We start from the raw sequence: 42,350 nt of genomic DNA on the forward strand, positions 1-42,350 counted from the left end.
GGCTCGACCTACATCGTCAGCCAGCTCAAGGCGTTCAAGTCCGGTGCGCGCAAGAACGCGATCATGATGGGCCAGGCCGCCGCGCTGTCGGATGCCGACATGGCGGACATCGCCGCTTATCTGACCGCTCAGAAGGTTCGTCCGGGTCTGGCTAGCAAGGATGCGGTCGCCGTTGCCGAGCCGCTGTACCGCGGTGGCGACGCCAGCCGCGGCCTGCCGGCCTGCTCCGGTTGCCACGGTCCGCGCGGCGCCGGTAACCCGGCCGCCGGTTACCCGCGAATCGGCGCCCAGCACGCGACGTATACGGCCACGCAGCTGACGGCCTACAAGTCCGGCGAACGCGGCGCTACCGGTACGGGTCAGATGATGCAGGCGGTTGCCGCCAAGCTCACCGACGCCGAAATCCAGGCGCTGGCCTCGTACGTCAACGGCCTGCAGTAAGGCCGTCGACCCTTCCGGACTCCGACCATGCGCGCTTTCCTGCGGCCCCTGCTGTTGGCGCTGACGTTCGCCAGCTCCGTTTGCTCGGCCGCTGGGCCGACCGAGTTCAAGGAAGGCGAGCAGTACAAGGTCGTCCGCGACAAGCAGACGCCACCAGATGCCAAGCGCGTGCTGGTCGAAGAAATCTTCTGGTACGGCTGCCAGCACTGCTACCACTTCGACCCGGTGATCGAGGCCTGGCTCAAGACCAAGCCCGGTGACGTCGATTTCGTCCGGATTCCGTCGAGCCTCGGTCGCCCCGAAGGCATCGTTCACCAGAAGGCGTTTTACGCCGCCGAGGCGCTGGGCATCAGCGACAAGGTCCACAAGCCGCTGTTCGACGCGCTCCACGCCCGCCACTTGCCGCTGTTCACGCAGGATGCGGTCCGGGTGTTCTTCAACCAGCAGACCGGCGTGATGCCCGACGTGTTCGACGCCACGTTCAGCGGGTTTGCCGTGGACAACCGCGTGCGCCGCGCCGACGGCTTGATGAAGGGTTACGGCATCGCCAGCGTTCCGGCGCTGGTCGTTGGCGGCAAGTACACGACCAACGCCGGCATGCTCGGCGACGGCGGCTTCGACGCGATGATCAAATGCCTCGACGTGCTGGTGGCCAAGGTCCGGCAGGAACAGCAAAAGAAGAAGTAGGCCCGCTGATGCGCATGACCGCGCGAAGCCCGCGCCCCCCGCGCATTCGCTTCGCAGCCCGGCTCCTCGCCGGGCTTTTTGTTGGCGTCGTCGGGCTCGTTGCAGCGGCACCGCTGCCGTTGTCCAGCGTCGATCAGGCCTGCCAGCAACTGAGCCAGCGACTGCAGAGCGTTCAGTTCGACGACTGCCGGCGCCTGCGCTTGCAGGCCGGCGACAGCGCGACGCGGATGGGCCGGCCCCTGCTCTACCGCGATTTCCTGCCGGCGCCGCCATCGACGCGGCCGAGTCGGGTATTGCTGATCGGCGGCATCCATGGCGACGAACTGACCAGTGTCAGCATCGTGTTCCAGTGGATGCGCAAGCTCGACCGGGAGCAGCCGCAGCCGTTCCACTGGCGCGTGATTCCCAATGCCAATCCGGATGGCTTGTTCGCTAGCCCCGCCAGCCGGGTCAATCGGGCCGGCGTCGACCTGAACCGCAACTTCCCCAGCGTCGACTGGCAGCGCACCGCGCTGGCGTACTGGAAAACCAAGACCCAGTCCGACCCACGGCGCTATCCCGGAAAGGCGCCGCTGAGCGAGCCGGAGACGCGCTGGCTGGTCGAACAGATCCGCCAGTTCCAGCCCGATGCGATCGTGTCGGTGCACGCGCCGTACGGCGTGCTCGACTACGACGGCCCGCCCGATCCGCCGAAATACTTCGGCTACCTGCGCCTCAGCCCGCTCGGCACCTATCCTGGGTCGCTGGGCAACTACGCGGGCACGGACCTGGGTCTGCCGGTGATCACGCTGGAGCTGCCGCACGCCGGCCTGATGCCGACGCCCGTGCAATCGCAGCAAGTGTGGTCGGACATGATCGGATGGCTGCAGCGCAATCTGCCGACACGCGATCCGGGTGCGGCGCGAACGTCTCGCTAGCTAACGCGCGGGCGGCGGCAGCGCGGGCTGCGGGTCCGGCGTGATCGCCGCCGTCGTCGCGGCCAATGCCGTCGTCCCATAGCGCCGTTGCAGCCAGCGCTGCTGGAAGCAGTAGCGCGCAACGGTCGCCAAGTCCCACAGGTACCACGCGTTGACCGACCCGCCGATCACCGCGCCCAATACCGGCAGCGACCCGGCGGCTTTTCGCCACCCCAGGTGCCGGCCCGCCTGCATCGCCAGATTGTTCAGGCTCATCATCGCCGCTTCCTTGGCCAGCTCGCGTTCGGCCGCGCGCTCGATGCCGTCGCGCCAGGCGGCGTCCGCCAGCTTGCCCGGTACCGGCCGCGATAGCGCCGCCAGCGCCGTGCGTTTTTCGTCGACGGTATTGGCCGAGGCCAGCGCAAAGATCGCGAGGCCCAACTGGCGCCCCTCCTCGCCGTCGAGCACCTCGCCGTAGCACAGGCCGACGCGCTGGATCGTTCTGAACGCCAGCACCAGCAGCGTCGGCACGTCGGCCACCAGCCCGGCCGCGCCGGCAACGCCGAGCACGGCGCCCGCGCTGCCGGCGGTCATCGACGCCCGCTGTCCGACACGCCGCGCCAGTCGGTCGCATAGCGCCAGATCGGCGTCTCGCAGCAATTCGATGCGCTCGACGCCGGCGCGCTTGAGCAAGCTGGCGTGCCCGTTGAGCCGGCCGGCGGTCGCTTGCAGCGCGCCGAGCGCGGCACGCAGCGCACCGGTGGGAATCAGGTTCTGCACGGCTTGGCTGGCGGGCCCGGCGGCCCGACCGAACCAGCGCGCCACCGGCGGCGGTGGCTCGTTCTGCCATTGGGTCAGGGCGTCGAGTTGGGCCGATTCATAAGCGTTCATCGCGCCACGATACGGCGATCGGTGCCGGTCGAGCGAGTGGCAGCACGTTGACAGCACGGCGACAGGCTGGCGAAAGTCGGCCATGTGCCTGATCGCATTCGCTTGGCAGACCGACCCCGCGCGGCCCCTGTTGCTGATCGCCAACCGTGATGAGTTCATGGATCGGCCGGCCGCGCCGCTGGCGTACTGGGACGACGCACCCGACATCGCCGCCGGCCGCGACCTTCGCGAGCGCGGAACCTGGCTCGGCCTGAGCCGCAGCGGGCGCGTCGCCGCCGTCACCAATGTCCGCGATCCGCGCGATCTGGCGCGCTTCCCCCGCTCACGCGGGTCGCTGACGGCTGGGTTTCTCGGAGGCCAGGGCAGTGCGGCCGATTACGCTGCGGCGCTGATGCCGGCAGCCGCCGACTACGGCGGCTTCAACCTGCTGCTGTGGGACGGCGCCGACCTGATCTACGCCAGCAATCGACCTCGACCCCAGTGGCGCCGTGTCGATCCCGGCTTTCATGGCCTCAGCAATGCGCAGCTCGACACACCCTGGCCCAAGACCGTGTGGGCGCGGCAGCAGATCGAGGAATGGGTCGCATCGGGCCAGACCGACGGCGATCGCTTGATCGAGGCGATGCGCTCGCGGCAGGTGGCGCCCGACCCGCAGCTGCCCGATACCGGCGTCGGCATTGAAGCCGAGCGCGTGCTGGCACCGGCCTTCATCCACCGCCCTGGCTACGGCACGCGCTGTACGACGTGGCTGCAGATCGGCGCCGATGGGCAGGCTTTGATCCACGAACGTCGCTACGACGCGCAGATGCAGCCGACAGGCGACACCGTGCTCGACGTGCCGCTGCGGTGCTCACGCTGACGCGGCCGCGCGTCTAGGCGAGCCTCAAGCCGCCGTCGACCGGCAGGATGGCGCCGTTGACGTAAGCCGCTGCCTCCGACACCAGGAAGCAGACCGCGCGCGATACCTCGTCGCCGCCGCCGAGCCGCGCCATCGGGATCCGGGCCTGCTCGGCCGCTTTCTGCGCATCGTCGAGATTGTCACCGGCACCCCAGATCATCCGGCCCGGCGCCACGCCGTTGACCCGGATGCGCGGCGCCAATTCGACGGCCAGACTTTCGGTGACCGACCAAAGCGCCGCCTTGGCCGCGCAATAGGCGACGTAGCCTGGCATCGGCTTGCGCGCGTGGATGTCGAGCAGATTGACGATGCTGCTGCCGGGGCCCATGTGACGGGCGCAGGCTTGGGCCAGGAACAGCGGGCCGCGCAGGTTGCTGGTCAGCAAGTCGTCGAACTGCGGCGCGGTCAGGGTGTCGAGCGCGGTCGGATAGAAGCTCGATGCGTTGTTGATCAGCGCGTCGATGCGGCCGAAACGCGCCATCGCCTCGCTTACGATCCGCTCGGGCAGCCCAGCGTCGGCAAGGTCGCCCTGCAGCGTGAATGCCGACCCGCTGCGCGTCGCATTGAGCTCGGCTTCGAGCGCGGCGGCTTCCGGACCGCTGCGGTAGTGCAGCAGCAAGCGCCAGCCGAGCGCATGCAGGTCGCGGGCGATCGCCGACCCAATGCGCCGGCTGGCGCCGGTCAGAATCGCCACCGGTGCTGCGTGAGCCGCGTCGCGCGGCTGACTGCCGCTGACAAGCGCTGTCATGGGTCTCCCCTTTATCATCGTGTTATCGGAATAGAGCGGCGACCGCACCAGCGACCGCCTGAACATCGGCGATTGTCGCCCAATACCCCCTCCGGCCGCGCAGTGTGATTCCGCTGCCCGCCCTCCACGACGAAGCTCATGCTCGAAGCGCTGTTGCTCGGCCTCATCGAAGGCCTGACCGAATTTCTGCCGATCTCCAGCACCGGGCACTTGCTGATCGCCGAACACTGGCTCGGCCGCCGCTCGGACCTGTTCAACATCGTCATCCAGGCCGGTGCGATTCTCGCGGTGACCCTGGTCTATCGTCACCGCCTGGTGGAGCTGGCGACCGGTTGGCGGGACCCGGTCGCCCGCGACTACAGCCTCAAGCTGGCCGCTTCGTTCGCGGTTACGGCGGTGCTGGGCCTGGTGGTCAAGAAGCTGGGTTACAAGCTGCCGGAAACGGTCACACCGGTGGCCTTGGCTTTGATTTTGGGTGGCGTTGCCATCCTGCTGATTGAATTGTGGGCCAAGCGTCAGGAAGTCGCGGTCGACGTCACCTGGAAGCTGGCCATCGCCGTCGGTGTCGCCCAAGTGCTGGCGGGCGTGTTTCCGGGTACGTCGCGCTCGGCGGCCGCGATCTTTGCGGCGATGCTACTGGGCCTGACCGACCGGCCCAAGGCCGCCGAGTTTGCGTTTTTGATCGGAATCCCGACGATGTTCGCCGCCAGTGCGGTCGAGACCTTGAGCCTGGCCCGTGCCGGCGGTCTGGCCGACGAGCCCTGGGGCGAGTTGCTCGCCGCGACGCTGATGTCGGCGCTGACCGGGTTCGTTTCGGTCAAATGGTTATTGCGGTATGTGGCGACCCATAATTTCAATGTTTTCGCCGGTTACCGCATCGCGCTGGGCGTTGTATTGCTCGCCTTTTTATGACGCCAGCATCACGAGGTCGGATTCTTGCATCTTCCGACCCGTTTAATTCGTATTTCGCAGCAGAATTTTTGAATGGGAGCAGGGCAACGTGGGCAAACATCAGGGACGCAAACAGATGGGTTTCGGGACGTGGCATCGGGCTGCAGTCGTCGCGGTCGCAGGACTGCCCATCGCGGCATCGGCTGCCGACGGCACCTACCTGGGCTTGGTTGGCGGCGCCAACTTCCTGAAGGATCAGAACTTTACGATCATCTACCCGAACAACGACGGCCCGCTGCTCGGCGGCACTGCGATCGGCAAGGTGAATTTCGATACCGGTTGGGCGGGCGGGCTGGTCGTCGGCCACGCGTTTTCCAACGGCCTGCGTCCGGAACTGGAGCTGATGTACCGCAGTGACGACCTCAAGCGCATCCGGCTGGCCACGTTCGGCCTCAACGCCGTGCTGCAGCCTGACGGCGTCGATGCCACCGGCGTGCGCGGTAGCCAGGACGCGCAGACGGCGATGGCCAACCTGTGGTTCGACCTGTTCAAGAGCTCGCGCATCCGTCCGTACATCGGTGGCGGCATCGGCGCGCTGCGGGTCGAGTTCAACGATGCCGGCTATGACGGTCAGGCTTTCCGCAACGACAGCGACGTCAAGTTTGCCTACCAGGGCGGCGCCGGCATCGGCATCGACCTGAGCCCCAACTGGACGCTGTCGCTGGACTACCGTTACGTCGAAGCCCAGCGCAGCAAGCTGAACTTGGTCGACGACCAGCCGGAAACCCGCGTCAAGTTCCGCTATCGCGCCGACACCGCGCTGCTGACGCTGCGCTACGGCTTTGGCTCGACGCCCGCCCCGGCCGAACCGGCGCCGGAGCCCGCGCCGCCGGTCGATGTCGTCGAAGCGCCGGTCGCCGAGCCGGCACCCGCGCCGGCGCCGGCCTGCGACGCACCCGCTGCCGGTCAGTCGTTCTCGCTCGACGGTTGCAAGGTCGGCGACAAGGTCGTGCTGCGCGGCGTGACCTTCGAGTTCGACAAGGCGCGGCTGACGCCGGATGCCCGCGTGCTGCTCGACATGGTCTCCGACGCCTTGCTGGCGCGTACCGACATTCAGGTCGAGCTCGCCGGTCATACCGATTCCAAGGGCTCGGACGCCTACAACCAGAAGCTGTCCGAGCGCCGCGCTCTGGCGGTCAAGGAGTATTTGGCCGGCCGCGGCGTCGAGGCCAGCCGGATGACCGCCGTTGGCTATGGTGAAACGCAGCCGGTGGCCGACAACGGCACCGACGAAGGCCGCGAGTACAACCGCCGCACCGAGCTGAAAGTCACCGCCAGCAGCGGCAACGTCGAGAGCGTGCAGGCGCGCCCCTGACGCAGCGCGATCGCCGCACTGGTCCGTGATGCCTCAGCGCGTCACGGGCCCGTGACGGCTTCTCAACTTTGTTGACGCTCAGCGCGGCAGGCCATCGCCGCGCTGCTGCTTCCAGGCTTTGAGTTGCTGCACCCGCCGCACAGCGATCTGTTCACTGACCGCCGGCCCGCTGTAACCCTCGCGCATCACGTCGGCCGCCTGCACCCGCAGCGCTTCGGCACGCGCCTGACGCAGATAGTCCACCGGCGGATAGTCCGCCTGCTCCTTGCCGAGCCGACCGCGGGCATCGCACAGGCAGGCTTGCAGCGCCTGCTCGAAAAACTCGCCGCCTTTCTTGAACGCCTGCAGCCGCTCCAGCAGCGCGAACAGGGTGTCGGCACGCAGTTCGAGCGCGCGGTGCACATTCAAGTGGTCGCGCGTGACCGCCAGCGCCAGGTCGCGGCAGGGATTGGGCACGCGCAGCCGTTCGCAGAACTGCGCCACCAGCGGCACGCCGCGCTCCTCGTGCATCACATGGCGCGGCCACTGTGTCGGTGGCGTCGCCGCCTTGCCCAAGTCGTGCAGCAGCGCGGCGACCCGCACCGTCAGCGGCTGATCCGACACGGACGCGACGTCGACGCACATCAGCACATGGCGCAGCGAATCGACTTCGGGATGGTAGTCGGCTCGCTGCGGCACACCGCGCAAGGCCGCCAGCTCGGGCATCACGCGGGCCAGCGCGCCGCAGGCCTCCAGGTCTTCGAAGTAGACGCTGGGGCGCTCGGATTCCATCAGCGCCCGTTCGGTTTCCTTCCAGACGCGCTCGGCCACCAAGTGGTCGGCTTCGCCGTCGGCGACCATCGCGCGCATCAAGTCCATCGTTTCGTCGGCGATGCTGAAGCCGCGCGGTGCGTAGCGGGCGTGGAAGCGCGCCAGCCGCAGGATGCGGACCGGGTCTTCGGCGAACGAGTCCGACACATGGCGCAGCACGCGGTCGGCGAGATCCGCGCGACCGCCATACGGGTCGATGATCGCGCCATCGTCGTCCTGCGCCATCGCGTTGACGGTCAGATCGCGGCGGCGCAGGTCCTCTTCGAGCGTCACTTCAGGCGAGGCATCCATGACGAAGCCGCGATAGCCGCGCCCGCTTTTGCGCTCCGTGCGCGCCAGCGCCGTCTCCTCGCGCGTCTGCGGGTCGAGAAACACCGGAAAGTCGCGACCGACCGGCCGATAGCCGGCCGCCAGCATCTGCTCGGGCGTGGCGCCGACGACGACCCAGTCGCGCTCGGTGACCGGGCGCCCAAGCAGCGCGTCGCGCACCGCGCCACCGACCAGGTAGCGCTTCATCGCGCGTCAGCGCCGCTGGCGACCGCGGCCGGAGTGATCGGCTTGAGCAGCGCGCCGGCGCGCTGAGGCTGGCCGTCGCCGCGCCAGCCGAACACGACGCTGTGCCAAATCACCCGCTGGATGTAACTGCGCGTTTCGTTGTACGGCACGTTCTCGATCCAGACGTCGGCGTCGAGCGCCGCGGCGCTCGGTTGCCAGCGCGCGACCGGCTTGGGCCCTGCGTTGTAGGCGCCGAGCACGAGCACGAAGCGTTGGTCGTAGCGCTGCAGCAGTTCGCGCAGATGCAAGGCGCCAAGCCGCGTATTGATCGACGGATCGAACAAATCGTCGGCGCCCGGCAGTGGCTGCTGCTGGCGACGCGCGGTGTCGCGCGCGGTGCCCAGCAGCATCTGCAGCAGGCCCAGCGCGTCGGCACGCGAACGCGCGCGCGGGTCGTACAGGCTTTCCTGGCGCATCACCGCGTAGATCCAGTTCGACGGCACGCCGCTGAGCCGTGCGGCGGCGTCCACGTCTCGTTCGAACGGCCGCGGGTACAGCAGCTCGAAATCGTCGAATACCTGCGCCTTGCTGGCAGCGGTCACCGTTTGCGCCTGCGCCCCCCAAGTCTGCGCCAGCCGCGCTGCCTGGATCAGCTCGTCACGGCTCAGCGACTTGAGCTCCTCGCCCCATTCCAGGCTCGACCATGCGTTGCGCCCGGCGCGCCACAGCTCGCGCGCGCGCTGCATGCCGGGACGTGACGCCAGTTGTTGCTGCAGCGTCGCGTCGCGCGCCGCGGCGATCGGCGTCGGCGCATACGGCTGGCCGAGCTGGTGTGCGGCCAGCACCGAGTAGAAGCCGTTCTCTGCGGCCAGCGCCTGGTACAACGAGCGCGACAAGGCGTTGCCGGCGTCCTGGCGCGCTTCGGCGCGCGCACGCCAGTAGCGCCAGCGCGGCTGCTCGGCCAGTGCCGGCGGCATCGCCGCCAGCCAGCGCTGCGCCAGCGTCCAGTCACCGGCCCACAGCGCAGCGCGAACCCGCCACTCGTGCGCGCGCTCGTCGACGACTGCTTCGTCGACTTGCTTGAACGCGGCCACCGTGATCGGCAGCCGGCTCCAAGCGGCGCCAAGCGCGACTTCGCGGCGCAGTTCGCCGGGCGTTGCCGGCGAAGCCAACGGGCACGGCGTGCCGCAAGCGGCGACCAGACGATCCAGACGGGTGGCGGTGCCCGCCGGGTCGCGGCGGCCCAGCTTGCTGATCACGGCGGCCAGCGCCTCGGGCGCCTGCGCCGCCAGCGCTGCAGGACCGGCAGCAGTCAGCGCGTCCAGTTCGCGTTCCGGGTTGCGCAGCAAGGCGGCCCAGGCGCGCAGCGTCGGCGCGGCGTCGGCGGGCACGCTGCGCAGCAGGAACTCGGCCAGGTCGGCGTTGCCGGCTTCAAGAGCCAGCCGCGCCCGTTGCTGATTCAGCGTCGGCGTCAGCCAGCCACGGGTGCGTGCTTGGTCGAACGCCGCGACGCAGGCATCGGGTAGCTGCGCGCCGGTCATCCACACATCGAGCACGGCCTTGCGTAGCGGCTCGTCCGGCGTGCCGGCGGCCTGGGTTGCGAACAAGGCATTGAGCCGTTCGCAGCGCAGCCCCGCATCGGCGCGCGGTTCGCTGTAGTGCTGCAGGAACAGCGCGCTGCTGCGCCGTCGCGCCAGATCGCGCAGCCAGTCGCGTCGCAGATCGCGCGCCGACGGCGCATCGCCGTCGCGCAGCAGCAGGGCGGCGATCGCCGCGTCATCGGCCGGCAGACCGAAGCGCAGTGGCGCCCGAAGACGCTGGGCCTCCAGGTAGGGGTACAACACGTACTGTCGCAGCGCCTCGGACGCGACGCCGGTGGCGCTGCCGGCTTGCGGCGACGGCATCGCGTCGAGCGCGTCGATCTGCTGCATGAACTCGGCACGCACGGCCGCGTCGCGATCGTCCTGCGCGAGCGCCGGCATCGACGCCAGCAACCAGCCGAGCGACAGCCCGAGCACGCGGGCGATCGGGGACAATTTGGGGTGCACCCGCTTGGTGTTCATCGGCCGCATTCTAGGCCCTGTCGACGACGCGCTGGCCGGCTGGACAAAGTATCCCGGTCGACGCACGTTCGACCAAGCCGCTGCTACCATCGGGCTCACAGGTTCGAAACTGCCGGACCATAAAGGGATCCATGCTCAGCTTGCGGCGCCACGCCTTGGTCGGATCAGGACTGGTGGTACTGGTTTCAGCCTGCGCCTCCGGCGGTGGCCGCGTTGACGCTCTGCCGTCCTATGCCGACATCCCGGCGCCCACCGAAGCGGTCGTCGGCGGCGGACCGCGCTTCTCGATCTACGACACCGGCGCGCCGCCGCGTCCGGCTTTCGAGTCGGAGCTGATTCCGCCGCCGAACGTGATCGGCACGCCCGCCTACAAGCCGTCGACGCGCGCCGAAGACGAACAGCGCGCCACGGCCGAACGGCTGTCGCAGTGGCAGCGCAGCGGCGCCGGTCTAAGCTCGATGACGACCACCGGCGCGATCACCAGCGGCGTGCAGCCGGCGCTGATCCCGACCACGGTCGTGTCCGGCGACGCCGGCTATGCCGGCACCGATTACTACGCGGGTGTCCGCAACATCAGCGCGTCGGCCAGCATCCCGCCGATGCCGCAGTCGGCGCGACCCGGCGAGTGCTTCGCCCTGGTGCGCACGCCGGAGCAGTACCGCACGCAGCAGCGCCAGTACCTGGCCCGGCCCGGCTATGACGCGATGCAGATCACGCCAGCGCGTTACCAGACGGTGACGCAGGACTACATCGCGCAGGAAAGCTACGAGCGTCTGGAAGTCATCCCGGCGACATTCAAGACCGTGACCGAGCAGGTCGAGGTATCGCCGCCGACGGTGCGCTATCTGGCGACCGAGCCGGTCTATGAAACCGTCACCGAGCGCGTGCTCGAAAAGCCGGCCACCCAGGTCTGGAAGCGCGGTCGCGGGCCGATCCAGCGCGTCGACAATGCCACCGGCGAGATTCTGTGCCTGGTCGAAGAGCCGGCCGTGTACCGGACCGTGACGCGCAAGGTGCTCAAGCAGCAGCCCGAGATGCGTCAGGTGCAGGTGCCGGGCGAATACCGGACCGTGACGCGCCGCGTAATCGACCAGCCGGCCCAGGTGCGGCGCGTGATGGTGCCCGAGCAGCGCGGCGCGATGCCGGTACAGAAGCTGGTCGCGCCCGCCGGCTATCAAACAGTGCGCGTGCCCGATCAGATGGCCACGTACACGACGCGCGAACTGGCCGTGCCGGCGACGCTGGAATGGCGGCCGGTGCTGTGTGAAACCAACATCAACGAGCGCACCGTGCGCCGCGTGCAGGACGCGCTGCGCCGCGAAGGCTACGACCCCGGCCCGAGCGATGGCCGTGCTGGTCCGCGAACGCTCGATGCACTCAATGCCTACCAGCGTGCACGCGGCTTGCCCGAAGATCGCTACTTGAACCTGCAGACGCTGCAGACGCTGGGCGTCGGCATCAGCTGAGCGCGCCGTTGCGTGGCGCCGCTAGTCGGCGTCGTCGAAACGCTCGCGCAGTTCTTCGACGCGCGCGCGGTTGACGCCGAAATCCGACAACCCGATCCGCGCCGCCGAGCGCACATGGATCACCGATTCCTCGGGCGCCAGCACGAACTCCACGTCGTGGACCATGCCCAGCAGCGCCGTCTCGAACTCGGCATGGAGGTAGTGGGGCGTCTGCGTCACCAGCGTGCAGCGCGGCGTGGCCAGCAACACGGCGAGCAGTCGCGTCATCGCATCGCCGCCGCTGCCGGCGTACTTCAACGGATGGATGTGCTTGGGCCCCAGCTCGCCGGGCACGTCGGCCTGTTGCTGACTGCAGACGCAGTTGGCGCGATCGTCCGGGCAGGGTGCGAGGCGACCGTCGTGCAGCCCGAGCGTGGCCGGGCGTTTCAAGTGAATCTTCAGCAGGCTCATGTGCGCCTCGGCTCGGGTCGGCGACTCAATGTTCCTGCCGCGTTTCGTCCGGCAGCATCGTCACGCCGCGCAGCGGGCAGGCGAGGATGGCATCGCGCAAGGCGGCGATCGCCGCCAGGCGGGGATAGGTTTTGCGCCAGACCAGCGCGATACGCCGCGTCGGCGCGCGCGGGGCGAACGGCTTGGCCACGATTAAGCCGGCCTCATCGCCGCGGTTCTCGACCGAGGAACGCGGCAGCACGGTGATGCCCAGGCCGCCGGCGACCATGTGCCGGATCGTCTCCAGCGAGCTGCCGGTCTGCGGCCGCGGGCCGTCGCCGTCGGGTTCGACGCACTTGGGGCAGGCCTGCACCACTTGTTCGCGGAAGCAGTGGCCGGGGCCGAGCAGAAGCAGCTGTTCTTCGGCCAAGCGCCGCGCCGGAATCTCGGTTTCGTCCTTCCAGCGGTGGTCCTGCGGCATCAGCACGACGAAGTCCTCGTCGTACAGCGGCCAGGCCGACAAGCCTTGCAGATCAACCGGCAAGGCCACCGCGATCACGTCCAGCTCGTTGTCGCGCAGCTGTTCGAGCAATTTGGCGGTGAAGTTTTCCTCGATCATCAGCGGCATTTGCGGCGCGCTCTGCCGGATCACCGGGATCAGCTGCGGCAGCAGGTACGGGCCGACCGTGTAGATCGCGCCGAAGCGCAGCGGCCCGGCCAGCTCGTCGCGGCCTTCGCGCGCCAAATCGTCGATCAGCTTGGCTTCGGCCAGCACGCGGCGCGCCTGGGTGATCACGCGCTCGCCGACCGGCGTCGGCCGCGCTTCGCCGCGATTGCGCTCGAACAGCAGCACGCCCAGCTCGTCTTCGAGCTTCTTGACCGCCACCGACAGCGTCGGCTGCGACACGAACGAACGCTCGGCCGCGCGGCCGAAGTGCCGCTCCTTGTCCAGATTGACCAGATACCGCAGCTCGGTCAGCGTCATCAGCGCCTCAGCTTGAGAGCCAGTCGCGGGGTTTGAGGTAGTGCGCCAGTGCCGCCTCGGCGCTGCCGGGTTCGGGCTGGGCGTCGTACTGCCAGCGCGCCAGCGGCGGCATCGACATCAGGATCGATTCGGTACGGCCGCCGGACTGCAGGCCGAACAGCGTGCCGCGGTCGAACACCAGATTGAATTCGACATAGCGCCCGCGCCGCATCAGCTGCCACTGGCGTTCGCGCTCACCATACGGCGTGTCGCGGCGCTGCGCGACGATCGCCCGATACGCCGGCAGAAACGCATCGCCGACGCTGCGCATCAAGCCGAAGCTGGCGTCGAAGCCGCCTTCGCTCCAGTCGTCGTAGAACAAGCCGCCGACGCCGCGCGTTTCGCCGCGATGCTTCAGATAGAAATACTCGTCGCACTGCTGCTTGAGCCGTCGATAGACGTCGGCGCCGAACGGCGCGCAAGCCTGCTGCGCTGCGCGGTGCCAGGCGATCACGTCGGGTTCGAACACGTAGTACGGCGTCAGATCGAAGCCGCCGCCGAACCACCACACCGGCGCCTCGCCGGGCTTTTCCGCCAGGAACATCCGCACGTTCAAGTGCACGGTCGGCACGAACGGGTTGCGCGGGTGCAGCACCAGCGACACGCCCATCGCGCGAAACGAGCGGCCGGCCAGCTCGGGTCGTTGCGCGCTGGCCGACGGTGGCAGCCGGTCGCCCGACACCAGCGAAAAGCCGACGCCAGCGCGCTCGAACAGCGCGCCGTCTTCGAGGATGCGCGTGACGCCGTCGCCGCGCAGCGGCGCATCGTCTGGCTTGCGCCAGGCGTCGCGGGCAAAGGCCTGCCCGTCATCCTCGCTCAGGCCGGCGCAGATGCGGTCCTGCAGATCACGCAGATAGGCCTCGACGGCGGCGGCGTTCATCGCGGACGCAGCTCCCTCAGGCGCGGACCGTGCGACCGCTGACCAGGTCGCGGATCGTCGTCGGCCGCGGCGAGCGGCCGACCGGGCCGGGAACCACGACCAGTTCCGGGCCGAAGCTCAGGCGCACGTGGGTCGCGGTCTTGGCCGGCGGTTGTCCAGCCCGGTTGCAGCTGGTCGACACCAGCGGACCGAGCTGGTCGCACAGCTCGACGGCCGGCGGATGGCGCGTGATCCGCACGGCGATCTTGCTGCTGCCGCCGGTGATCCAGCGCGGCGCCTCGGGCGTTGCCGGCCACAGCCAGGTATGCGGGCCCGGCCAGGTGCGGAACGCGCGGTCCTCGATCTTCTCGTTCATCGGCTGCAGCCAGTGCTCGATGTCGGCGAAGTCCGAGGCGATCACGATCAGGCCCTTCTCGACCGGACGCTGCTTCAGCGCCAGCAACTGCATCACCGCCGACTCGTCGTTCGGATCGCAGCCCAAGCCCCAGACGGCTTCAGTCGGGTAGGCGATCAAGTTGCCGCTGCGCAGCGCGCGCGCGGCCTTGCGCAGATGGATCGTGCTCAGTTGCGGCCCGCGTGGGGCCCGGCGGTCGTCACTCACGGCTTACTTCTTCTTTTTGGCGGCCGGCTTTTTCTTGGCCGTGGCCTTCTTGACGGCGGGTTTCTTTGCAGCGGTTTTCTTGACCGCTGCTTTCTTCACGGCGGTTTTCTTGGTGGCCGCGGCTTTTTTCAAGACCGGCGCGTTAGCAGCCGGCTTGGCGGGGGCCTTGCTGGCGGCCTTGCCCTTGGCGCCCTTCTTGCCGCCAGCGGCCTTGTCCTTCTCGGCCGCTTCGTTCAAGAAGAACTCGCAGTCGAGCGCCGACAGTGACTCCGGCTCGCGGGTCTTGGGAATGTTCGCGCGGCGCGTGCCGTCGGTGATGTACGGGCCGAAGCGGCCCTTGACGATGCGGATGCCGGCGCCTTCGAAGACCTTGATCGTCGCGGCTTCCAGCGCCGCTGCCTTCTGCTCGATCAACTCGATCGCGCGCGGCAGACCGATCGTGTACGGATCGTCGTCGCGCTTGAGCGACACGAAGCTCTTGCCGTGACGGACATACGGCCCGAAGCGGCCGATGTTGACGTCGACTTCCTCGCCGTTGGGCAGCGTGCCGAGCCGGCGCGGCAGCTGGAACAGCGCCAGCGCGTCGGCCAGCGTGATCGTGTCGATGCGCTGGTTGGCGCGCAGGCTGGCGAAGCGCGGCTTGTCGGTGTCGTCCTTGGTGCCGATCTGCACGAAAGGACCATAGCGACCCAGTCGCGCCGACACCGGCTTGCCCGAGGCCGGATCAATGCCGATCTGCCGCGTCTCGGACACTTCCTGACGCGTCAGCTCCATCTTCTCGTCGACGCGCGGCTTGAACGCACCCCAGAAATCGGCCAGCAGCGGCACCCATTCGCGCTCACCGCGCGACACGGCGTCGAGGTCGTCTTCGAGCTTGGCGGTGAACTCGTAGTCGACGTATTGCGTGAAGTGATCGGTCAGGAACTTGTTGACGATCATGCCGACGTCGGTCGGCGTGAACTGCTTGCTGTCGAGCCGCACGTACTCGCGCGCCTGCAGCGTGCTGATGATCGAGGCGTAGGTCGACGGACGGCCGATGTCGAACTCTTCGAGCGTCTTGACCAGGCTGGCTTCGGTGTAACGCGGCGGCGGCTGCGTGAAATGCTGTTCGGCGTCGAGGTCGAGCAGGTTGACCACTTCGCCGACTTCGAGCACCGGCAGGCGCTTGTCGTCTTCGTCATCGTCGTCGCTCTTGTCGAGCGGGTCGGTGACCTTGATGTTGTACGCGGCCAGAAAGCCGGGTTCGAGCAGTACCGAACCGTTGGCGCGGAACGTGTGCAGCTGCCCGGCCTTCAAATCGGCGGCGACTGTGTCGAAAACGGCCGGCGTCATCTGGCAGGCCATCGTCCGCTTCCAGATCAGCTCGTAGAGCTTGGCTTGGTCGGGCGTCAGGTAGCGCGCCACTGCGCGCGGCGTGCGTGCAGCCGATGTCGGGCGCACCGCTTCGTGCGCTTCCTGGGCGTTCTTGCTCTTGCTCTTGAAGTAGCGCGGCTCGGGCGGCAGCGCCTTGTCGCCGAATTCCTTGGCGATCACCTTGCGCAACTCGCTGATCGCTTCCTGCGCCAGGCTGACCGAGTCGGTACGCATGTAGCTGATCAAGCCGACGGTTTCGCCGCCGAGGTCGACGCCTTCGTACAACTGCTGCGCAGCGCGCATCGTGCGGCTCGACGTGAAGCCGAGCTTGCGGTTGGCTTCCTGCTGCAAGGTCGAGGTCGTGAACGGCGGCGACGGGTTGCGCCGGCGCTGCTTCTTGTCGACCGCCACCACTTTCAGCGAACCCTGCGCCGCGGCCAGGATCCGCACCTTGGCGGCATCGGCGCCGCCGGCATCGGTCAGCGTGAACTGTTCGACTTTCTGGCCGTCGAGTTCGGTCAGCTTGGCGCCGAAGCTCTGCACGTCTTTCTGCGCGCGCGCGTCGAGCGTCCAGTATTCCTGCGGCTTGAACGCCTTGATTTCCTCTTCGCGCTCGCAGATCAGCCGCAGCGCTGGCGACTGCACGCGCCCGGCCGACAAGCCTGGCTGCACCTTGCGCCACAGCAGCGGCGACAGGTTGAAGCCGACCAGATAATCGAGCGCCCGCCGCGCCTGCTGGGCGTTGACCAGGTCGTAGGCAATGTCGCGCGGATGCGCCACGGCCTCGGCCACGGCGCGTTCGGTGATTTCGTGAAACACGACGCGCTTGACCGGCTTGCCCTTGAGCACGTTCTTTTCGCGCAGCAACTCGACCAGATGCCAGCTGATCGCCTCGCCTTCGCGGTCAGGGTCGGTCGCCAGCAGCAGCGTGTCGGCGTCCTTCAGCGCCGCGATGATGGCCCGCACGTGCTTCTCGTTGCGGTCGATCACCTGGTACTTCATGTCGAAGCTACCGGTCGTATCCACGGCGCCGTCCTTGGGCACCAGATCGCGGACGTGCCCATAGGACGCCAGGACTTCGTAGTCCTTGCCCAGATACTTTTTGATCGTCTTCGCCTTGGCCGGCGATTCGACGATGACCAGGTTTTTGCTCATTGCACCGCTGCTTCGTGCCGCTGCGTAACGCAGGCGCCGAGCCCGCGGGGACCGTGCTTATAAGGGCAAGCCGACGCCAATGTCTAGCGAGCGGGGTTCGGGTCCGGCGCCAAGTCAAGCCCGGATGCGAGCTGCGGGCATAAAAAAGGGCCGGTGATGGGCCGGCCCTTCGTTACCGCGGTTTACCCTCTTACAGTGTCAGCCCTTGGGGCACAGGATCGACAGCAGCGGGATGTTGGCGAAGGCGCAGGTCTTGGTCGGCGTGCCGGTCGTGCCGCCGCCGCTGGTGCCGCCCGAGGCTTGGCCGGTCAGCGCACTGAGTACGCGGTCGACGATGTTGACCACCGGGGCGAGCACCGTGCCAGCCAGCTTGCCGCCCGTGTCGGTCTGATCCGCACCGCCGGCCAGACCGTCCATGATCGGGCCGACGATGGCCGGGAGCAGCGCGTTGCTGACCGGGGCCAGCACCGCCGACAGCGCCGAGCCGAGCTTGCTGTTGAACAGCGGGTCCAGCACCTTGCCAACCGAGTTGCCGAGCAGTGCCGACAGCTTGGCGCTGGACTCGGTGATCTGCGTGGCCACCGGCGACACCTGGCCGCTGGCCGCTTCGAGGTTGGACAGCGGGATGACCTTGGTCAGCAGGTTGACCAGCGCGTTGTTGACCAGGTTCTGCACCGCAGCACCGGCGCCGGGAGCGTCGAAGCGAGCGGCGGCCGACAGCAGCGAGCTGGTATCGGCGATCGCGCTACCGACCGTGGTCAGCGCACCACCGACGATCGGGGCCTCGTAGGCTGAATCTGGGATCTGCGACAGCGCCAGCTGCATCGCGGTGTTGAGCTGATCAACCAGCGAGGCCAGCTCGGTCATCGGGACCGGGGTTTCCGTGCCGTCGGTGCCGACCACTTCGATGATCCGCGTCATGATCGGTTGCAGACGTTCGGCCAGCGGCGCCAGCGGCGTGTTGTAGAGCAGGTTCAGCACGTTCTGCAGACGCTTGATCGACAGCGTGTCCTGAGCGCAGTCGACCGTCTGGCCGGCCAGGCCTTCGAGCAACTGCACCAGGTCGACGACCATGCCGCGCAGCGAGCCGGCGACCAGCGCCGGGTCGGCCGCACCCGGATTGGCACCGGCGCCCTGCAGCGAGGCCAGAATCGTTTCGGCGATGTCGACGGTGCCGCCGACGACGATTTCGTTGCTGCATACCAGCACCGTCTGCAGCGCGGTGCCGCTGACGGCGGTCGACAGCGGCTCGACGACGGTGTCGGTGACCTGCGTCTGCATCGTGTCGAGTGCGCCGCTGGTCGACTTGCCGACGATCATTGCCGCGGTGCCCGCCGGCGGTGTCGAGGTCACGGGTGCCGGGTCGGATGAGCCTCCACCGCCGCCGCAAGCGGTCAGCAGCAGCAGGCCGGAGAGGGTGAAGGCGCGGCTGGCGCGCTTGAAGTTCGTATCGGTCATGGTGGGTTCCCCTGACGAGGTGTGTGGAGTGATGGCGAAGCGACCATCTCAAACTGCCCTGTAGGAAAAACCCCAATGAGAACAAGTGGTAACGACATACGGGTCGAACGGTAGCGCGTACGCAACTTGAGGCCGTACATCCACGTCGCCGCTGCCTTTCGTCGCCGCCGCCGAGTCACCGCGGCAATCTGACGCGCGGATCAACCGGCGCTGGAACGCGCGCGGCGCGCCGTTTCGACGGTCTCGGGTGCCCGCCGCGCGCCGCTGACCCCGGCCCAAACGACGACGGGCCGGCAAAAGCCGGCCCGTCGGGTTGCGCCATGAGCCCGGCGGTGGCCGGGTACCGGTTAATGCAGATAGTCGCCTTGGTAGTAGACGAGGTCTTCCATGTGCTCGAACGCTTCTTCCGAACCGGGCTGATTGATCAGCACCAGCAGGCAGACCCATTTGACGCGCTCCAGATCGATCTCGTCGTTGAACGCCATCAGCCGGTCGATGACCACCTCGCGGCTCGACGAATCGAGGATGCCGAGCTGCTCGAGGTTGTGCAGAAAGCCGCGGCATTCGACCGACAGCTTGGCGACTTCTTCGCGTGCGTAGAAGCGCAGCGACCGCAGCGCACCGCCGGCGCCGTCGTGGAGGGGTTTCTGGCGGTTTTCGGACAGGCCGTCGAGCCACGAGAACGCGTGTTCGACCTCCTCGACCGGAAAGCCGGCGGCGGTCAGCTCGTCGCGCAGCGTGTCCTGGTTGTCCGTATCGGAAAATTCTCCGTGCTGATAGTTCTCGAAGAGATACATCAGTACGTCCAGCACTGTTTCTTTCATGTCGATCCCGTTGTCTGCTTCAAGAGGATGTGCGACCTGCCGTGCCAGCACCGCCGTTCAAAGCGGCCGATCCACGATAAGTGTGGAGTGATGATTTGTCTACAGTTGGTAGTGGTTGCGAGGCTCTCCTAACAAGTATTCCCCTTACGTCGCCGAGGGCCGCCGGCGCCGCATCACGCGGCCCGCGCTGTCGGTGGCGACCCAGCCGTCCAGCTCCAGCTTCAGCAAGGCTTCGCCCAGCTTGTCGGCGGGCCATTGCAGTTGTTCGACGAGACGATCGACGGTGACCGGCTCGTCGCCCATTGCCCGCCAAATGCTTTGCAAGTCGCGGGCCGGTTCGGCCTCTGCGGCCCGCGGCGTGGGAGCTTCGGCGGCGGTGGCCCGGCTCGGCGCCGGACCGGACGCGGGTGCGTCGGCGGCCAGTGCGTCCGCCAAGGCGCCGGCCAGCACGCCGGCCAGCTCCTCGACGATGTCATCGACGCTTTCGACCAGGCGCGCGCCCTGCCGGATCAGCTGATGGCAGCCGCGCGCCAGCGTGTTGTGGATCGAGCCGGGGATCGCGAACACCTCGCGACCCTGCTCGGCGGCCAGCCGCGCGGTGATCAGAGAACCCGATTCGCGTGCCGCTTCGACGACCAGCACGCCCAGCGACAGCCCGGCGATCAGCCGGTTGCGCTGCGGAAAGTTCTCCGGCAGCGGCGGCATGCCCGGCGAAAACTCCGACACCAGCAAGCCGCGCGCGGCGATCGCGTGGGCAAGATCCTTGTGCCGCGCCGGATAGACGCGGTCCAGGCCGGTGCCGCAGACGGCGATCGTATTGCCACCGACCGACAGCGCGCCGCGATGCGCAGCGCCGTCGATGCCCAGCGCCAGGCCGCTGGTGACGACCAGCCCGCGCCCGCATAGCGCGGCGGCAAAACCCTGTGCATTGTCCAGGCCCTGCGCGGTGGCGCTGCGCGCGCCGACGACGCCGATCTGCGGCAAGCGCAGCAGCTCGACGTCGCCGATGCAGAACAGCGCAGCCGGTGCGCCGTCGATCTCGCGCAGCCGCTGCGGATAGCGCGGATCGGTAAACGTGACCAGATGCCGGCCCGGCGCGCCACGCAACCACGCGAGGTCGGCGTCGACCAGCGTGACATCGGGCGCGGCGAGCGCATCGCAGGCGGTGCGCGACAGGCCCAAGCGCGACCAGCCGCCGCGTCCGGCGGCCAGCGCGGTGGCGGCATCGCCGTATTCGGAGATCAGTCGGAGGGCCAGCGGCGGGCTGAGGCCCGGCGCCCGCAGCAGCCACAGCCAGGCGCGCAGGTCATCGTCGTTCATGGGGCGACGCTAGGCGCTTGCAGCGGGCGTCGGCAAGGACCGGCGTCTCGCCAGCACGCCTTCAGTTGAGGCGAGCCCGCGGTGCTTCGACGCGGTCGAGCAGGTGAGCGGGCCGGGTCACCGACATCACCAGTGCGTAGGACAGCCTCGGCGTGGTCTTGAACACCATCAATTGCCCGGCCGGCTGGTCGGGCAGCTGAACCTTGGTCTTGCCGTACGGGTCGGCGACGCGCGCGCCGGCTTGCAGGATCTGCAGCACATGGCCGGGCTCCAGACCCTGCTGACTGCCGCGGTTGATCGCCACGATCTGGAACTGGCTGATCTGCGAAATGCCGTCGAAGGCCGCGATGATCCGCCCGCCGACCGGCTGTGTCGGTGCATGGGGATAAAAATCGGCCTGGAACGCATCCGGCTCTACCGGCAGCAGATGGTCGCCGACCAGCGCTTCGCGGTAGGTCTGCGACAGCAGCGCCGTCGCGGGGTCGCCCGGTTCGCGGACCACGGCCTCGCCGATCGGCAGCGCCTCGTAACCGAGAATGCTGCCGTCGTCCGGGTCCTTATAGGCTTGACCGGAGCGCACCACAGCGTAGGTCCAGGGCTCGACCGGTGGTAGCCGGCGAACGTAGATCAGCGCGCCTTCGCCGCCGATCAGGTGGGCGTCGACGAACGACAGCAGGTACGGCGCGGTCTTCAGCTCATCGGCCGTCACCAGACGCGGGCCCCGCAGGAAGTCGCGGATCGCGTCGATCGGGATCGTCGGGATCGCCGCTTCCAGCGGCAGTTCGCGAATCTGCGGCGACAGGCGCTCCAGATCGCCGGCCAGCGTCAGCTGAGGGCGACCATCGACCTCGATCAGGCTGAGCACGTCACCGGGATAAATCAGATGCGGATTGCGGACCTGGTCGTTGACGATCCAGATTTCCGGCCACTGCCAGGGGTCGAGCAGAAAGCGGTTGGCCAGCGACCACAGCGTGTCGCCGCGCTGCACCGTGTAGCGCAGCGGTGCGTCGGGTCGCAGCAGTGCGGCATTGCCCGGCGCACGCGGCGGCGGCATTACCATGGCGGTCGCTGCCGAGGCGTCGCTGGCGGACGGGCTGTCGGTAGCCGCGGATGGCGCGGCGGTGACCGACACGACCGGCGACGGTGCAGACGCACAAGCGCCCAGCAGCGTCGCGATCAGGGCCGCGCAGGCGGCGAGCCGCCACGTCGGGCCTGCGCCTCGGTCGAAGCCATACAGCGAGCGACTATACTTTCTCATGCAAGCCGTCCCTCGCGCGGCAGGTTCCCTCGGTTCGGCGGTGATGCGGGCCGGGGAACAAAGACTTTCGGTTCAATGTTTTTAGCAGCTTTCGAATACTAAGCCATGGCCCTGATGCCGATTCTTCACCATCCCGACCCGCGGTTGCGCATCAAGGCGCGACCGGTCGTCGACTTCGGCCCGGCGCTGCAAAAGCTGGTCGACGACATGTTCGAGACGATGTACGCCGCGCCCGGTGTCGGCCTCGCGGCCACTCAGGTTGGCGTCGCGCTGCGGCTGGCGGTCATGGATGCCGGCGAAGAAACGCCCGAGCCGCGCGTGATGATCAACCCCGAAGTGCTCGACGCCGGCGACCGGATGGAAATGGAAGAGGGCTGCCTGTCGGTGCCCGACGCCAGCGAAAAAGTGCAGCGCTACAACCGGCTGCGGGTCCGTGCGCTCGACCGCAACGGCGAGGCCTACGAGCTGGACGTCGAGGGCCTGCGCGCCCAGGCGATTCAGCACGAGATCGACCATCTCGACGGCAAGCTGTACATCGACTATCTGTCGTCGCTCAAGCGCGAGCGCATTCTCAAAAAGCTGCGCAAGCAGCAGCAGCGCGACAACGCCTGACACCCCACCGGACGCACGCTTGAAACTGGTCTTTGCCGGCACGCCGGAATTTTCCGTTGCAGCGCTCGACGCGTTGCACGCCGCCGGCCACGACATCGTCGCCGTCTATACCCAGCCGGACCGCCCGGCCGGTCGCGGGCAGAAGCTGACGCCGTCGCCGGTGGCGCAGCGCGCCGCCGCGCTCGGCCTGCCGACATTCAAGCCGGAAAAGCTGCGCGGCAACGAGCCGGCCATCGGCGGACTGCGCAAGCTCGCGCCGGACTTGATGATCGTCGTCGCCTACGGCTTGATCCTGCCGCAGGCGGTGCTCGACGTGCCTCGCTTGGGCTGCTTCAACATCCACGCGTCATTGCTGCCGCGCTGGCGCGGCGCCGCGCCGATCCAGCGCGCGATTCTGGCTGGCGACACCGTCAGCGGCGTGACGATCATGCAGATGGACGCGGGCCTGGACACCGGCGCGATGCTGCTGCGCGACGAGGTCGCGATCACGCCGACGACCACCGCCTACCAGCTCCACGATCAATTGCAGGCCATGGGCGCGCGCCTGATCGTCGACGCGGTCGCCCAAGCCGAGGCCGGCCAGCTGCAAGCCGTGCCGCAGCCGGCCGACGGCGCCACCTACGCGCACAAGTTCGACAAGGCCGAGGCCCGTCTGGACTGGGCGCGCCCGGCGATCGAGCTGGACCGCGTCGTCCGCGCGTTCAATCCGGCGCCGGTGGCCTGGACCGAGCTGGGCGGTGAACGGGTCCGCGTGTTCGCCGCGCTGCCGGCGGCGGACTCCGTCGACGCGACAGGCGCGCTGCCCGGCACGATCCTGGCCGCGGATGCCGACGGCATCGCGGTGGCCACCGGCGAAGGGCGGCTGCTGCTGCAGGCGCTGCAGTGGGCCGGTGGCCGTGTCACCGACGCCGAGCAGGCCGCCCGCGGCCGCACGCTGATCGGCGCGCGCTTCCAATGAACGATTCGCCGATGAACGCGGCCGGCGCCGACGACGAAGAACCGATGCCGCCGCAGCCGGATCGACCCGACTGCTGCAACGGCGGCTGCGCCGTCTGCGTGCTCGACGGCTTCGACGAGGAAATGGACTTGTGGCGCCAGGCCTGCCGTGCGGTGCTCGCGCGCCGTGCCGCACGCCAACAGGGCGCAAGCTAGTTCGCACGACGTCGATCGTCGTCGCGCGGCACTATTGACGGCGCATCCCCGCGACAGCAGTCTGCGCGCCCCCGCTGGCGGCGCGGTTTTGCCCGTCAGCCTGCCTTCCACACCGTAGCCCCGGCGAGTCCGGCGCTACACGCCCCCGGCGAATCCGATCATGGTCTGGCCAACTGCTTCCGACACTGCGGCACCCAAGCCGCTCAACGCGCGAGCACTCGCGGCACGCGCGATCGCCCGCGTGATGGCCGGCGACAGCCTCGACGATGCGATCGCCACCGCACGCCGGCAGATTGCCGAGCGCGACATGCCGTTGATCAAGAGCATTGCCTACGGCGTGCTGCGCGAGCACATGCAGCTCAAGGCGCTGGCCGCGCAGATGCTGCAAAAGCCGATGGACCGCGAGCCCGAGATCATGGCGCTGATCGAAGTCGGCCTGTATCAGCTGCGCCGCATGCGCATCCCGCCGCATGCAGCCGTGGCCGACACGGTCGAAGCGGTCACGCAGCTGGACCGGCCGAACCTGTCGGGCTTGGTCAATGCACTGCTGCGCCGCTATCAGCGCGAGCGCGAGGCGCTCGAAGCCGCGCTGCCCGACGACGCACCAACGCGCTACAGCGCACCGCCGTGGCTGGTCGACATGCTGCGCCAGGATTGGCCCGACCATTGGGAATCGGTGCTGGCCGCCGCCAACGAACAGGCGCCGCTGGTGCTGCGCGTCAATCGCCGCAAGCTGGACCGCGACGCTTACGCCACCAAGCTGCGCGCGGCTGGATTGCCCGCTCAGATCATCGATGCGGCGCCCGATGCGCTGGTGCTCGAATCCGCGGTGCCGGTGGATCAGCTGCCGGGCTTTGCCGACGGCGAGGTGTCGGTGCAGGACGCATCGGCGCAGCTGATGACCGGGCTGCTCGACCTGCATGACGGACAGCGCTTGCTCGACGCCTGCGCCGCGCCGGGCGGCAAGACCACGCATGCGCTCGAATGCGCCGACCTCGACGTGCTGGCGCTGGACATCGCCAAGGCGCGGCTGCCGCGTATCCACGAGAACCTGCAGAGGCTCGGCTTGAAGGCCGAAGTGCGCGTGTCTGACGCCGGTCGACCCAACACCTGGTGGGACGGCAAGCCGTTCGATCGCATCCTGGTCGATGCGCCGTGCTCGGGCACCGGCGTGATCCGCCGCCATCCGGACATCCGCTGGCTGCGCCGGCCCGAGGACATCCAGCGCATGGCGGATCGCCAGCTGCGCTTGTTGTCGGCGTTGTGGCCGCTGCTGACGCCGGGCGGCGTGATGGTCTATGCCACCTGTTCGGTGCTCGCGGCCGAAGGCGAGGATGTCGCCAAGCGCTTCCTGATGAGCCAGCCCGACGCCAAGCACGACCCGATCGCCCAGGTCGGCTGGGGCGAGGCGCGGCGGCATGGTCGGCGCATCGCGCCGGGCGGCGGCTTCGACGGCTTCTACTACGTGCGCTTTCGCAAGCCGGCGCGACGCGAGGTCTGACCCGCCTCACGCGTTACACGGCGCCACAACGCAAAAGGCCGGTTTTCACCGGCCTTTTGCTGCTTGCTACGGAAAGGCTGCCGCTTTAGCGGGCGCCGGCCGATGCGTTGACGTCGGCATTGACGTCGACGCCGACCGTCGCATTGCCCTGGCCGGCACCGACCGTCGCGCCCACGCCGGCACCCACGCCGCCGAGCAGGCCACCGACGGCGCCGGTGGTCTTGTTGACGACCTTGCCGCTGGTTTCCTTGACGGCCTTGCCGGTGCGGACCGCAGCGTTCTTGGTGCCGACCGCGGCCTTGGCGGCGGCTTCCTTGGTGGCGTGCGCCGCGTTGACGGTCGCGTCCTTGGCCACACCCACGCCGTGGACCGTGGCGGCCGCGCCCGCGCGCAGACCGTTGCCGACGGCCGCGCCGACGCCCGGACCCGCACCGGCATCAACGCCGACGTTGACGCCGACATTGGCGCCCGCACCGGCACCGGCGCCCGCGCCGTTGGCGTTGACCTGAGCCTGAGTGCTGGCGTTGACGCTGGCCGCCTGGGCCGACAGCGACAGCATCAGCGTGGCGGTGGCAGTGGCGATGAGGGTCATTTTATTCATGGTGAAAACTCGCAGTCCGTCTGAGACGGTTGGGGTGGAGGGCGCAGAGATTCAGATACGGTGGCCGACTGTCGGCTTAACGAACCCGCAATCGGCACGACGCGAACGGGTCGGGTCGGCAGAATGCAGCGCGGATCATCGCCGATGCGGGGGGCCAGCGGAATTCTTGCGGTGCAACAATGGCGGGCGTATGGTGCGCCCCTTCTCATCGAGTGCTCAGCGTTGGCCGCGTGAAGATCATCATTCTGGGGGCGGGACAGGTGGGCGGTACGCTGGCCGAGAACTTGGCCCGCGAAGCCAACGACATCACCGTGGTCGACAAGAATGCCCAGCATCTGGCCGACCTGCAGGAGCGGCTGGACATCCGCACCGTCCACGGCTTCGCCTCGCACCCTGACGTGCTCAAGCGCGCCGGCGCCCACGACGCCGAGATGATCATCGCCGTCACTGACAGTGACGAGACCAACATGCTCGCCTGCCGCATCGCGCAGGTGCTGTTCAACACGCCGACCAAGATCGCGCGCGTGCGTTCGCACGAATACCTGCGCGAGAAGAAGCTGTTCGACGGCGATGCCTTGTCGGTCGACTTGCATATCTCGCCCGAGCAGCTGGTCACCGACTACATCCGCCGGCTGATGGAATACCCCGGTTCGCTGCAGGTGGTCGACTTTGCCGACGGTCGCGTGCGGCTGGTCGGCGTGCGCGCCTATTACGGCGGCCCGCTGGTGTCGCGTCAGCTCAAGGAGCTGCCGTTGCATTTGCCGGACATCGACGCGCGGGTCGCGGCGATCTATCGGCGCGGCCGGCCGATCATTCCCGAAGGCGACACGATCATCGAGGCTGAAGACGAAGTGTTCTTCGTCGCGGCCACCGAGCACATCCCGAAGATCATGGCCGAGCTGCGCCGTCAGGATAAGCCGGTCAAGCGCGTGATGATCGCCGGTGGCGGCAACATCGGCCTGCGCTTGGCGCGCGTGCTCGAAGGGCAGATGCAGGTCAAGCTGATCGAGCGCGATCGCGCTCGCGCCACCTATTTGTCCGAGCAACTCAGCCGCAGCATCGTATTGCATGGCGACGCCGCCAACGAACAGCTGCTGCTCGAAGAAAACATCGAAGACGTCGATGTGTTCTGCGCGATCACCAACGACGACGAAGCGAACATTCTGTCGGCGATGCTGGCCAAGCGCCTGGGTGCGCGCAAGGCACTGTCGCTGATCAACCGCGTGTCATATGTCGATCTGGTCGAAGGCGGCGCGATCGACATTGCGATTTCACCCCAGCAGTCGACCGTGTCGGCACTGCTGGCGCATGTGCGCCGTGGCGACGTGGTGCGCGTCCACAGCTTGCGACGCGGCGCGGCCGAGGCGATCGAAGCCGTCGCTCACGGCGATCGCAAAACCAGCAAGGTGGTCGGCCGGCGCGTCGAAGAGATCAAGCTGCCGCCCGGTACGGCGATCGGCGCCGTGGTGCGCGGCGACGAGGTGATCATTGCCCACCATGACACGGTGATCCAGGTCGATGACCACGTGATCCTGTTTCTCGTCGACAAGAAACACACGCGCGACGTCGAGCGCTTGTTTCAAGTCGGCGCGTCGTTCCTGTAAGCGTCGCTGCGGTGTATACCGACGCCGCCCGGCGGTCCAACTCGACGCGACGCTTCGTCGCCGTTCAGCGTCTGGTCGGTCTGTTGCTGATGCTGTTTTCGCTGACGATGCTGCCGCCGGTTGCGGTGGGTCTGTATTACGGCGAGGACACGATCCCGGCGTTCATGGCCGGCATGTGGATCACGATCGCCACGGGCGCCGCGATCTGGTGGCCGGCGCGTCGCGAGCGCGCCGAGTTGAAGATCCGCGACGGCTTCCTGGTGACCGTGCTGTTCTGGACCGTGCTTGGTTTGTTCGGCGCGATCCCGTTGTATGTTGCGTCCGATGCTTGGCATTCGGTGATCGAGGCGATCTTCGAATCGGTGTCGGGCTTGACCACGACCGGGGCGACGATGGTGTCGCAAGGCATCGATGACCTGCCCCGATCGATCAACTACTACCGCATGCAGCTTCATTGGCTCGGTGGCATGGGCATCATCGTGCTGGCCGTCGCCGTGCTGCCGATGCTCGGTATCGGCGGCATGCAGCTGTACATGGCCGAGACCCCCGGCCCGATGAAGAACAGCAAGCTGACGCCGCGCATCACCGGCACCGCACGCGTGCTGTGGCTGGTGTATTCGTCGTTGACGTTGATCTGCGCGCTGATCTACTGGGCGCTCGGGATGTCGCTGTTCGACGCGATCTGCCATGCGTTCTCCACGCTGTCCTCCGGTGGCTTCTCGACGCACGATGCCAGCGTCGGTTACTTCAACAGCGCGCCGATCGAGTTGGCGGTGACGTTCTTCATGGTCGTGGCCGGCAGCAACTTCGCACTGCATTACCTGGTCTGGGAACGTCGCTCGCTGCGCATCTACTGGCGTGATGGCGAGTTTCGCGTGTACCTGACGCTGTTCTTGGTGTTTTCGGTGCTGGTCTGCGCGCCGCTGGTCTACTACGACACCTATCCCGACGTGTACACCGCAGTACGTCGTGGCGTGTTCCAGCTGGTGGCCTATGCCACCGACGCCGGCTTTGCCACCGCCGATCCGACGCATTGGCCGACCTACGTTCCGCTGCTGATCGTGCTGTCGACCTTCATGTTCGGCTGCTCGGGTTCCACGGCGGGCGGCGTCAAGATGATCCGGCTGGTGCTGTTCGTGAAGCAGGCGCTGCGCGAGCTGCAGCGCTTGGTTCATCCGAGCGCCGAGCTGCTGATCAAGTTCGACGGCAAGACCGTACCCAACGACATCGTCTACGCGGTCGGCGGATTCTTCTCGGTCTATGTCGGCCTGACGATCATGCTGACGTTCGCGATGATTTCGACGGGCCTGGACGTGGTCACCGCGTTCTCGGCGGTCGCTGCCTGCATGAACAATGCAGGCCCGGGCCTGGGCAGCGTCAATGCGAACATGGCCGGCGTCAGCGATACCGGCAAGGCGATCCTGATCTTTGCGATGCTGCTGGGCCGGCTCGAAGTGTTCACGCTGCTGGTGGTGTTCACGCCGAGTTTCTGGCGGCGCTGATCTGCTCGGTGGCGCTGCCGTGCGGCGCGATCTACGCGGCTGGACGATAGAATGCCGTCGACGTCCGTCGCCGCGCCCGCTCAAATCGCGCGACAACGGCCTCCGCCCGCCCCCGCCGAGCCCAACGCATGTCGGTATTCACCAAGGTCAGCCACGACGAGCTGGTCGAGTTTCTGAAGCAGTATCCGATCGGCGGACTGATCGGCTTCCAGGGCATCGGCGAAGGTGTCGAGAACACCAATTACTTTGTCGACACGCACGATGGTCGTTGGGTGCTGACGCTGTTCGAGCGGCTCAACTACGCCGATCTGCCGTTCTTCCTCGGCTTGATGGATCACATCGCCTCGCGCGGCTTGCCTGGTGCGATGCCGGCCCGCACGCGCGGCGGCGACAACCTGACCACGCTCAACGGCAAGCCGGCCGCGTTGGTGCGCCGGCTGGTCGGCCAGAGCGTGTTGTTCCCGACGCTGGAGCAGTGCGTGCAAGTCGGTCGCGCGCTCGGTGATCTGCACGTGGCAACGGCCTCCTACGCAGGCCATTGCGAAAACGGCCGCGGCGCGGCCTGGCGCGCATCCACCGGTCAGGGACTGCTGGCGCATGTCGATGCCGATACGCGGGCCTTGATCGATGACGAGCTGGCCGCGCAGACGCAGCTCGACTTGGCGGCCTTGCCGCAGGGCGTGATCCACGCCGACCTGTTTCGCGACAACGTGCTGTTCGTCGACGACCGCCTGACCGGTCTGATCGACTTCTACTACGCCTGCAATGACGCGCTGGCATACGACCTCGCGATCACGCTCAACGACTGGTGCGTCGAGCCCGACGGCGTGCCCAACGCCGAGCGCTGGAACGCGATGCTCGCCGCCTATTCGTCGCGGCGCAGTTTGAATGCCGCCGAGCGCGCCGCGTGGCCGCTGGTGCTGCGCGCCGCTGCGCTGCGCTTCTGGCTGTCGCGGCTGTGGGACTGGACCTTCCCCCGCGAAGGCGACGTCGTCCACATCAAGGACCCGGACGCCTATCGGCGGATTCTGGTGCACCACCGCGACAACCCGCCGCGCGGCTTGCTGATCTGACCTGCCCGCGCAGCCCGCAACGGCGATAGCATCCCCGGATCACAACGGGGAGCGACGCGGATGATGGGGCTGACGCGGTATCAATGGACGGTGCTGTTCGCCGCCTGGCTGGGCTGGGGCTTCGATATCTTCGACGGCCTGCTGTTCAACTACGTGGCGCCCAACTGCGTGCCGACGCTGCTCGGTTTGCAGATCGGCTCGCCCGAAGCCAAAAGCGCCACGCTGCTGTGGACCGGCATCATGACCGCGACGCTGCTGATCGGCTGGGCCGTGGGCGGCGTGGTCTTCGGCCTGGTCGCCGACCGCATCGGCCGCACGCGCACGCTGCTGATCACGATGCTGCTTTATGGGCTGGGCACCGCGGCCTGCGCGTTTGCGCCCAACATCTGGGTGCTGCTGGCGTTCCGGATCGTTGCGGCACTCGGCATCGGCGGCGAATGGGCGGCCGGCGCGTCGATGGTGGCCGAAGCGGTGCCGGAACATAAGCGCGTCGAAGCCGGTGCGCTGCTGTACACCTCAGCACCGATGGGCTTGTTCCTGGCCACGTTCGTCAACTTTCAGGTCGCCGGCAACTGGTTCGCCGACGACCCGGCCGTGTCCTGGCGCTATGTGTTTCTGTTCGGCCTGCTGCCGGCGGTGATCGCGTTCATCGTGCGGCTGTTTGTTCACGAGCCTGAGCGCTGGCAGACCGCGCGCGCCAGCGGTCCGCCGCCGCGTCTGCGCGAGCTGTTTGCTCCGGGCACGCGGCATCTGACGCTGAGCGGCTTTTTGATGGCGGTGATCACGCTGCTGGCCTGGTGGAGCTGCAATGCGTTCATCCCGGTGGTGTCGACGGGCCTCGCGCAGACTGAAGCGGCGACGCTGGGACTCGACGCGAGCGCAACGCGCGCCTTGGCCGAGCACTGGAAGACGCTGGCGACGACCTACTTCAACCTCGGTGGCCTGATCGGCACGCTGCTGACGATTCCCGCCGCCAAGTTGCTCGGTCGCCGCCCGATGTTCGGCTTGTATCTGGCGCTGTCGGCGGTCGCCCTGCTGGGCACGTTCGGCCCTGACTGGCAGGGCCAGACGCGGCTGTACGGCTATTTCGCGATCGGCCTGACCGTGTTCGGCGTGTTCGGCAGCTTCACCTATTACCTACCGGAACTGTTCCCGACGCGGCTGCGCGGCACCGGCTCGGGCTTTTGCTACAACATCGGCCGCATCGTCGCCGCGGCCGGGCCGTTCCTGGTCGGCAGCATTGCCGCCCAGGGCGTGCAGAGCGCGGTCCAAGTGCTGTTCTGGGTCGGTTTGGTGCCGGTGGTCGGCCTGATGATGCTGCCCTGGGTCGTCGAGACGCGCGGGCGTCCGCTGCTCGACTAAGCGCACGCGCCGCGCATAAAAAAGCGCCCGGTGCAGGAACTCACCGGGCGCTTCAAGCAGCGATACGTTATTCGACGTTGTGCGGCGGATTCTGCGCCGCCGGCGTTCGCCTTACCTGAACGAGGCGCGACGACGACGCAGTGCCGCGGCCAGCAGCATCGGCGCCAACAGCAGGGCACCGGCTGCGCCGCCGCCACCACCGCCGCCGGTGCTGACGCCGCCACCACCCGAGCTACCGCCACTGCCGCCACCGCCACCGCTCGGCGGCGGATCGACCGGCACGGCGGCGAACTCGGTGAAGTCCTCGACGACGCCGACATGGTCGGTGCTGTCACGGTCCGGCGAGATCGCGTTCTTGCCCATGCCGCGCTGTGCAAAGCCATGGGCGCAGCGTGCGTAGTCGTCCATGTCGGCGGCCATCGCGGCCGCCAGGATGCCGTCGCGGGCTTCGGTGTAGGTCGGCGAGGACGGCGTCATCTTCAGACCGGCGATCAGGTAATCCATCATCCGTCCGCGCGCCTGCTCGAAGCTCAGGCTGGGCTTGTTGAGCAGCGCCGCGTAGCACTCCCAAACCGAGTTCGCCCAGATTTCGCCCGAGGCGTGAACCTGCGCGTTGCCGGCACCATCGGTGCCGTAAGCGATCGGCGCCTCGTCGGCCGGCAACGGCTCGCCGACGGCGATGTGCTTGAACGTCAGCGGGTTCTTGCTCGTGTCGGTCGAGTACGGCACGCGGCGGATCGCAAAGTAGCTGTCGCCGGTGACGAAGAAGCCGACGCCGTACGGCGCCTGATAGCGGTCGTTGCCCGGACGCTGCCGGTCTTCGGGACGAACCGTGAGGATCATCGAGGCGACGTCGCTCCAGCCCTCGCCCATGCTGCCGCCCTGGTTGTTCGACAGGCCCGAGCCGTCGTCGACCAAGCGGTTCGACACGTGGTGGAAGTACTCGTGCGCGATCACCTGGTTGTCGAACGTACCGTCGCGGTCGATTGAGGCTTCACGGCGCAACGACATCGTCACCGGCGTGCCGGCCGCGATCGCGTCCTTGATCTTCTGGCCGTCGTCCTTGCGGATCATGATCGACGGGATCTGATAGACCTGATCGGTGCTGACGATGTCGAGCGGCACGTCGGCGTTGCCCATCGACGTCGGATCGCCGTCGCCGTTGTTGACGACGACCATCGCCGTTGCGCCGCTGATCGTCGCGTACAGCGCCTTGCTGGTGAAGTTGCAGTTGCCACGGTCGATCAGCGCGATCTTGCCGGCCAGATTCGGGTCGGGGATCAGGTTCGGCAGCGGGTAGGTGATGCCCAGGATCGGGTCCGGCGGCGTTTCGACGCCGGTGCAGCCGTCGCCCGGCGCATCGAATAGATCGGCCGCGACGCCGACTTCACCGCTGGTGTCGAACACGCGCGGCCCGAAGCTGGCGCCGTTGAACTTGATCGCGCCGAAGTCCGGCGCGGTGATGCGCACTTCGCCGCGGATTTCGCCGTCGAACAGATACATCTGCATCCGCGGCGAGCTGCCGTCGGCCGGCGTGGCCATGTTGGCGTTGTTGCGGCCCGACGCGTCCTGGCCTTCGGCCTGGATCGGGTCGCCCTCGCTGCCGCCGCGACCGAAGTTGCTGGTCTGGCCGTTACCGGCGAGCTCGTTGAAGCCGTGGTCGTACCAGAAGTCGTGCAGCCAGTTGTTCACGTAGAACAAGTTGACGTTGGCCGCGTTCTTGGCCGCGTCCTGCGCCGGGTCGTCGTCGCCGACCACCGGATAGTCGAAGGTGTCGGTCGACGTTGCCGTGGCGCGGCTATCGCCGGTGCCGGCGACGAAGCCGTCGCCGGGCGTGCGCACCGGCAACACCAGCGGCAGAAACACGCCGACGCCGGAGTCGATGTACGAATCGACGTTGTTGCCGGTGGTCGTGGTCACGCCAGATTCGGCGATCCACGGGTCGCCGGTCGAGATCGGGCCATGATCGAGCGTTACCAGCTTGGATTCGACGCCGACGCGCGGCGGCTGGTTGGCGACGCTGGTGCCGGCGAACGGCTGGTAGCCATTGCCCAGCGGTGCATCGAACGGCTGGAAGTTGCCGCTGGCATCGGCAAACACGCGATAGGTGTAGGCCGCTTCGGCTTCGAGGTTGTTGCGGAACAGCAGCGCGCCGTCGCCGGCCGCGACGACCAGACCGTAAGCCGTGCTGCCCGAGCGCTGCGACACGCCCCACAGCTCGACGTAGTACGCCGGCTGCAGACGCCCGGCGCGCGGGTAGTAGATGCGCTTGACGCGCGGTGCGCGGGACATCGCCATGCCGGTACCGGACAACGCCGGCAGCTTGAACCACTGGTAGTCGCCTTGAACGCGGTCGACGACCAGCGTTGCCGCGTTGAGCGCGCTGCCGCCGATGGCCGACCAGGCCGAGCCGATCGCCTGCGCTGCGCTGCGCGCGAACTGCGTCGGCGCATTGCTGCCGTAGTCGGTGGCGAAATAACCGGAGATCGCCACCAGCTTGCCGCTACGATCCATCATCACGTTGAGGCGACGGCTGAACACGTCGATGCCGTTGACACGCTGCTTGAAGCGCACGATCGCCGGGCCGTTGCTGCCGTTGTACTGCGCCTCGGTGACGACGGCGTCGTTGATCATCGCCTCGGTCAGCTGCAGCTCGCCTGCCTTGCTGCGCAGATAAGCGCGCGCTTGCGCGGCCAGCAGCTCATCGGCCTTGACGGCGCCGACGCTGGCCAGAGGCTCGGCCGCTGCGGCCCACAGGAACGTGGGCTTGTTCATCCGCGCATCCCATTGCGCCGGCAGAACGCCGCCCAGGTTGACCGGCGCTGCCGCCGACGCCGTCCGGGGTGCCAGATCCGCACGATACTGATCGACGTTGTGCAACCGCTCGGCGCTGGCCGACGCCAGCCCGGCATGTGCCGCACACAAGCCCATCGCCAGGCCGGCCGACGTGGGCCACAAGGAATGCAGTTTCATTCAGGAAGAATCCGTGGATGGCCGTGCCGCTCGACAACCCGAGACGGTCGACCTGCGAAAAGGGATCGGACAAGCTCCATCTGCCCGACGAACGCATGCTCCGGGCTGATGAAATGCATCGAAAGGGGGTAAACCCCCAAACGGTGCGTCAGGTGATTAGCGAATACGGCCTAATGGCCGTCGCGATACGCCGTTACGGCAGCACGTAGCTACCGGTGATGAACGCGGCGACGTCGTCGCGCGCGGTGGTCGACACTTCGACCTGCATCACCACCAGACGGCGGCCCGACTTGAGTACGCGGGCCCGCGCGATGACATCGCCCGGCAGCGCCCGCGCCAGAAAGCTGCAATTGAACTGCGAGGTCAGCGCCATCTCGTCGTGATGCTGGGCCAGCAATACGGCGTACATCGCCGCGTCGGCGGCCGCCATCAGCACCGGCCCGCTGACCGAGTCGCCGGGTCGCAGCATTCGCGGGTTGTACGGGATGCGCACTGTGGCCGTATCGGACGACACTTCGTCGACAACCAGCCCTTCGCCTTCGGTCGATGGCAGTCCGGTGCGGATCAGTTCCTGCACGGCGCCGGCAGTCAGCAGCGTTTTCATCGCGTCTCCTCGCGGTGTTTGTTGTGGACCGACTGTAGTCCGTGCAACGCGGCGCGGCGAGTTTGTCCAGCGCCCGTGCGAGCCTGCGGCTAGACCGTCGCGACCGCTTCGGCTTCGATCGTCACATGGACCAGGCCCGGCACGTCGGCAAGCCGCGCCTTGTAAGCGGCGGCGCTGAGCGGAGCCGACGCGCGCAAGCTGGCGATCACCGCGTGTTTGCCAGGTGCCAGGCGCCACAGGTGCAAGTCGGCGACGTGTGCATCACCGCTGCCTTCGAGCAGGCGGCGGACGCGGTCGGTCAGGCGCGGGTCGACGCTGGCGTCGAGCAGCACCGCAGCGGTGCGCCGCGCCAAGCCCAATGCCCACTGACCAATCACCAGCGCACCGACGATGCCAACCACCGGGTCGATCCACACCCAGCCCATGTGGCGACCGGCCAACAGCGCCACGATCGCCAGGATCGACGTCAGCGCGTCGGCCAGCACATGCAGGTAAGCCGCGCGCAGGTTGTGGTCGTGATGGCCGTCGTCGTGATGATGTTCGTGATCGTCGTGATCGTCGTGATCGTCGTGATCATGATCATGATCGTGGTCGTGGCGCAGCAGCAGCGCGCTGGCCAGATTCACGACCAGGCCGAGCACGGCCACGATCAGCGCCTCGTTGTAGGCAATCGCGGTCGGCGCCAGCAAGCGCTGTACTGATTCCCAGATCATCGCCGCGCCGATCGCACCGAGCAGCAGGCTGCTGGTGAATGCCGCCAGATCGCCGACCTTGCCGGTGCCGAAGCTGTAGCGCGCGTCGTGTACGTGGCGGTGGGCGTAACGGTAGGCAAACGCGGCGGCGCCGAGCGCGGCGGCGTGGCTGGCCATGTGCCAGCCGTCGGCCAGCAGCGCCATCGAGCCGGACCAGTAACCGGCGACGATCTCGACCACCATCATCAGCAGCGTCAGCACGACGACCGCGCTCATCCGCTGGCCGTTGGCGCCGTGGTCGTCGCCGAGGAAGGCGTGGTGATCGCCCTCGGCGCTCTGTGCCGGGCAGATGCGGCTGTCGATCGTGCTGCGGGCGTGGGAATGCGGTGCGGACGGATTCACGGCGGTCGACGGTCGGGATGCGGGGCGCAGTATGAGATGCCGGCGCGGCGTGCGTCATTCCGGCTCACAGCCTGCGCCAATGGGTTTCGATTCCCGGCTGAGCCGCGCGCTGCGACACTGCGCGCCGTTCCCATCCAGGCGGCAGCTCAGCATGATCACCCTCTACGGTATGACCGGCTCCGGCAATTGCTGGAAGCCGGCGGCACTGATGCAGCGACTCGGCATCGAGTATCGCTGGGTCGAAGTCGACAGCGTCGGCGGTGAGACGCGCCGACCGGCGTTTCTGGCGATGAACCCGAACGGTCGCGTGCCCTTGCTGCAGCTCGACGACGGCCGCTTGCTGGCCGAATCCAACGCGATGCTGTGTTATCTGGCCGAAGGCAGCGCGCTGATGCCGCCGCCAGGCTTTGATCGCGCCAAAGTGCTCGAATGGTTGTTCTTCGAGCAGTACAGCCACGAGCCCTACATCGCCACGGTGCGGTTCTGGATTCATTTCCTCGGCAAGCGCGAGCTGTGGCGTGATCGTATCGCCGAAGCGCGGGTCAAAGGCGAGGCTGCTCTGGCGGTGATGGAAACCACGCTCGCGCGCCAGCCATATCTGGCCGGCCAGAGTCTGACGATCGCCGACATCGCGTTGTACGCCTACACCCATGTCGCCGAACAAGGCGACTACGATCTGACGCCATACCCGGCGCTGCGCGCTTGGCTGGCGCGCTGCCAGGCTCAGCTCGGCCGCATGGACGCCGGCTGAGGCGGCGGCTCAGGCCGACAGGTGCGCCAGTGTGTGGCCGGCGGCTTCCCAGTTCTGGCCGTCGAAGTCTTCGTAGTCGACGTGCTCGATCGTGCCGGGCGTGACGCAGCGCAAGCTCACCGAGTAGCCGTCGGGGTTGGATCGCGGCACGTAGAAGCTCTTGATGCCGCAGATTGAGCAGAAGCGGTGTCGCGCCACGCCCGTGTTGAATGTGTAGGTGGTCAGCGCGTCCTCGCCCGACAGCAGCTCGAAGTCGCGGCCGGCGACGATCAAGTGCTCGTAGCCGGTCATCGAGCAGATCGAGCAGTTGCAGCGCTGCACCTGCACGTGCGCCGGTGCCTGGAATCGAAAGCGGACGGCCCCACAATGACAGCCACCGGTATGGTCGATCTTGGCGTTCATGTTGAGAGTAAAAATTGATAGGCAGCAGAAAAGTCAATAATATTGCACACGCCGTGAAACTCCGAATCGCCCCATGAAGCTTTCATTCACCAAGATGCACGGCGCCGGCAACGACTTTGTCGTCATCGACGCCACGCGCGAACGGTTCCGGCCGACGCCGGACCTGCTGCGGCGTCTCGGCGACCGTCGCTTCGGTGTCGGCTGCGACCAGATCCTGGTCATCGAGGCGCCGTCGGCGCCCGGCATCGACTTCGACTATCGCATCTTCAATGCCGACGGCAGCGAGGTGGGGCAGTGCGGTAACGGCACGCGCGCGCTGGCGCGCTACGTCTACGAGCAGGGTTTGTCGGACAAGCCGCGACTGCGCGTGCAGACGGCCACCGCGACGATGGAACTGCAGCGCCTCGACAACGGGCTGGTGAAGGTCGATATGGGCGCGCCGCGCTGGCAGCCGGCGCAGATTCCTCTGCTACTGCCGCAGGCCGAGCGCTACCGGATCGACACGGCAGATGGCGCGCTCGAATTCGGTGCCGCCAGCATGGGCAATCCGCATGCGGTGCTGTGCGTGGCCGATGTCGATGCGGTCGACGTCGAGGGCATCGGCCGCAGCCTGCAAGCGCGCCGCGACGTGTTTCCGCAGAGCGTCAATGTCGGCTTCCTGCAGGTGATCGACCGTGAGCACGGCCGTCTGCGCGTTTACGAGCGCGGCTCGGGCGAGACGCTGGCCTGCGGTAGCGGTGCTTGCGCCGCGGCAGCCGTCGGCCGGCTGTGGGGCCTGTTCGGCCCTCACGTGACGCTGTCGCTGCGCGGCGGTGAGTTGAATCTGGAATGGGCCGGCGCCGATGCGCCGGTGCTGATGACCGGTCCGGCAGAGACCGTTTTCACCGGGGAAATCGAATGGCAACGGTAGAGCACGACGCAGCGCCGGCGATCGACGCCGAGCAGGTGCTGGCGTATCTGAAGGCGCATCCCGGGTTTCTGTCGGCACATCCCGAGCTGCTCGAAACCCTCGAGCTGCAGCACGCGGCCGGCAGCGCGGTGTCGCTGATCGAGCGTCAGGTCGAAGTGCTGCGCGGGCGCAGTCAGCGGCTCGAAGACCGGATGACTCAGCTGCTCGAAAACGCTCGCGACAACGAACGGCGCGCCACCAACGTGCACCGCCTGGCGCGCACGCTGATCCGCGCACCGACGCTGGCCGCGGCGATCCTGGGCCTGCAGACCTGCATGCGCGACGACTTCGGCATCGATGAAGCCTGGGTCGGCGTCACGCCGGGGCTGCTCAAGCGCAGCGACATCGAAGGCCTGCAGCGGCTCGACGCCGACGGACCGATCGCGCGCCAGTTCGACGACCTACTGCGCACCAAACTGATCGAGTGCGGTCCGCTGTCCGAAGCGCGCGCCAAGCTGCTGTTCCCCAAGGCCGCCGAGCGTCCGCAGTCGGCGGCGATCGTGCCGCTGGAGCGCGACAAGAACCTCGGCATGCTGGTGCTGGCCTCGCGCGATCCGCAGCGCTTCGTGCCGCGCCAGGGCAAGGTGTTTCTGGAGATGACGGCCGAGCTGGTCGCCGCCGCGGTCCGCGCCAAGCTGGTGTCCTGATGGAGGCCGGCGCGACGCCGGCTTCCGGCAACGTCGCGGCGGCTGACACCACGGTGCTCGACGCCGAACTGCAAGCCTTCCTCGACTGGATGACGCACGAGCGCCGACTGTCACCGAACACGGTCGCCGGTCGTCGCCGCGATCTTGAAGGCTTCATCCACTGGTGCGGCGAGACGCGCATCGGCGCGTTGTCGAAGATCGACCTGCACGCGGTTCGCGCCTACGCGGCGCGGCTGCGCCGCTTGGGCCGTGACGCACGCACGATCGAGCGGCATTTATCGAGCTTGCGCGCCTGGTTCCGCTACGCGGTCGAACAGCGCGGCATGGCCAACAACCCGGCGCTGGAAGTGCAGGCGCCGAAGCCGCCGCAGCGGCTGCCCAAGACGTTGGCGCGCGACCAACTGATGCCGTTCCTCGACGGTCCCTGGGCCGACACGCCGGCCGATCAGCGCGACCGCGCCATGGTCGAGCTGTTCTATTCGTCGGGGCTGCGTCTGGCCGAGCTGATCGGCCTGGATCTGCCCGATCTGTCGTCGGACCTGGGCGAGGTCCGCGTCACCGGCAAGGGCTCGCGTACGCGCATCCTGCCGGTCGGCGCGCAAGCGCGCGCTGCGCTGCAGTCCTGGCTGATGCTGCGCAGCCAGTGGGCATCGGCGCGCGAGCCGGCCGTGTTCGTCGGCCAGCGCGGCGCCCGCATCGGCCGCTCGACCGTGGCGCAGCGGCTGCACCATCACGCGCTGCGGCTGGGCTTGGATGCGCGCTTGCATCCGCACCGGCTGCGCCACTCGTTTGCAACGCATCTGCTTGAGGAAAGTGCGGATTTGCGCGCTGTGCAAGAGTTGCTGGGCCACGCCAACCTGGCCACCACGCAGATCTACACGCATGTCGATTTCAAGCGGCTGGCTCAGGTTTACGACCAAGCGCATCCGCGTGCGAAGCGGACTCGAAAGCCAACGTCCGGGCCGCCGAACTGAATTGGAGGTGAATCGTTCGCCGTGGTTCCGTTTATTTGCTGCATAATCTGGCGGGTCGCCGTTCGGCGGCGTCGCTGGCCGTGATGCCAGCACCATTTACTGACCTGGGAGTTGTTCAATGAAGCGTGAACTGCTGATCGCCCTGGGCCTCGCCTCCGTGCTGGCGCTGGCCGCGTGCAAGAAGAAAGAAGAAGCCCCTGCTGCTGAACCGGCTCCGGCCGCTGAAGCCGCTGCCCCGGCTGCCGAGCCGGCTGCTGAAGCTGCCGCTCCGGCCGCCGAAGCCGCTGCTCCGGCCGAAGCGCCGAAGTGCCCGACCGAAGCCGACCCGAACGCTGCTTGCCCGGAAGCCGCCCCGGCTCCGGCCGACGCGCCGAAGTAAGTCGCTTCACTCGGCCGGCGTCTACGCCGGCCTGAGACAGCGGTATGACAAAGGCGGAGCGAAAGCTCCGCCTTTGTCGTTTCCGGGGTCCGGTTGAATACGGCCCCCCACATCCCCAGATTGCCCGGACCTCCATCACGGGCAGTGCCATGCAGCAATTCGACGGAACCACCATCGTCAGCGTCCGCCGCGGCGGCCAGGTCGCACTCGGCGGCGACGGGCAGGTGTCGATGGGCAACACCCGCGTCAAGAACAACGCACGCAAAGTCCGTCGTCTCTATGGCGAGCGGGTCATCGCTGGCTTTGCCGGCGGCACCGCGGACGCGTTCACGCTGTTTGAGCGCTTTGAGGGCAAGCTTGAAAAGCACGGCGGCCAGCTGACCCGCGCCGCCGTGGAGATGGCCAAAGACTGGCGCACCGACCGCTATCTGCGACGCCTCGAAGCCTTGCTGATCGTCGCCGATGCAGGAACCTCGCTGATGATCAGCGGCAACGGCGATGTGATGGAGCCAGAAGAACACGGCGTGATCGCGATCGGCTCCGGCGGCGCTTTCGCCACGGCGGCCGCGCGCGCGCTGGTCGAGAACAGCCAGCTGAGCGCGCGCGAAATCGTCGAGAAATCGCTGCATATCGCGGCCGAGATCTGCATCTACACCAACCACCATCTGACGATCGAGACCATCGGGTCCGACCAGCCGGGAGCGTGATGAACGACTTCAACTCCGCCGCGAGCAGCGGCAGCACCCGCAACGCCGCCGCCACGATGACGCCGCGCGAGATCGTCCAGGAACTCGATCGCCACATCGTCGGCCAGCAAGCGGCCAAGCGCGCGGTCGCCATTGCGCTGCGCAATCGCTGGCGGCGTCAGCAGGTGGAAGGCAGCCTGCGCGGCGAGATCAGCCCGAAGAACATCCTGATGATCGGGCCGACCGGCGTCGGCAAGACCGAGATCGCGCGCCGCTTGGCCAAGTTGGCGAACGCCCCGTTCGTCAAGGTTGAGGCGACCAAGTTCACCGAAGTCGGTTATGTCGGCAAGGACGTCGATTCGATCATCCGCGACCTGGTCGATGCCGCCGTGAAGATGACGCGCGAGCACGCCACGCGCCGCGTGCGCGATCGCGCCGAAAGCGCGGCAGAGGAGCGCGTGCTCGACGTGTTGCTGCCGCCGCCGAAAGACTTCGGCGAAGCCAGCAGCCTGCGCCAGAACGAGAACGGCGCCGCGCGCCAGGTGTTCCGCAAGCAGCTGCGCGAAGGCAAGCTCGACGACACCGAGATCGAGATCAAGATCAATGCCGCGGCACCGAACGTGCAGCTGATGGGCCCGCCCGGCATGGAGGAAATGACCCAGCAGCTGCAGCAGATGTTTGCCGGCATGAACCAAGGCAAGCCGCAGTCGCGCAAGATGAAGATCAAGGACGCGATCAAGCAGATCGCGGACGAAGAAGCGCTGCGCCTGGTCGACGAAGAAGCGATCAAGACCGAAGCGCTGCACAACGTCGAAGAGAACGGCATCGTGTTCATCGACGAGATCGACAAGGTGGCCAAGCGCGGTGAATACGCGGGCGCCGACGTGTCGCGCGAAGGCGTGCAGCGTGATCTGCTGCCGCTGATCGAAGGTTCGACCGTGACCACCAAGTACGGCGCGGTGAAGACCGACCACATCCTGTTCATCGCCAGCGGCGCGTTCCACATGAGCAAGCCGTCGGACCTGATTCCGGAACTGCAGGGCCGGCTGCCGATTCGCGTCGAACTTGAAGCGCTGAAGACCCAGGACTTCGTGCGGATTCTGACCGAGCCCAATTACTCGCTGACCGAGCAGTACCGCGCGCTGATGGGCACTGAAGGCGTGACGGTCGCGTTCACCGACGACGGCATTCGCCGCCTGGCGGAGATCGCCTGGCAGGTCAACGAAGGCACCGAGAACATCGGCGCGCGTCGCCTGCACACGGTCATGGAACGCCTGATGGAAGACGTTGCGTTCGACGCACCGGATCGTGCCGGTTCGACGCTGACGGTCGACAGCGATTACGTCGACGCCAAACTCGGCAAGCTGGCCGGCAACGAGGATCTGAGCCGCTACATCTTGTAACGGTTCGGCGCCGTCTCGCGCCGGGAGAAGGTGGCGCGGCAGCGCCGGATGAGGGTGTTTGAGGGTTGAGCGTGGCTTGAGTCTGCGAGTCCCTCACCCCTGCCCCTCTCCCGGGGGG

The 42,350-nt window shown here is 67.6% G+C and carries 40 protein-coding genes (1 of these 40 running past the window's edge); 22 read left to right on the forward strand and 18 right to left on the reverse strand.

The genetic code is table 11. From position 1 onward, the window contains the following. The 3 genes from BUB09_RS04075 to BUB09_RS04085 all read left to right on the forward strand — a co-directional run. Positions 1 to 441 carry the 3' portion of a c-type cytochrome gene (locus BUB09_RS04075; protein ID WP_072894548.1) on the forward strand. 204 nt of this gene lie to the left of the window's left edge, so only the last 441 of its 645 coding nucleotides appear in the window; its start codon lies off the left edge, out of view; the stop codon is at positions 439 to 441. A gap of 27 nt (positions 442 to 468) precedes the next feature. Next, positions 469 to 1,128: a thiol:disulfide interchange protein DsbA/DsbL gene (locus tag BUB09_RS04080; RefSeq protein WP_072894551.1), complete on the forward strand. Its 660-nt coding sequence runs from the start codon at positions 469 to 471 to the stop codon at positions 1,126 to 1,128. A gap of 119 nt (positions 1,129 to 1,247) precedes the next feature. After that, a complete protein-coding gene (locus BUB09_RS04085) occupies positions 1,248 to 2,045 on the forward strand; it encodes a M14 family murein peptide amidase A (protein WP_245793122.1) in 798 nt (265 codons plus the stop codon). Here BUB09_RS04085 and BUB09_RS04090 read toward each other — a convergent pair whose 3' ends face one another. Then, positions 2,046 to 2,915, reverse strand: a complete 870-nt coding sequence (locus BUB09_RS04090) for an EcsC family protein (protein WP_175550102.1) — start codon at positions 2,913 to 2,915, stop codon at positions 2,046 to 2,048. It abuts the gene before it with no gap. An 82-nt stretch (positions 2,916 to 2,997) separates the two neighbouring features. Between BUB09_RS04090 and BUB09_RS04095 the strand changes: the two genes are divergently transcribed. Beyond that, the gene (locus BUB09_RS04095) at positions 2,998 to 3,774 is read left to right on the forward strand and encodes an NRDE family protein (RefSeq protein ID WP_072894558.1); all 777 of its coding nucleotides are present in this window, start codon (positions 2,998 to 3,000) and stop codon (positions 3,772 to 3,774) included. Positions 3,775 to 3,787: 13 nt separating this feature from the next. On the opposite strand, the gene BUB09_RS04100 is transcribed toward BUB09_RS04095, so the two are convergent. After that, a complete protein-coding gene (locus tag BUB09_RS04100) occupies positions 3,788 to 4,561 on the reverse strand; it encodes an SDR family oxidoreductase (protein ID WP_072894561.1) in 774 nt (257 codons plus the stop codon). A 138-nt stretch (positions 4,562 to 4,699) separates the two neighbouring features. Between BUB09_RS04100 and BUB09_RS04105 the strand changes: the two genes are divergently transcribed. Both BUB09_RS04105 and BUB09_RS17455 read left to right on the forward strand, forming a co-directional pair. Then, positions 4,700 to 5,473, forward strand: coding sequence for an undecaprenyl-diphosphate phosphatase (locus tag BUB09_RS04105; RefSeq protein WP_072894564.1), 774 nt, complete (start codon positions 4,700 to 4,702; stop codon positions 5,471 to 5,473). A gap of 115 nt (positions 5,474 to 5,588) precedes the next feature. Further along, the gene (locus tag BUB09_RS17455; protein ID WP_072894567.1) at positions 5,589 to 6,827 is read left to right on the forward strand and encodes an OmpA family protein; all 1,239 of its coding nucleotides are present in this window, start codon (positions 5,589 to 5,591) and stop codon (positions 6,825 to 6,827) included. 78 nt (positions 6,828 to 6,905) lie between these two features. On the opposite strand, the gene BUB09_RS04115 is transcribed toward BUB09_RS17455, so the two are convergent. Together BUB09_RS04115 and BUB09_RS04120 are read right to left on the reverse strand one after the other, a co-directional pair. Further along, on the reverse strand, positions 6,906 to 8,153 hold the full coding sequence (locus BUB09_RS04115; RefSeq protein ID WP_072894569.1) for a multifunctional CCA addition/repair protein: 1,248 nt from the start codon (positions 8,151 to 8,153) through the stop codon (positions 6,906 to 6,908). Beyond that, positions 8,150 to 10,168 (reverse strand): lytic transglycosylase domain-containing protein, encoded by a 2,019-nt coding sequence (locus tag BUB09_RS04120; RefSeq protein WP_175550103.1) that lies wholly within the window; start codon positions 10,166 to 10,168, stop codon positions 8,150 to 8,152. Before BUB09_RS04120 ends, BUB09_RS04115 begins: the two co-directional genes overlap by 4 nt. A gap of 158 nt (positions 10,169 to 10,326) precedes the next feature. On the opposite strand from BUB09_RS04120, the gene BUB09_RS04125 reads away from it, so the two are divergent. Next, positions 10,327 to 11,661: a peptidoglycan-binding domain-containing protein gene (locus tag BUB09_RS04125; RefSeq protein ID WP_072894572.1), complete on the forward strand. Its 1,335-nt coding sequence runs from the start codon at positions 10,327 to 10,329 to the stop codon at positions 11,659 to 11,661. A gap of 21 nt (positions 11,662 to 11,682) precedes the next feature. On the opposite strand, the gene BUB09_RS04130 is transcribed toward BUB09_RS04125, so the two are convergent. The 9 genes from BUB09_RS04130 to BUB09_RS04170 form a co-directional block, all read right to left on the reverse strand. Further along, positions 11,683 to 12,111 (reverse strand): DUF1499 domain-containing protein, encoded by a 429-nt coding sequence (locus BUB09_RS04130; RefSeq protein ID WP_072894573.1) that lies wholly within the window; start codon positions 12,109 to 12,111, stop codon positions 11,683 to 11,685. Between the two features lie 25 nt (positions 12,112 to 12,136). Continuing rightward, entirely contained in the window at positions 12,137 to 13,075 is a 939-nt protein-coding gene (locus BUB09_RS04135) for a hydrogen peroxide-inducible genes activator (RefSeq protein WP_072894574.1), read from the reverse strand. 7 nt (positions 13,076 to 13,082) lie between these two features. Further along, on the reverse strand, positions 13,083 to 13,994 hold the full coding sequence (hemF, locus tag BUB09_RS04140; protein ID WP_072894575.1) for an oxygen-dependent coproporphyrinogen oxidase: 912 nt from the start codon (positions 13,992 to 13,994) through the stop codon (positions 13,083 to 13,085). A 16-nt stretch (positions 13,995 to 14,010) separates the two neighbouring features. Next, positions 14,011 to 14,595, reverse strand: a complete 585-nt coding sequence (gene tsaC / locus BUB09_RS04145; protein WP_175550104.1) for an L-threonylcarbamoyladenylate synthase type 1 TsaC — start codon at positions 14,593 to 14,595, stop codon at positions 14,011 to 14,013. 3 nt (positions 14,596 to 14,598) lie between these two features. After that, entirely contained in the window at positions 14,599 to 17,103 is a 2,505-nt protein-coding gene (locus BUB09_RS04150; protein WP_072894576.1) for a DNA topoisomerase I, read from the reverse strand. A 198-nt stretch (positions 17,104 to 17,301) separates the two neighbouring features. Next, positions 17,302 to 18,561, reverse strand: a complete 1,260-nt coding sequence (locus BUB09_RS04155) for a hypothetical protein (protein ID WP_072894577.1) — start codon at positions 18,559 to 18,561, stop codon at positions 17,302 to 17,304. Between the two features lie 347 nt (positions 18,562 to 18,908). Continuing rightward, entirely contained in the window at positions 18,909 to 19,385 is a 477-nt protein-coding gene (locus BUB09_RS04160) for a Smg family protein (RefSeq protein WP_072894578.1), read from the reverse strand. 144 nt (positions 19,386 to 19,529) lie between these two features. Beyond that, positions 19,530 to 20,705 carry a DNA-processing protein DprA gene (dprA, locus tag BUB09_RS04165; RefSeq protein ID WP_072894579.1) on the reverse strand — a complete coding sequence of 392 codons (1,176 nt, stop codon included), beginning with the start codon at positions 20,703 to 20,705 and terminating at the stop codon, positions 19,530 to 19,532. Positions 20,706 to 20,766: 61 nt separating this feature from the next. Then, the gene (locus BUB09_RS04170) at positions 20,767 to 21,963 is read right to left on the reverse strand and encodes a LysM peptidoglycan-binding domain-containing protein (protein ID WP_072894580.1); all 1,197 of its coding nucleotides are present in this window, start codon (positions 21,961 to 21,963) and stop codon (positions 20,767 to 20,769) included. A 105-nt stretch (positions 21,964 to 22,068) separates the two neighbouring features. On the opposite strand from BUB09_RS04170, the gene def reads away from it, so the two are divergent. The 4 genes from def (at position 22,069) to rsmB (ending at position 25,228) form a co-directional block, all read left to right on the forward strand. After that, complete coding sequence (def, locus tag BUB09_RS04175) at positions 22,069 to 22,575, forward strand: peptide deformylase (protein WP_072894582.1); 507 nt, start codon at positions 22,069 to 22,071, stop codon at positions 22,573 to 22,575. A gap of 19 nt (positions 22,576 to 22,594) precedes the next feature. Further along, entirely contained in the window at positions 22,595 to 23,533 is a 939-nt protein-coding gene (gene fmt, locus BUB09_RS04180; RefSeq protein WP_072894583.1) for a methionyl-tRNA formyltransferase, read from the forward strand. An 11-nt stretch (positions 23,534 to 23,544) separates the two neighbouring features. After that, the gene (locus BUB09_RS04185; protein WP_139250136.1) at positions 23,545 to 23,727 is read left to right on the forward strand and encodes an oxidoreductase-like domain-containing protein; all 183 of its coding nucleotides are present in this window, start codon (positions 23,545 to 23,547) and stop codon (positions 23,725 to 23,727) included. Between the two features lie 160 nt (positions 23,728 to 23,887). Next, positions 23,888 to 25,228: a 16S rRNA (cytosine(967)-C(5))-methyltransferase RsmB gene (gene rsmB, locus BUB09_RS04190; RefSeq protein WP_072894589.1), complete on the forward strand. Its 1,341-nt coding sequence runs from the start codon at positions 23,888 to 23,890 to the stop codon at positions 25,226 to 25,228. Positions 25,229 to 25,313: 85 nt separating this feature from the next. On the opposite strand, the gene BUB09_RS04195 is transcribed toward rsmB, so the two are convergent. After that, positions 25,314 to 25,829, reverse strand: a complete 516-nt coding sequence (locus BUB09_RS04195) for a hypothetical protein (RefSeq protein WP_139250111.1) — start codon at positions 25,827 to 25,829, stop codon at positions 25,314 to 25,316. A 230-nt stretch (positions 25,830 to 26,059) separates the two neighbouring features. Between BUB09_RS04195 and trkA the strand changes: the two genes are divergently transcribed. The 4 genes from trkA (at position 26,060) to BUB09_RS04215 (ending at position 31,370) form a co-directional block, all read left to right on the forward strand. Continuing rightward, complete coding sequence (gene trkA / locus BUB09_RS04200; RefSeq protein WP_072894592.1) at positions 26,060 to 27,433, forward strand: Trk system potassium transporter TrkA; 1,374 nt, start codon at positions 26,060 to 26,062, stop codon at positions 27,431 to 27,433. A gap of 11 nt (positions 27,434 to 27,444) precedes the next feature. Next, positions 27,445 to 28,935: a TrkH family potassium uptake protein gene (locus BUB09_RS04205; RefSeq protein WP_366486128.1), complete on the forward strand. Its 1,491-nt coding sequence runs from the start codon at positions 27,445 to 27,447 to the stop codon at positions 28,933 to 28,935. 128 nt (positions 28,936 to 29,063) lie between these two features. Then, positions 29,064 to 30,008: a homoserine kinase gene (locus BUB09_RS04210; RefSeq protein ID WP_072894593.1), complete on the forward strand. Its 945-nt coding sequence runs from the start codon at positions 29,064 to 29,066 to the stop codon at positions 30,006 to 30,008. 60 nt (positions 30,009 to 30,068) lie between these two features. Next, entirely contained in the window at positions 30,069 to 31,370 is a 1,302-nt protein-coding gene (locus BUB09_RS04215) for an MFS transporter (RefSeq protein ID WP_072894596.1), read from the forward strand. Positions 31,371 to 31,481: 111 nt separating this feature from the next. Here BUB09_RS04215 and BUB09_RS04220 read toward each other — a convergent pair whose 3' ends face one another. The 3 genes from BUB09_RS04220 to dmeF form a co-directional block, all read right to left on the reverse strand. Continuing rightward, positions 31,482 to 34,343: a M36 family metallopeptidase gene (locus tag BUB09_RS04220; protein WP_072894599.1), complete on the reverse strand. Its 2,862-nt coding sequence runs from the start codon at positions 34,341 to 34,343 to the stop codon at positions 31,482 to 31,484. 193 nt (positions 34,344 to 34,536) lie between these two features. Continuing rightward, positions 34,537 to 34,947: a PaaI family thioesterase gene (locus BUB09_RS04225; RefSeq protein WP_072894602.1), complete on the reverse strand. Its 411-nt coding sequence runs from the start codon at positions 34,945 to 34,947 to the stop codon at positions 34,537 to 34,539. An 89-nt stretch (positions 34,948 to 35,036) separates the two neighbouring features. Then, positions 35,037 to 36,041, reverse strand: coding sequence for a CDF family Co(II)/Ni(II) efflux transporter DmeF (dmeF, locus tag BUB09_RS04230; RefSeq protein WP_245793129.1), 1,005 nt, complete (start codon positions 36,039 to 36,041; stop codon positions 35,037 to 35,039). A gap of 154 nt (positions 36,042 to 36,195) precedes the next feature. On the opposite strand from dmeF, the gene BUB09_RS04235 reads away from it, so the two are divergent. Next, positions 36,196 to 36,792 (forward strand): glutathione S-transferase family protein, encoded by a 597-nt coding sequence (locus tag BUB09_RS04235; RefSeq protein WP_072895436.1) that lies wholly within the window; start codon positions 36,196 to 36,198, stop codon positions 36,790 to 36,792. Between the two features lie 9 nt (positions 36,793 to 36,801). Here BUB09_RS04235 and BUB09_RS04240 read toward each other — a convergent pair whose 3' ends face one another. After that, positions 36,802 to 37,194 carry a GFA family protein gene (locus tag BUB09_RS04240; RefSeq protein ID WP_072894605.1) on the reverse strand — a complete coding sequence of 131 codons (393 nt, stop codon included), beginning with the start codon at positions 37,192 to 37,194 and terminating at the stop codon, positions 36,802 to 36,804. Between the two features lie 73 nt (positions 37,195 to 37,267). On the opposite strand from BUB09_RS04240, the gene dapF reads away from it, so the two are divergent. The 6 genes from dapF to hslU all read left to right on the forward strand — a co-directional run bounded on the left by dapF (position 37,268) and on the right by hslU (position 42,232). Beyond that, positions 37,268 to 38,104, forward strand: a complete 837-nt coding sequence (gene dapF, locus BUB09_RS04245) for a diaminopimelate epimerase (protein ID WP_072894607.1) — start codon at positions 37,268 to 37,270, stop codon at positions 38,102 to 38,104. After that, positions 38,092 to 38,790, forward strand: a complete 699-nt coding sequence (locus BUB09_RS04250; RefSeq protein ID WP_072894610.1) for a DUF484 family protein — start codon at positions 38,092 to 38,094, stop codon at positions 38,788 to 38,790. Before dapF ends, BUB09_RS04250 begins: the two co-directional genes overlap by 13 nt. Further along, a complete protein-coding gene (locus BUB09_RS04255) occupies positions 38,790 to 39,764 on the forward strand; it encodes a tyrosine recombinase XerC (RefSeq protein WP_072894611.1) in 975 nt (324 codons plus the stop codon). The genes BUB09_RS04250 and BUB09_RS04255 overlap by 1 nt, the downstream gene beginning before the upstream one ends. 118 nt (positions 39,765 to 39,882) lie before the next feature. After that, positions 39,883 to 40,143: a hypothetical protein gene (locus BUB09_RS04260; protein WP_072894614.1), complete on the forward strand. Its 261-nt coding sequence runs from the start codon at positions 39,883 to 39,885 to the stop codon at positions 40,141 to 40,143. A 149-nt stretch (positions 40,144 to 40,292) separates the two neighbouring features. Next, on the forward strand, positions 40,293 to 40,850 hold the full coding sequence (hslV, locus tag BUB09_RS04265) for an ATP-dependent protease subunit HslV (protein WP_072894617.1): 558 nt from the start codon (positions 40,293 to 40,295) through the stop codon (positions 40,848 to 40,850). A gap of 56 nt (positions 40,851 to 40,906) precedes the next feature. Beyond that, positions 40,907 to 42,232, forward strand: a complete 1,326-nt coding sequence (gene hslU / locus BUB09_RS04270) for an ATP-dependent protease ATPase subunit HslU (RefSeq protein ID WP_084083200.1) — start codon at positions 40,907 to 40,909, stop codon at positions 42,230 to 42,232. Positions 42,233 to 42,350: the final 118 nt, after the last annotated feature.

It is taken from the genome of Hydrocarboniphaga daqingensis (genome assembly GCF_900129825.1).
GTDB classification, from domain to species: domain Bacteria; phylum Pseudomonadota; class Gammaproteobacteria; order Nevskiales; family Nevskiaceae; genus Hydrocarboniphaga; species Hydrocarboniphaga daqingensis.

Excerpts from the sequence above, each read along its gene's own strand:
- BUB09_RS04080 (WP_072894551.1), top strand. The coding sequence starts at position 469 with ATGCGCGCTTTCCTGCGGCCCCTGCTGTTGGCGCTGACGTTCGCCAGC.
- BUB09_RS04090 (WP_175550102.1), bottom strand. The coding sequence starts at position 2,915 with ATGAACGCTTATGAATCGGCCCAACTCGACGCCCTGACCCAATGGCAG.
- BUB09_RS04095 (WP_072894558.1), top strand. The coding sequence starts at position 2,998 with ATGTGCCTGATCGCATTCGCTTGGCAGACCGACCCCGCGCGGCCCCTG.
- BUB09_RS04100 (WP_072894561.1), bottom strand. The coding sequence starts at position 4,561 with ATGACAGCGCTTGTCAGCGGCAGTCAGCCGCGCGACGCGGCTCACGCA.
- BUB09_RS04105 (WP_072894564.1), top strand. The coding sequence starts at position 4,700 with ATGCTCGAAGCGCTGTTGCTCGGCCTCATCGAAGGCCTGACCGAATTT.
- BUB09_RS17455 (WP_072894567.1), top strand. The coding sequence starts at position 5,589 with ATGGGTTTCGGGACGTGGCATCGGGCTGCAGTCGTCGCGGTCGCAGGA.
- BUB09_RS04115 (WP_072894569.1), bottom strand. The coding sequence starts at position 8,153 with ATGAAGCGCTACCTGGTCGGTGGCGCGGTGCGCGACGCGCTGCTTGGG.
- BUB09_RS04125 (WP_072894572.1), top strand. The coding sequence starts at position 10,327 with ATGCTCAGCTTGCGGCGCCACGCCTTGGTCGGATCAGGACTGGTGGTA.
- BUB09_RS04130 (WP_072894573.1), bottom strand. The coding sequence starts at position 12,111 with ATGAGCCTGCTGAAGATTCACTTGAAACGCCCGGCCACGCTCGGGCTG.
- BUB09_RS04135 (WP_072894574.1), bottom strand. The coding sequence starts at position 13,075 with ATGACGCTGACCGAGCTGCGGTATCTGGTCAATCTGGACAAGGAGCGG.
- hemF (WP_072894575.1), bottom strand. The coding sequence starts at position 13,994 with ATGAACGCCGCCGCCGTCGAGGCCTATCTGCGTGATCTGCAGGACCGC.
- BUB09_RS04150 (WP_072894576.1), bottom strand. The coding sequence starts at position 17,103 with ATGAGCAAAAACCTGGTCATCGTCGAATCGCCGGCCAAGGCGAAGACG.
- BUB09_RS04155 (WP_072894577.1), bottom strand. The coding sequence starts at position 18,561 with ATGACCGATACGAACTTCAAGCGCGCCAGCCGCGCCTTCACCCTCTCC.
- BUB09_RS04160 (WP_072894578.1), bottom strand. The coding sequence starts at position 19,385 with ATGAAAGAAACAGTGCTGGACGTACTGATGTATCTCTTCGAGAACTAT.
- dprA (WP_072894579.1), bottom strand. The coding sequence starts at position 20,705 with ATGAACGACGATGACCTGCGCGCCTGGCTGTGGCTGCTGCGGGCGCCG.
- BUB09_RS04170 (WP_072894580.1), bottom strand. The coding sequence starts at position 21,963 with ATGAGAAAGTATAGTCGCTCGCTGTATGGCTTCGACCGAGGCGCAGGC.
- def (WP_072894582.1), top strand. The coding sequence starts at position 22,069 with ATGGCCCTGATGCCGATTCTTCACCATCCCGACCCGCGGTTGCGCATC.
- BUB09_RS04185 (WP_139250136.1), top strand. The coding sequence starts at position 23,545 with ATGAACGCGGCCGGCGCCGACGACGAAGAACCGATGCCGCCGCAGCCG.
- rsmB (WP_072894589.1), top strand. The coding sequence starts at position 23,888 with ATGGTCTGGCCAACTGCTTCCGACACTGCGGCACCCAAGCCGCTCAAC.
- BUB09_RS04195 (WP_139250111.1), bottom strand. The coding sequence starts at position 25,829 with ATGAATAAAATGACCCTCATCGCCACTGCCACCGCCACGCTGATGCTG.
- BUB09_RS04210 (WP_072894593.1), top strand. The coding sequence starts at position 29,064 with ATGTCGGTATTCACCAAGGTCAGCCACGACGAGCTGGTCGAGTTTCTG.
- BUB09_RS04215 (WP_072894596.1), top strand. The coding sequence starts at position 30,069 with ATGATGGGGCTGACGCGGTATCAATGGACGGTGCTGTTCGCCGCCTGG.
- BUB09_RS04220 (WP_072894599.1), bottom strand. The coding sequence starts at position 34,343 with ATGAAACTGCATTCCTTGTGGCCCACGTCGGCCGGCCTGGCGATGGGC.
- BUB09_RS04225 (WP_072894602.1), bottom strand. The coding sequence starts at position 34,947 with ATGAAAACGCTGCTGACTGCCGGCGCCGTGCAGGAACTGATCCGCACC.
- BUB09_RS04240 (WP_072894605.1), bottom strand. The coding sequence starts at position 37,194 with ATGAACGCCAAGATCGACCATACCGGTGGCTGTCATTGTGGGGCCGTC.
- dapF (WP_072894607.1), top strand. The coding sequence starts at position 37,268 with ATGAAGCTTTCATTCACCAAGATGCACGGCGCCGGCAACGACTTTGTC.
- BUB09_RS04250 (WP_072894610.1), top strand. The coding sequence starts at position 38,092 with ATGGCAACGGTAGAGCACGACGCAGCGCCGGCGATCGACGCCGAGCAG.
- BUB09_RS04255 (WP_072894611.1), top strand. The coding sequence starts at position 38,790 with ATGGAGGCCGGCGCGACGCCGGCTTCCGGCAACGTCGCGGCGGCTGAC.
- BUB09_RS04260 (WP_072894614.1), top strand. The coding sequence starts at position 39,883 with ATGAAGCGTGAACTGCTGATCGCCCTGGGCCTCGCCTCCGTGCTGGCG.
- hslV (WP_072894617.1), top strand. The coding sequence starts at position 40,293 with ATGCAGCAATTCGACGGAACCACCATCGTCAGCGTCCGCCGCGGCGGC.
- hslU (WP_084083200.1), top strand. The coding sequence starts at position 40,907 with ATGACGCCGCGCGAGATCGTCCAGGAACTCGATCGCCACATCGTCGGC.